Origin of the sequence: Corynebacterium yonathiae (assembly GCF_027570195.1) — a bacterium.
Classification (GTDB): Bacteria; Actinomycetota; Actinomycetes; order Mycobacteriales; family Mycobacteriaceae; genus Corynebacterium; species Corynebacterium yonathiae.
Window position 1 is genome coordinate 1 of sequence record NZ_JAKMUZ010000012.1, and the last position, 57,468, is coordinate 57,468.

Consider the following 57,468-nt stretch of genomic DNA (forward strand, 5'->3'; position numbering starts at 1 on the left):
GGCGCGTGGGGCGGTTATCCACAGCGATCCATACCCAGCGGCGGAAAATAGGTCCTCTCCCCTGAATTATCCACAGGCTGCACCGGGGTGCGTAGCCACCACGCACTACAGCTGTTTACGTTTAATCCCATGGGGGAATGGACAACCGCGGAACTGCGCGAGCAAGGTTTGAACAAGGATGCAATTCGCCGCAAGGTACGCGAGGGGAGCCTGTATCGCGTACATCGGGGGATCTATACCGATACGGGGACGCCCCAGGCGGTGGCGCGTGCCTTGGCACATGGGCTCAGCCGCATCCATTTCACGGGAAAGACCGCGCAGGAGATTTATCTCGGCCGGCAGCTAACATTTCCATTGGAAGCGGAGGGACCCCGCACCTTGAAGGGAAAATGCTTCCGCGTTTCACACTCGCGTCTCCGGGCCACACACAAGGTCAATGGCCTACCGGTGGTGCAACCGCTATGGGCTGCGCGCAAAATTTCGCGTGCGTGCAGGCCGTTATTGGAAGAACACTACCAAGGAAAATACGGCCCCAACCGTCTAGAAGAGGACCGCCGACGAATGAGGCGCATCCCGAAGCCTCTAAAAGAGACGATACGACACGCTGCTATAGGCGCAGATAGCCCGCCGGAACGCACACTAAGCAGGCAGCTGCGCGCAGAAGGAATCTACCCCAAGCACAATGTTCTTATCGCCGGCTACCGCTTTGACCTGAAGATTGGCAAGCTACTGGTGGAAGTCGACGGCTGGGAATACCACAAGCACAGTGTGGCTTTTCAGGCTGATCGCTCCAAACAGAACGCGGCCGTGGCCCACGGTTATACCGTTTTGCGTTTTACTGCAGATGACATCATCCACCACCTCAGCCAAGCCGTCTTGCTCATCAAAGCCACACTTGAAGTACTAAAAGGCGGTACTCCGCAGCTCCCGACTTCAGCCACTGCGCCCTATTGGCAGTGGCACCTGTGCGTATAACTCTTGCCCTAGTGACAACAATTCTTTACACTCAGTCATGCAAGAACGACAGCCCGTAAAGGAGACCAGATGGCCGAGCACCCCAACATGGTCCGCAAATGGCGCCGCTGGCTCGAATTGTCACAAGCCGAACTCGCCAGAAGAGTTGGCGTCTCCCGCCAAACCATCGCCAATATCGAACGCGGCAACTACTCACCTTCCGTGCACCTCGCGCTAGATATTTGCCATGAACTAGGAAAAACCGTCGAAGAAATTTTTGGAGCTGAACAACATGATTAACGCCATCGCCAATTACTCCCTCAATGAAATCGAGCGCGCGACCCGCGATGAATTCGAACGCGACACGCTTTATAAGGCCTGCGTAATCGGAATGACCTCAATCCCGTTCCTCGAACTCGTTGTCGCCGCGATTCTGGCCTGGGCCCTTCCCGGCCAATTGTGCATGCTGAGCCTTCTTGCGATCGTGCCGTCCAACTTGGGCAACGCTATCGGTTCTGTTTGGATGCGCAAGCACGTGGCCGCCCCGCTAGTCGGCCGCAATTGGGCAGCTATCGCCGTCTACCTCATCCCGCTTATAGTAATGTTCACAGGCATTGCCTATAACGCCTACGCGCCTGCCGACGGCCACAACCCCGCCGCCTACCTCATCGGTACCGCAGTCGGCGCCATCGCCGCCCTCGCCCTCACCCCTTTCTACCGTCGCCGCCAGCACCGCCGCGACCAAGCCCGCCTCGATGCCGAGTTAGAAGATTAGTTTCACTCCGGCACCTCACCCCGCCCTTCGCGCTCGCCACGGACGGCGGGTTTTCTCTGATACCGTTCCCCGTGAGCGCGACGGAGGTACTGTCCCCTTCGCGCTCACGGGGAGAAAGAAAAATCTCCGCCAGCCTGCGCTGGTGAGCGCGGGGGCGGAGAGGAAGGAAATACGGGACCTAGCTAGGCCGGCTCGGTTTCCTCGACAAGTTGCGGCGTCTTCGGCTTCGAGCGGAAGGTCCACAGCTTGTTCAAGATAAAGTTAATCGGCATAGCGACAATGATAGAAATGGCTGATGCCCAGTACACCTTTGTACGCAGACCGGTCGAATTATCCAGAATGTCTGAGGGCAAGTGCAGCGGCGAAGTCGGATTCATTAACAGTGTCGCCACAACTTGGCTTACGATAAAAGCTCCAATTCCAGCGAGAAGGAATGGGAAGAAACCGCGCAGCCAAGACACCTTCGCCACCGATCGGAAAGTCCACATGCGATTCAGCTGGTAGTTCCAAGTGTTGGCGACCAAGAACGCAATGGTCAAAAACACATGGTACCAACGGATATGGAAAACAGAGCCGAAGAGATTGATGAAGGGATCATCCGCCTCGATGCCGCCAGACCACCAAGTAATCTTTCTACACAAATAGACCACAAAGAGATTAACCGCGGTACCGGAGCCGCCGACGATGCCGAATTTGAGAAACTGCCCAAAATTGGACACAAAGCGCGCGACGCTGAGGTCTGCCATGGGCCGCCTTTCTAGCCAGTGATTTAATAACTACTCGATTGTAGTTCTTAAGTCCTGCGAACTGAAAAATTGACGCTCGGATTGTGATAGAGGATCTATAAAAGAGATAGCCTCATGGAGTAGGGCGAGCGGGGTGCGAAAATCATACAGGTCGAGCTTGCGCGGGGCGGGATAGGTATCGTCGCCGAGCAGCGGGTGGCCGAGGTAATTGAGCAGCACTCGCAGCTGGTGGGTATGGCCGGTGCGCGGCCACATGGCCACCTCCCGGCCGGCCGCGCGCACATACGTAGAGGTGGGCGCGCCGTCAGGGACGACGCGCACCTGGCGCGAGCCACGGGGCTTGCGCATACGCAGGGCAATTTCCCGGTCCACGAAAAGCGCCTGCTTGACGACGCCCCGATACCTCTTCACCGCACTCCCCTCCAGGAAGATGCGCTGGTAGGCGGCGCGGGTTTCGGGATTGCGGGAGCAGATGACGAGGCCAGCCGTCAGGCGGTCTAGGCGGTGCAGGGGCACAATATCGTCTTCACCGAAATCCACGCGCAGCCGGGTTTGGAGAGTTTCGCGTTGTAATCGGCCATTGGTGGTCGTGGGCAGAAAGTGCGGCTTATCGGCCACGATGAGGTCGCGGTCGGCGTAGATGACTGAGTAGTCGAAAGGAATGGGGCGCTCGGCAGGCACAGTGGGGTGATACCAGGCGGGCACGGGACGCGGCAGCTCGGCCCCAGCCGGCAGCAGAGTCCCAGGTGGATAGGGGAATCGCCGGCACGGGCGGCGAAGTACTCCCCTTGCTCGGGCACGTGGTCGCGCAGGACCGTCTTGCGCGGGGATATGCCCCCGCGTGCGGGAGGCCTGCCAGAATTAGGCACCGGCGAGGCGGTCTACTGCAGCATCGATGCGCTCATCGGTGCCGTTGAGACCAATGCGCACGTGCTTCTCGCCTGCTGGGCCATAGAAGTCACCAGGGGCGGCGAGGATACCTCGCTCGGCAAGCCAGTCGATGGTCTCGCGGCAATTCTCGCCGCGGGTGGCCCAGAGGTACATGCCGGCATCGGAGTGGTCGATGGTAAATCCGGCGTCGACAAGCGCGTGCATGAGCACCGCGCGACGGGAGGCGTAGCGGTTGCGCTGAAGCGTCTCGGTGTCGTCGTCGTTAAGCGCGGCGACCATGGCGGCCTGAATGGGTCCCGGAACGATGAGGCCGGCGTGCTTGCGCAGCAGTAGCAGCTCGTCGATGAGGTCGTTATCGCCCGCGAAGAAGCCGGCGCGGTAGGAAGCCATATTCGCGGTCTTGGATAGCGAATGCATGGCAATGAGCCCGGTGTTATCACCGTCGGTCACGCGCGGATCGAGGATGGACACCGGCGGATTATCGTCATTCCACCCCAAACTCATATAGCACTCATCGGAGGCGATGATGGCGCCGGACTCGCGCGCCCACGCCACGATGCGACGCAGCTCCTCCACCCCGAGCACACGGCCCGTGGGATTGGACGGCGAGTTCAAAAAGACTAAAGAGGCGTCTTGGAAATCGGAATCCGCACGCAGCGGAGTGGCTCCGGCGAGTAGTGCGCCTACTTCGTAGGTGGGATAGGCCACCGAGGGGAAGGCGACGGTCTCGCCGCGCATGCCTAAGAGCGTAGGCAGCCAGGCGATGGCCTCTTTGGTGCCGACCACCGGCAGGACTCGACTTACTTGCATGTTGTAGCGTCGGGTCAGCGCTGCGGCGATGGCTTCGCGCAGCTCCGGGGTGCCGGCGGTCTGCGGGTAGCCGGGGGCCTGCGCGGCTGCGGTCAACGCAAGCTGCACGCCTGGAGCTACTGGGTCAACGGGGTTGCCCACCGAGAGGTCGACGATTCCACCCGGGTGGGCCTGGGCCTTCTTCTTGGCGCCGGCCAGCGAATCCCAGGGGAAGTCTGGAAGCGTCTTTCCTAGCGGTGTGCGTGCCATGTCTTACTCCTGATTCTGCGGCGGAAGCGCGGCGATCATCGGGACGTCAAAGTCCTGCGGCCCGAGGGCCGCAGCGCCGCCCGGGGAGCCCAGGTCATCGAAGAAGGCCGCGTTGGCGTCGTTATAGTCCAGCCACTCATCGGGAACGTCGTCCTCGTAGAAGATGGCCTCGACCGGGCAAGCCGGCTCGCAGGCACCGCAGTCCACGCACTCATCCGGGTGGATGTAGAGCATGCGCTTGCCCTCGTAGATGCAGTCAACAGGGCATTCCTCAACGCAGCCGCGGTCCATTACGTCAACGCAAGGCTGTGCGATCGTATAAGTCATGGGGATTCCTTGAAACTTCCTGATGTCTCGGATTTGGGGTGTTTAATAGTATGTCACTTCTGCTTGAAAAATGGCCAAACGCCGCCGCCTATCCCCGCCAAAAGCAGGAGCAGGCTGAGAATATTATTGGCCAAGAGCATGTCTCCTGTCATTGGCACCAGCAGCATGAAGGCAAAAAAGCCCAAGCCCCATACGATGAGCGGGATGGCGCCCACCATCGGCGCAGGGCTCCATAGCCGGGCAGTGCGAGTGAGCACGGAGTTAAACCACCACGCGATCACAATGGTGATGGGAAAGGCCACGCTCGCCCCATCAGACAATGGGATGCGCGCGGTGAGGTAAATGACCTCAAGAAAAACCGACAACAGCGCGCCAAAGCCCAACCAAACCAGACCCGTTACCTGCTCGCCGCGGCTAAAATCCGTGCGCATCAGAGGCCACCGAGCAAATCATCGGCTGGCTCGCCTTGGCCCAGCTGGAAGTATTCGGCCGGCAGCAGTGGCATTACTAGCAGGTTGGACAGGCCAAAGGCGCCGGGTACACGCTCAGGTTCATGCAGCGCGGCCACGGCGGCCGTGGGATTGGTGCGGGTAGTAGAGCCATCGGCCAACCAGATTTGGGAGGCGTGAGCGCGCATGGCGCGGCGCTTGGCGTCCAGTGCGGCGCTGGAGAGGGCAACGGTGACATCGGCGCCCTCGTTGGTGAAATTGTCCAAGTACTCCTGGCTGGGCTTGGTCCATCCAGCTGGGGCATCGAGGGTTTCCAGGCCGGCATAGTTAGCGGAGCGTTCAAAAATGCCGTACCAAATACGCACGCTTGGCGACGCCGCCTTCATCACCGCCTTATGCACCGCAATGTGGTCCGGGTGGCCGTACCCGCCATCGGGCCCGTAGGTCAAAATGGCGTGCGGTTCAATCACCTCGAACTCATCGCTAAGGAAATCGGCTGCCTCATCGATGCGGTTGACCAGCACGCGCGGGTTTTCGTGCGAGGGTGAGCCCGCCATGCCGGAGTCACGGAAGTGGCCGAAACCGCCCAACTGGATTCCCTTTACTCCTAGAGCCTCCAGCGCGTTGGCTAATTCGCGGGCGCGAAAGCCGCCGAGCTGATCATGGTCGGCCAGGCCTTGGTAGGGCTCACCGATAACCTCGCCGTCCTCGCCCAGGGTGAGCGTAATAACGGTAACTTCGGCACCGCGTGCGGCTAAGGTCGCCAGGGTACCGCCCATAAAAAGGGTTTCATCATCCGGGTGAGCGTGGACTGCCACCACGCGATAGCCGGTTAAGTCCTTAGTCTTCATCTATCCTCCAGCGGGGCGCGGTGATAAGCCCCTCGTCCCAATCATCAATGCTTTGACCGGGGCCTACAATACCCTTCCCGAGCGCGTGGATACGCGTCTCATCCATTAGTGGCACGTAGAGCGCTTCCTTAGAGTTCACTTCTCGAATGTGGCGAAGCGCTTCCTTCGGGCTCTTGGCCCCAGACAAAATTTCCTTGCGAATCTCATTCGCATTCTCCGGGCAGATTCCGGATAAATCGCCTGCCAGTGGTTGCTCATCATCGCAGCTAAAGATGTTTGCCGCGGCCAGCGAGTTCAGGGAGATATCTTCCCAGGTCACCACCGCATCAACCTCGCCTGTTGGCAAAAGCTTGGAAGTTATTGTGGTCAGGCGCTCAGAGACCACCTCGGCGTCGATCCCGTGGGCTTCTAGGACATCGTAGAGGGTATTTGCCGCGGCCAAGGCAGTGGGGCTAGTAGGGTCCACCGCAAAGCGAATCGGTTTCTTACTAGCGCGCGTGCGCAACGCGGTAACATCCGTGTTTTTGCTTATAGGGTTATATCCGGGCTCCAGATTAGAGGCGCGGCCGGTGGCCAAGCGAGCTACCTGATCCGTGTCAATCAGCGAGGCCAAGCCACGGCGCGCTGCCCTTTCTTCCAGCGCTCCTTGCGCGGTGGACATGTGCAGACGCAGTTGGCGTGGACGGGTAAGTGCTTTTTCCGAAACATGCCCTAAAAGGCCTAACGCCTCCTCTGAGGTTTGGTCCGGGCTAAAGTCCGCAAATCCGATCTGTCCCGAGCGCAGCATATTCAGCGCCTGGGTACTATCACGTACCTCACGCAGCTGGATGACGTCCACTTGGGCTGGATTAGCACCCCAGAAGCGGTCGTTTCGGTTCAAGGTAATGACTCCGCGGCCGCGGTCCACGCTATCGACAAGGAAACGTCCGGCCGATGCCGGGATCTTATCGGCCAAGGCAGAGCCGAAATTATCATCTTGCAGCAGGTGCGAGGGCAGTAGGTTATGGAAAAGCAGGTGCCAGTCCTTCACCTTCTGGGAAAAATCCACCGTGACTACACGGCCGCCGTCGGAGGTGTTGACGGCCGAAATGGCATGGTAGCCGGCAGGATCTCGCACACCGGCGGTGGTGGTCATTTGCTTCCACAGGTAGCTAAAATCCGCGCCGGAAATGGGCGTCCCATCTGACCACTGCGCAGGCGATGCAATCACGTAGCGCACCCGCTGCGCCACACCCTTGGGGGCGTTTACCTCAGAGGCAGATTCAAGGATATCGGCGTCCCTCCGCCCGCCATGAAAGGTTGAGGGCAGCACCAGTTCTGCGATCTGATCCACCAGCTCAGAATTATTGGCCACAAGGTGCGGGTTCAAACCCGCACGCAGCGGGTCCACGCCCACTGAGATGGTAGGGCGCTGGGCGGAATCGGCGTCTTGGGGTGCCTCTTCTTCCGGGGTCGCTGTGGTGGTGGTCTGTTCTTCTTGCAGCGCGGAGGAATTATCCTCCACCACCGGTGGTGGGCCGGGATTAGCTGCGCAGGCGCTTAAGAAAGCGAGGCTAGCAGTGCTCAGCATCGCCGCCATTGCCGACGCCGCGCGCCTTGTTGAAGCCGGGTTCTTTTTCATCGCGGACTACTTTAGTCCCTCTGCCCCGCCGAAACGAAGATTGTTGGCGCTAGACTCGGGCTCACACCGCAACTATTAGGGAGGCCCCAATGCTCATCTGCCAAGAAATGTTTCTGCTATTGACCAAAGACAATGGCAAGAAAGAAGATTGGGTATCCAATAATGAAGCCGCCCTGCGCGCTACCGTGCTCGCGGACTTACTGCTGGGAGGGCATGTCGAACTTGCTGAAAAGAAAAAGGTAGTAACCACCACCCGGCGCCCAGAGCACCCAGTTTTGGCTTGGGCGTGGGAGGAGCTGCAGCAACACAAGACCGCTAGTATGAAGGACCTCCTGGAAGCTTCTTGGTTTACCCCGCGGGAAATCATCGCCTTGGATTTCCACGCGAATGGAAAGCTCGATGTAGAAAAAGCCAAGTGGTGGCAATGGGGCGGCGACCGCTACATCATGACGGACTTGGAATTAGAGGAAGAACTGCGCGAGCGGTTAGTTTCGGTGCTGCAGGCACAGCGTCCGGCCGAGGTCAATGACGTCATCATCCTCGATATCCTCCGCGAAGTCTCCGGTGCCTATACTCTGCTCAAAAACGATGCAGAGGGCATGAAACGGCGGGAAATGCGGGCACGCATTCAGGAGATCAAAAAGGAGGTGGAATACGACAAAACCGCCTCCTCAGCGGTCAAGGCCGTAGTAGAGGAGGCGGCAGCAGTTGCAGCGGTGGTTGCCACTTCAGCGGCAATCACCACCACCTAGAGTGATGCTGACTACTTATTCATCTGCTTCGCGCGAGCAGCGGCACGCTTGCGGTCGGTAGCGGAAAGCTCCACCTTGCGCACACGTAGGACGTCTGGGGCTACCTCGACACACTCGTCGTTACCACAGAACTCCAGTGCCTCTTCCAGGGAGAGGGTGTGCGCCTTAGCAAGGGTGACCGTGGCATCCGCCGTGGCGGAGCGCATATTGGTCAACTTCTTTTCCTTGGTGATGTTGATGTCAATATCCTCATCACGGTTATTGGCACCAACGACCATGCCTTCGTAGGCTTCGGCGCCCGGCTCGACAAAGAAATTGCCGCGGTCAGCCAACTGCATCAGCGCATACTGGGTGATTTGGCCGGTACGGTCAGCAACCAGGGAGCCGGTCGGGCGGGACTTGATCTCGCCGGCCCATACGTCCAAGCCGTCAGAAATCGAGTTAGCGATGCCGGCACCGCGGGTCTCGGTCATGAACTGGGTGCGGAAGCCAATGAGGCCACGGGCAGGAACACGGAAGATCATGCGTACCCAGTCGCCCTCGCGCACATCCATGGCCTGCATCTGACCCTTGCGGGCTGCCAGCAGCTGGGTGATAGCACCCTGGTGCTCGGACGGGGAGTCAATGGTGAGGATCTCGTAAGGCTCGTAGGTCTTGCCGTCGATCTCCTTGGTAACAACCTGTGGCTTGCCGATGGTCAACTCGAAGCCCTCGCGGCGCATGGACTCAATAAGCACGGACAATGCCATCTCGCCACGTCCCTGAACCTCCCAGGCGTCAGGGCGCTCGGTAGGCAGCACGCGCAGGGAGACGTTACCGATGAGCTCCTGCTCCAAGCGAGCCTTGACCATACGCGCGGTGAGCTTATCGCCGCCGCCCTGACCTGCCATCGGGGAGGTATTGACACCAATGGTCATGGAGATGGCCGGCTCGTCCACAGTGATGCGCGGCAGAGCCTCTGGGTGCTCCGGATCGGCGATGGTGTCACCAATCATGACGTCAGAAATGCCGGAGATCGCCACGATGTCTCCGGCGATGGCTTCCTCGGCCGGCTGACGCTCGAAGCCGACGGTGCGCAGCAGCTCGGCGACCTTCACGGTCTTGGTGTGCTGGTTGCCATCCTCGTCGTAATGGATCCAGGCCACCTGCTGACCCTTCTTGATGCGGCCGGCGTAGATGCGCAGCAGCGCGATTCGGCCCAGGAAGTCGGAGGCGTCCAGGTTGGTCACGTGCGCCTGCAGCGGGGCGTCGACGGTAGCGGAAGGCTCAGGCAGGACGTTATAGATGACGTCGAAAAGCGGCTGCAGGTCCTCACCCTCTGGGACGTTGCCATCGCCTGGGTTTTCGGTGGAGGCAACGCCAGCACGGCCGGAAGCGTAGAGAACCGGCAGGTCCAGCAGCTCCTCGGCGGCAGCCGCAGCTTCCTCGTCCTCTAGACCGGCGGCGATTTCCAGCAGCAGATCCTGGGACTCGGAGACAACCTCGTCGATGCGGGCATCCGGTCGGTCAGTCTTGTTCACGCAGATGATAACCGGCAGCTTGGCTTCCAGTGCCTTGGTGAGCACGAAGCGGGTCTGCGGCAGCGGGCCCTCGGAGGCATCGACAAGCAAGACAACGCCATCCACCATGGAAATACCGCGCTCAACCTCGCCACCGAAGTCGGCGTGGCCCGGGGTGTCGATGACGTTAATGATCAGGTCCTGGCCGTCCTTGCCCAGGCCCTTGCGGTGAATGGCCGTGTTCTTGGCCAGAATGGTAATGCCGCGCTCGCGCTCCTGATCATTGGAGTCCATGACGCGGTCCGTGTGTTCACCGTGGTCACCAAAGGCGCCGGACTGCTCCAGCATGCCGTTGACCAGGGTGGTCTTGCCATGGTCAACGTGCGCGACGATGGCAACATTACGGAACTCGGTATTACTCACTAGTGGGGTTCTCCTTCGGAGGATCTACGGCGCTTGCGCGCGCGAAATTGATCTTGAACGAGCTCCCACGATACCCCCTTAAAGGGCCAAGTGCAGCATTGGGGATGGCTTTACCCCGTAACGCACCGTATAGAACGGGCGAAAAATCTTATAGATTGCGAATGCACTTGACACTCCCATAAGCATCACTATCGTTACTGTAGGTAATATTGTTACAAATGTGACTAATGGGGCTTGAACGCCCATCCCGAGACCGCACCCAAGGAATTGATAACGTGAGCCACGCCCGCACCACCTGGCGCCTGTCCAGCCGCACCGGTTATATCGCCGCTGCCACGGCCGCGCTCATTGGCCTCGCCTCTCCCCTCGTCGCCCCAGCGCAGGCTTCCGCACCGGATCTTTCTTCCTTGGTGCAGCAGGCATCCTCCCATAGCCCGCTGGACGAGCTCGGCCGCCCCAATCAGGAAACCCAGGACCGCATCCGCGCTTTTGCGGCACAACCTTGGATTCCCGAGGATGTTCGCAACGCCATCTTGTCGGGCCTCGCATTCTTCGCCGGCGGCGGCAATGGCAATGGCGGCGTAGCCATGCCAGAGGGCAATAACCCGAACTTCCGCCAGTTCTACTGGCCCACAGTTTCCGCACACTGCATTGGCGGCACCAGCGATGCCATGGGCTCGGCCATCGCTGTTCCTGGCCCCACCGAAATGCCAGCACCGGGAGCAAAGCCTGGCGAAACCGTCTTCCTCTTCACCGCCCTCGGCACCCCACCGGCCGCACGCGAACAAGGCGGGATGAACGTGCAGTGGTTCAACCTTGACACCCTGCGCAGCGGTGTCACCCCACTGAATAACAATGGCATCAATCAAGACGGCCCTACCACCTTGTCCGGCACCGCCCAGACCGGCAAGGGCACCGTCATCGCGCTGCTTTCTGGCGGCGTGAACACCCAGGAATCCCGCTGCAATTTTGCCCCCACCGCCGCCTTCCTTGAGGTGAAGTAGATGCCGGTGGATCTCCATCCGGTCAAGCGCGAGACCTTTAATACCGCCGAGTACACCAATACCGACCCCAAGGGGTTCCTGCGCGAGGTCGACACGTATACCGAGACGGATTTCGGCCTCTACATGGCGCGCGGGGCCGATCATCCGCGCTTCGGGTACTTGGAATCGTGGCTGCTGCCCGATCTCAACCTGCGTGCGAATATCTTCCATTTCCGCCCCGGGGTGGACGTCCACCAGGACTTTTATATTGATGTGGCCGAAATCCAGCGCGATGGCGCGGTGTGGACCACCCGCGATCTTTATGTGGATCTTGTTGCCACCCGCAGCGAGCCCATTTCCGTGCTCGATATTGATGAGCTCTCTGCCGCGGCCTCCGCCGGCTTGATTTCTGCCGAGGACACAGAGAAAGCGATCGACACTACACTTGCCGCAGTCGAGGGCATTACTCGCAGCGGTGACGATGCGATGGCTTGGTTGGCGCATCAGGGAATACACTTAACGTGGTCCGATAACATCACCCTAACCCCAGAAGGATAATTTATGGCCGGTGGCCTTTTTGCCCTGCTTGACGACGTCGCCCTGATCGCCCGCTCCGCTGCCTCTAGCGTTGACGATGTGGCCGCCCTTGCGGGCAAGACCTCCGTGAAGGCCGCAGGTGTGGTAGTCGATGATGCTGCCGTAACCCCACAATACGTGGAGGGAATTAAGCCCCAGCGCGAGTTGCCGATGATCTGGCGCATTACCAAGGGCTCGCTCATCAATAAGCTCGTAATCATCTTGCCCATCGCCATGATCCTCTCTTGGATCGCGCCGTGGGCGCTCACGCCCATCTTGATGTGCGGCGGTACCTATCTATGCTTTGAAGGCGCGGAAAAAATCCTGCATCACCTTCTTCCCCACCGAGAGAAGGAAACTGAATCAGTCCAGGAAAAGGGCGCAGACGCCGAAGATAGCTTGGTCAAGTCCGCGATTACCACTGACCTCATCTTGTCATCTGAGATCATGGTTATCTCCTTAAACGAGGTCATCGACCAGCCATTCTGGATGCGCCTGGGTGCCCTCATCTTCGTCGGCATCTTGCTGACCCTGGGTGTCTACGGCGCCGTTGGCCTCTTGGTCAAGATGGATGATATTGGCATGGCCCTTAATAAGCGCCACAATGGCAAGTCCACGGTGGGCAACGCCTTGGTCAAGGGCATGCCGATCGTTCTCGATATCATCGGCGTCATCGGTACCGCCGCCATGCTGTGGGTAGGCGGCCATATCGTGGTCAAGGGCCTGCACGAATTCGGTATGGATCAGCCCCACGAATTCATCGCATCCGTGACTGAGAAGATCTCCAATGGCGCCCTGGCATGGCTGGCAGATACCGGCATCTCCATGGTCTGCGGCCTGGTGCTTGGCACAGTGGTTGCCACCATCGTAATGGCGGTCAAGGCCTCCTTTGGCAAGACCTCGGCCACCTCCGCCCAGCCGGCGGAGGCTTAAAACGCCGTAGCCCGGCTGCATAGCCGGCTACATAAATAGCATCAGCGAAACCGCCATCACGGCCATGCCGGCAATCAAGCCGTAGATAGCGTGATGGTGCTCGCCGGTTTCCTCAGCAGTGGGCAATAGCTCATCCAGCGAGATGAAGACCATAATGCCGGCGATGGCGGCGAAGCTAATGCCCATCGTCGCCGGCCCAATAACCGGCAAGAGAAGGCCGAAGCCGATGAGCGCGCCGAGCGGCTCGGCCAGGCCAGACAAGGTGGCCCACCAAAAGGCCTTCTTGCGGGAGCCAGTGGCCTCGCGCAGCGGAACAGCCACCGCAATGCCTTCCGGGATATTGTGAATGGCGATGGCCACCGCCACCGGCACCGCAACTTCCTTAGAATCCAGGCCAGATAGGAAGGTGGCAAACCCCTCGGGGAAATTGTGCAGGCCCAGCGCGCAGGCGGTAAATACGCCGGTTTTCATTAGCTTTTTGCGGCGGGCTTCTTCGGCCGTGGTGGCCGGCTCATGGGGGTTAATCTCCTCCGGCACGAGCCGGTCAATGATGGCGATGACGGCGATGCCAGCAAAGAACGCCCCGACGGCGGCCCAGGTGCCGGTGGTTTCCTCACCGAGCGCGTCGGAAAGCTGCGCAATGCCTTCCGGCAGGATCTCCATAAAGGAGACATACAGCATCACGCCGGCCGAAAGCCCCAGTGCAGCGGCCATAAAAGCCGGCCCCGGCTGGCGCCTTCCCACCGCCAAAGCGCCGCCAATCGAGGTCGATAGACCCGACAGCAGCACCAAGGCGAAGGCAAAGGCAAAGGTACTAAAAGTCATAGCTGGCACCCTACCTGCCAATGATTGTCAAGTATTAATTTTCTTCCTTATCTTCCGGTACCGGAGAGATGAACTCGCCATTCTTGATAGATGGATCGTTGTCCACATACTCGCCTGCCTCATAGTCATAGCCCACGGCGCGGCCCTCTTCGTCCGTGCGCGCGTACCAATCGGTCACCTCTGCTGCAGTGGAGTTAAAGTGCGCGCCCGTTGCGTAGTCGCCGTCCGTCGGCTCGATAGACAGGGCAAAGTTATCGCCATAATCGCGCACGCCCCGCACGATCGCATTAGAGACCGCTTCGTCCTCGTAGAAATGACGGATGGAGGCAGGATCATGGCGCAGCTCGCGCACCAACGCGATGCACATGAGCACGATGATGACCGCGAAAGGCAGGGCCGTCACCGTAATAAGGTTCTGCAGGCCCTGCAGCGCATTACGGCCACCGGCAAGCAAAATGACCACGGCAATGCCAGCCATACATACCACCCAAAAGACCGTTACTGCCGGGTTGGGCTTGGGGTTGCCGCGCTGGGTGAGCTGCGAGTTCACAATGGATGCGGAGTCAGCCGTGGTAATGAAGAAGACCACCAGCATGATGATGACGATGGGCGCCATCCACTCCGCTCCCGGGAAGTGGTCCAAGACCTTGAAAAAGATGTCTTCTGCCGCCGGCATGGAATCAATAGTGCCGTCTGGGGCGATATCGCCATCGCGGCGCTGCAGCCAAATGGTGGTACCGCCCAGGATGGTAAAAGCGGCAACAATGATGGCGGAGGGAATAAGCAGCACGCCAAGCACGAACTGGCGGATGGTACGCCCGCGGGAAATCTTGGCTACGAAAACACCCACAAACGGCGACCAGGATACCCACCACGCCCAGTAGAAGGTGGTCCAAGAGGACAGGAAGGCCACCATGTCTTCGCCCTCGCCCATGTTGGCAGAGAGCATCTGCGGCATTTCATCGAGATATTCAATCACCACGGCCGGCAGCATATTGGCCAAGAAGGCGGTCGGCCCCACGACGAAGAAGAACAGGGCCAACGCCATAGCCAGCACCAGGTTGATATTGGAGAGCCAACGAATGCCTTTAGCCACGCCAGAAACGGCGGAAAAGATCGTTCCGATGGACAGCACCACGATAATTAGCAGCGCCGCGGCGTTGCCTGTGGTGGACCAGCCGCTGACCAGCTCCACACCACGGCCGATCTGCAATGCACCAATACCCAGGGTCGCGGCGGTGCCAAAGAGCGTGGCGATAATGGCCAGACCATCGATGATGCGAGCCGGCAGGGAATCCGTAGAACGATTGCCAAAAAGCGGCATCAAAATAGAACTCATCAGCGGCACGCGGCCGCGCCGGAAGGACACATAGGCCACACACAATCCGACGATGGCGTAAATAGCCCAGGCATTAATACCCCAGTGCATGGCGGCCTGCGCCATGGCGCCCAGCACCGCTTCATCGCTCGCAGCCTCATAGGCACCAGGGCGCGGCGAAAGGTAGTAGCTCAGCGGCTCGAAGGGGCCGAAGAAGATAATGCCGATGCCAATGCCGGCGCCAAAGAGCATCGCAGCCCAGCTCACCGTGGAAAATTCCGGCTTCTCCCCATCTAGTCCGAGAGGGATTTTGCCGTACTTTGAAAAGGCCAAAATGATGAGCAAAAACATCAGGAACGTCGCCAGGGCGGTAAAGATCCAGCCCAAGTTACGCATCACCCAATCGAGCGCTGTCGAAGAAGCATCGAAGACCTGCTCGGGCGCAATCACACCCCAGATTACGAAGGCGACGACCAGTCCGCCGACCACAAAGAGGATCGGCTTGTCTACTCCATACTTGACCTTCTGGTCCTCAATGGCAACGCCCGGTACCAACGCGGGGTGGATATTATGCGGGTACATAATGTCCTTTAAGATGCGCTTGGCGTTGCGGGTGCGCTTTTTGCTTTCCTCCGAATTATTCACCCCACACACAGGACGGGATGAGGAAGACGGTGAAGAAGAGATCTTTCTACTCCTATTCTGTTTTCCGGGTTTCACTTTTAAGAGAGCTGTCTACACATTAATAGAAACTCGCAGGATATAAAGCTGGCGCCAGCCCTATCCCCCATATGCGTAAAATGAGCTACGCATTGTTTACCGGCCTTTAACCTTGGGAGTGACTTTCTATGGCGCTATACCCGCTCGCGACTAGTTACTTCGGCGTGGAGCATGTTGCGGTCCTCGATCACCCAGTGCTGGGCACCGCATTGAGTATCCCCGGCGTGGCGAAGCACGCTGCGCTTGTCGACGTCTCCCTAGAACCCGATACCTACACCAACGGCTGGCGCGTTCGCTCGGACTTCGGCTTCTTAGGGTTTCTGGACGAGGTCGAGGCGGCGGAGTATCCCGCCTTGGAGCGATTGAAGGCCTCCTCTGCACAGCCGCAGACGATCGCCACCGTGGAGGTAGTTGACGGCCAAGTCGAGGTTGCCGTGTCACTGGGCCTGTGGCCGTGGATGGTGCCGGTCAATGACCAACCGCAAGGAACCGCGCTGCTCTCCGGCGGACGAGGCGTGCTGATCGATGCCGCCGCCGGCGACCTATCGCCCGCTCAGCTTGAGCAGATGGGCACGCAGCAATTTTTCGTCACACTGGACGACCTTGCCGGCACTGCGGTGGCGACCTGCGACGATACGGTTCTCGGTCCCCTCAGCGACAGTGCCGCGCTCCCTGGACTGCGCGCTGCATTCGCTGCGGCAAACGGTTCTGGGGCGGGGCTTTCTGCCCGCGCCTACGCGAGCCACGGCATGCTTGCCGTCGATATCCCCGCCGATGAGGCCACCACCGCGGAGCTCTTCTCCCCCGCTGTTCCACCGCTGCGCGTGCCCTCGCCACAACCTGCGATTCCCGCCGCCGCGCGCGCAGCCACACCGGCTCAGCCCGAGGTCTGGGAGCACACGCTCTCCGGCGAGGCCGTCGTGACGGCCCGGCCCACCGGCTCGCGCCGCCCGAAAGGGCCACAGGCCCAGCCGGCTGCACCCGCTAGGCCAGATGCGCCAGCTCAGCAGCACAATGAGCAAGCACAACAACCGCAGGCCAGCGTCAAGCTGGCGGAGTTGGTCTCCTCCATCCCAGGAGAGCAGAATTTCAGCTGGCGTGCGCTCCCGGTAGCCGAAGAACCCGGCCGCTTTTCCTCCGAATCCGCGCGCGTGCGGGCCCGGCGCGTGGCGCGCGACACGTCCCACCACCGCGGGGGCAATCACCGCAAATAGGTGCGATGCTCAGCCACAGAGGCCCTCGTTAGCGCAATGTGCGTTGGCCGCCGTCGCCGCGGCGAGTAATCCGCTGGGCGTCGAGGTATTCCAGCAGCGGGATGGCCACCCGCCGCGTGGTGCCCAGCGCTTTACGGGCTGCCGAAAGCGTAAAGGGCTGCTCTAGTTCGGCCAGCCGCCGGCGTGCTTCCTCCGGTGCCGAGGGCAAGAGCACGATTCCCTGCTTGAGGCGCAGGAGGCGCCCGGCGCGCTCGGCGGCGGCAAGTTCCTTTGGGCCGATGCCCAGCTCCGTTAGGTCATCTGCTTCGGGGGCTGCAAAGGGTTCTACCTTAAGCCTTTCCTCGATGGCAGCAATCCCGCGCTCCGCCGCACCGAGGTCCGCCCGCTGCCCGGGAAGGCGTAACACTCCTTCACTGCTTTCCGCCTTCGCAGCGGCGATGGCTAGGCCCAGCAAGCCTTCTTCTTGCAGGCCGAGGGCGTCCATGGCTGCTTTGCGCGGCATTCCCGGCGCTAGGGGATGTGCGGCGGTGTGGGCTTGCAGGGCGTCGGTAAGCGCGTGCTTCCACCGAGTTACCTGGGAGGCCGTAATCCACCAGTCGCGGAAGGCGATAATACCTTGCGACGGCGCTGTAGTTGCAAAACCATCGCGATCAAGGTCCTCCACACGGGCAAAACCGACGCGACGCAGGTAGGAGGCAGGATCGCGGAAAGAGTCCTGGGCGCTGAGCTCTTCTGCGCGGCGGCGGGCGGCACCGCGCCGGTTAAGCTCCGGCGGCCGCAGATCTACTGCCTCTACCCCAGCGACGACGTGCCGGCCGCCAGGACTGCGCACTACGAAACGATCAAGGAGCCGCAGCGGCAGCGGGTGTGCCAGGCTGATGCGCGCGAAATCGGCAGACAAGGGACGCAGGTGAGCCTCCACCCCGGCGGTACCGGTGTGCACGACGAGGTTATCGGGCAGCCCGTCGAGCTCCGCGCCAAAGGTGCGGCGGACATCGAGGTGGTCCACTAGGCGCCACGCACCCGGGGTAAGCAGCACGTCGCCGCGGTGGATATCGGCGGCATCCACCCCGCGCAGGTTGACGGCCGCACGAGTGACGGGGCCGAGTGCATCCTGCGCGCGATTTTCGCTGTGCAGGCCACGGATCTCCACGGCCCTTTCCCCACCAGCCGTGGCCACCTTAAGGCTATCGCCCACGCGCAGGGTGCCCGCGGCAAGCGTTCCGGTAACCACGGTGCCCGCGCCCTTCACGCTAAAGGCGCGGTCCACCCACAGGCACACGGGTGCCTGCGCATCGCGAGCGGGCACAGCGGCTAGGACCTCATCGAGCGCCTGCCGCAGCGCCGCAATGCCGTCGCCGGTAGGGGCGGATACGGGGATAATGGGGGCGTCGGCAAGCGGGGTGCCGGCCAGCTGCGTTCGGATTTCTGCGGTGCGGTCCACGGTGGCGCGGTCGCTGCGAGTTAGCGCAATAATGCCGTGCTCTACGCCCAGCGCGCGCAAGGCATCGCGGTGGTCGGTGGACTGGGCCTGCCATCCCTCATCGGCCGCCACAACAAAGAGGACGACCGGGGCCGGGCCCACGCCAGCGAGCATATTGCCTAGGAATTTTTCATGCCCGGGCACATCTACGAAAGCCACATCCGCGCCAGAAGGCAGCGTGGTCCAGGCAAACCCCAGATCAATGGTAAGGCCGCGGCGCTTTTCTTCCTCCCACCGGTCCGGGTCCATCTCCGTAAGAGCCCGCACCAGGGTGGACTTGCCGTGGTCCACATGACCGGCAGTAGCGACGACGTACACCTAGCCCACCGCCTTAATAGCGGAAATAACCGCGGCGTCGTGGTCGGCAGGAACGCAGCGAATATCCACCAAGCAGCGGCCCTGATGCACGCGACCTACTACGGGCGGGTCCTGGCGGCGCAGCGCGTCCGCATAGGGCTCGGGCAGGCTCACCGCGAAGCCGGGCAGCGGGTACTCCGGCGCCCCGCCACCGCCCACGCGGCCATCGTGAGGTACCACTTCTGCCCCGACTGCCTGCGCGATGGCTTCCGTGCGCTCGCGGTGGGTCTGGGGATCAAGGTGGAGGGCATCCTGCACCGCATTCGAGGGCGTCGAAATGGCCGCCTCCAGCGCGTTGAGGCGCAGCTTATCTATGCGCACCGCACGCGCCAGCGGGTGCTTCTTCACCGCGGCAATCGCGTCCTTGGTGCCGAGCAAGATTCCTGCCTGCGGACCGCCAAGCAGCTTATCGCCGGAGGCTATGACGATATCGGCGCCGGCGCGCAGCTGGGCCTGGATATCTGGTTCTTCTGGCAGCGCTGGGTCATGGGTGAGCAGGCCGGAGCCCAAGTCCACGATGAGTCGCGTATCGTGCTCCACCGCTAGGCGGTGCAGTTCCTCTACACCGACTGCGGAGGTAAACCCCTCGATGCGGAAATTGGAAGGATGCACCTTCAAGATAGCGCCGGTGTTATCTCCCAGAGCGCGTTCATAATCGGCCAGGTGCGTGCGGTTAGTCGCCCCTATTTCTTTGAGGCGCGTGGCCGTGGACTCGATGAGCTCGGGCAGGCGAAAGCCAGCTCCGATCTCGATGAGCTCGCCGCGCGAGATGATGACCTCTTTGCCGGGGGCGAGTGCAGCGGTGGCCAGGAGCAAGGCGCTGGCGCCGTTATTGACCACGAGGGCATCTTCTGCACCGGGGCAGGCTGCGAGCAGCGCGGCCGTGGCTCCGGCGCCGCGATTTCTGGATCGCTTGCCCGAGCCCAAGTCCATTTCTACATCTGTATAGGAGGCAGCGGCGTGCAGGGCCTCTACCGCGGCGCTGGGAAGCGGGGCACGCCCTAAGTTCGTATGAATGATGACGCCGGTGGCGTTAATGACTGGGTGCAGGGAATGCGTATTCTTTTGTTCCAGGCGCTGCGCAATTTCTGCGGGTATATCGCTAACTGGCAACTGACCGCGGCGCGCTTGGGTGACTGCGCCCTGGATTATCGCGCGGATGATGTGCTCGGCTAGGCGCTGACGCGCGGATTCTACTTCCGGCAGCTGGAGCAGCTCGTCCATGCGGGGAATATTCCTGCGGGGGTCCGGGCTGGCAGCAGGCGTGGGCGTGGGCACTGTGGCATTCCTCCTTGCGCGCGGGTGGCGGAGACGGACAGGAATCGAACCTGCCAGACCGAGATACTCGGCCTCACCGGTTTTGAAGACCGGGGCGCCCACCAGGACACGTACGCCTCCGTGTGCTCACCTTACACGGGCATTCCCCGGTGCCGGCACACCTGTCACGCAATACATCCACCATGCCGCTCCGAGGTGGAAACCTCGGCGCCCTATGTCCTATCGCCACACACAGGTTCCCTACGTTGCTGTGCAGCCAAATAGTTCCTCGGGATGAGTAAAATGGCGATATGACCGAAGATATTAAACTCACCTCTTTCGCCGCAGGCGGCGGTTGCGCCTGCAAGATTCCCGCTGGCCAACTTGAGTCTGCCGTCGAGGGCCTGATAGGCAAGGCCGCCCCTAACGTGCTGGTCGGCTTGGACGATGGCGACGACGCCGCGGCCGTCAAAATTCAGGACGGTCTAGCGGTAATTTCCACCGCGGATTTTTTCACCCCCATGCTCAATGACCCCTACGATTGGGGGCGAGTGGCTGCCGCCAATGCGCTGTCTGATGTCTATGCCATGGGTGGCACCCCGGTTACCGCCATTAACCTGGTGGGCTGGCCCAATGAAAAGCTGGGCCTGGATGTGCTGCGTGAGGTTCTGCGCGGCGGCATGGATATAGCCACCGAGGCCGGCATCTCCGTTACCGGCGGCCATTCAATTACCGCCCCCGAACCGCTCTATGGCATGGCCGCCACCGGTATCGTCGCCCCCGACAAGCTCATGCGCAATGACGCCGCCGAACCTGGCCTGCCCATCACCCTAACCAAGCCCATTGGCGTAGGCATCCTCAACAACAAGCACAAGGCCACCGGCGAGGTCTCCCAGGCCGCGGTCGATTCCATGACCACCTTGAACCGTGAGGCCGCCCGCACCGCGGTGGAGGCGGGCGTGCGTGCTGCCACGGACGTCACCGGCTTCGGGTTGCTCGGCCACCTATACAAGATGTGCCGGGCCTCCGGCATCGCCGCGGAGCTCGACTTTTCCGCCGTGCCCACCGTCGAAGGCGCAAAGGAGGCGCTGGCGGAGGGCTTCATCCCCGGCGGCTCCCGCCGCAATCTCGACTGGGTGCGCCCACACCTCGATACCTCCTTGAACGAGGAAGAGCTGGTGCTGCTTGCCGACGCCCAAACTTCCGGCGGTCTCCTCCTCATCGGCGAGGTCCCCGGCTACCCCGTCATCGGCCATACCACCGAGCGCACCGGCGATGCCTATATCAAGGTCTAAGATGCAGCGACAGGTCCCTCTTCTCCTCGCCCTTTCCTCCACCACCCTTGCCGCGGCGGGGCTGGTGGGGTGCTCGTCCGAGCAGGCATCGACAAGCGAGTGCTCCCCAGTCGATCCCGCCGCGGTGCGCGAGGCCCTGCCGGATTCGCTCGGTGAAGCTAAGCTCGACCCCCAGTCAGCTGAAAACGATGATCATTCCTTTTCCGCGCTCTACCGCGCAGAGGATAAAGAGCAGGTCAGCCTGCTGGGGACGAAGTATGAGGCCGAGGGCGCACCTGTTTGCCCCGATGACCCCAATGAGGCAGCGCAGCGCTACCTAGAGCTACTGCACGACGATCTCGATGCCAAAAACGCCGCCCAGCAGCGCCCCGCCAATGACTACTCCCCCTTCGAATTCACCTCCGCTGACCGGCACTTTTATTGCAGCGCTTGGCCGGTGAAGGATTCGGTATCTACCACCTGCGTGACCACCGTGGGCGATGTGGCGCTGAACTACTACCTCCACCGTGATGGCCGCGACTCCGCAGCCGAGCAACAACGCATGGAAGACATCGGCGCGGAGCTCGCCCCCGCCCTGCAGGACCTGGACTAGTCCGGGCTCACCACATCGTGGTCGAGGCCCTGCCCGCGCCGGCGCCTTTCCGCCCGGCGCTTTTGCGGCCCGATGGTAGTCTCCGGATTCTTCACTGCTTGTAGACCCGCGTTGAGCACGCCAAAACGCGTGCACGCCGAGCCTGCCAGGAGCGATATCCCCGCAGCCACAGAGACTGCCCGCGACTTCGTCACCGCAGCCACTGCACTACCGACACCACCGGCCGCGATGAAGTATTCCGAGGCCTTCATCAGCGTGCCTGGCTTTCCCTCGTGCAGAGCCTCGCGCGGTTCTGGCTCCATGCCTTCCTCAAGCACCTTGGTCGCTGCCAGATCGCTGGCCGCCGCGGCCATACCCAACACACGGGCCGGTCCCGCGTGCTCGACCGGAGTGGTCACCATAGCCAGGCCTGACGACGCCGCACCCGCCGAGGAAACGAAAACATACGGCAGGTGCTTTTTCATGTCATTCCACACCGGGTTCGAGGTATTGGACAGCAATACCGCGGTATAGCCCGCTAGCGGGCCGCCAAGCACGCCCGTGACCGCGCCCGCCGGCCCGGCCGACTTCTTAAGCACCGTACGCACAAACTTCGGCAGCGGCAGCTTGTGGCCAGTCGCCGCATCTACTTCCGCGGCGGCAGGCAGCGCAGCCGCGCTGGCAAAGCCCGACAAAATCCACGAGCCCATGGACATTGGCGAGGTCACCTTGAAGACGCGGAACATGTTCAATGCGCGTTCCGGGCGGCCCAAATCCAGAATCAAAAAGACCGATCCCACGGCCGCCGCGCCAAAGGCAGAAAGGCGCGTGGTACGACGCAGCGGCGCATTGCCCACGGCCTGTGCGCCAGCGGCCAAGAGCCCCGAGCCACCGCTCACGCCGCCCAAGAAGAGGTAGGCGCCGATAGGCCATTCCCACGGCGGGGCCTTGACCACTGGTCGGCCATAGTAAGACGAGAACTCGAAGTCCTGCGCCATGCGCTCCTCTTTGGAGCCGTCCTGCGCACCCGCGCCTGGACGCTTCCGCTTCTTCTTCGGCTTCGTACCGTCGAACTTCCGGTAGCGATTGTGGCGCTCCGGCTGTGGCGGGCGGTACTCATCAAAATTGCTCATTTGCGTCCCCCAATCAGGAAGGAACCAGCCACGGCAAGCGCCATGCCACCGATAGCCTTGGCTGCGGTCTTATACATCTGCGGCAAATCGGCCGTCGGCACGCGCGGGTCCGGCGGCAAACCGTAGACCTCAGGTGAATCCAAAAGCAGGAAGATGGAGCCGGTTCCGCCCACACCATCGTCCTGGTTGGCACCGTAAAGGCGGGCCTCAGTAAGGCCTTGCTCGTGCAATACGCGCACGCGTGCCTTGGCTGCGGCCACCATCTCCTCGTACGGGCCGAACTGGATGGAATCGGTCGGGCAGGTCTTAGAACATGCTGGCTGTTCGCCCTGCTTCAGGCGGTCGTAGCACATAGTGCACTTCTGGGCCACGCCCAAGTTCTTGATCGGCATCGCCTCGCCCGGCGTATGGTCCGGGCCCTGCGGGGCAAGTTGCTTGAGTTTTTTCAACACGTTGACACCGGCATGGGAATTATCCACGTAATCCACCGTGGCCGTCTTGTCATACTTCAGCGCCACACCGCCGTCATCGCGGCGCTCGATGACGCCAAACGGGCAGCCGGCCACGCAGGTGCCGCAGCCATTGCACACATCATCCTGGACCACAACGGTGCCAAACTCGGTGCGGAACAGCGCGCCGGTAGGACACACGTCCAAGCAGCCTGCATGCGTGCAGTGCTTACACACGTCCGAGGACATGAGCCACCGGAACGTATCCGTATCCGGCGGGGTGGTATCAACCTCTGGGGCCTGCGCCCCTACCGAAGGCATACCCAGGGAAATGAGATTCTTTCCCTCCTCGCGGGCCTGCTCGATGCGGTCATTGTTTTGCTCCACAAAGGCCACGTGGCGCCAGGTATTTGCGCCCAGTGCGCCGGTGTTGTCATAGGAATCACCCGTGACGTCATAGCCTTCTACCGGGTTGCGGTTCCACTCCTTACACGCCACCTCGCAGGCCTTACACCCGATACACACGGAAGTGTCGGTGAAAAAGGCCATGCGGCGGTACTTGTCATAGCCGTGCCGGCTCGCGTTTTCGGTCAGAAGATTTGTCATTTACTTACCTTCTTCGCTTTCCTCGCCCTTCTCGCCGTGCTCATCCGCGTCCGCGGGCTGCTGCGGCTCTGGGTTATAGGTAAAGGAATCATCCACGGTGAGCAGATCATTACCGGAATCCAGGTTCAGGTGCGCGCGCTTCTGATACTCCTTGAGCATCTCTACACGGGCTTCACCGCGCGGGCGACGCCCCGGCTGGATATCGCAAGCGCCGATCTTGGAATTCTGGATGAATACGTTCGGCTCCAATGTAAGGCCCAGCAGATCATTGGCGCCATCGCCTGCAACGGCCGTGGAATCGGACTCGCCATAGTGATACGGCAAGCCGATCTGGTGGAACTCCTCACCATTGATCTTCATCATTTGCATACGGTCAGTGACCAAGACCTGCGCCTCAATGACGCCACGGGGCGAGATGATCGTGGCCCACTTGCCGTTTTCCAAGCCACGCTTTTCTGCCAAGGCCTTATCGACCTCGCAGAATAGGCCCGGCTGCAACTCCGCCAGGTACGGCAGGCGGCGCGACATCGCACCCGAGGTATACATCTCGGTGAGACGATAGGTGGAAAAGACAAACGGGAACACCTCTGAACCCGGCTCACCAGGTTCTGGGCGCGACAGGTTGTCTGGGCGCTTAATGGTCAGGCGCGTCGGCGATTGCTGTTGCTTGTACAGCACGTTGTGCACCGGGGACTCGTGCGGCTCATAGTGGGTGGGCAATGGGCCGTCGGAAAGCCCGGTCGGCGCAAAGAGCCAACCGCGGCCATCCGCCTGCATGATGAAGGCATCCGTGCCGTCGAGGGCATCCGGGCCCACGGCGTCGATCGGAGCCTTGTAGTCCGGGGACTTGGTAGCCGGGAAGTCCGGCACGTCATCGCCAACCCATTTACCCTGGTCGGCGTCCCACCACACATACTTCTTGCGCTCCGACCACGGAGTGCCGTCCGGCTTCGCCGAAGCACGGTTGTAGAGCAAGCGGCGGTTGGCCGGCCATACCCAACCCCACTCGGGAGCTACCTCGTTTTGTTCCGAACCCGGAACCTTGCGCGCGGAATGATTAATGCCGTCCTTAAACACGCCGGTGTAGATCCAGCAACCACCGGAGGTACTGCCATCGTTCTTCATCTCCACGAAGGCAGGCAAAAGCTCGCCCTTCTTCGGGCCCTCTAGGTAGTAGCCGTTGATCTCCTTGAGGACGTCCTCAGAATTCGGCTCACCTTCCTCGGTTTCCACATAGTCCCACGTGACCTTTTGCAAAGGCAGATCTCGTGGATCGGTGGAATCGCGCAGGCGCTCCTTGATCTTTTTGCCCAGTTGGTAGAAGAACCACAGGTCACTTTTCGCATCGCCTGGCGGCGGTGCTGCCTGGAAACGCCATTGCAGCATGCGCTGCGTCTGGGTAAAGGTTCCCGCCTTTTCCACGTGGGTGGCCGCCGGCATCAAGAAGACCTCAGTGCCGATGTCTTCGGTCTTAAGCTCGCCGTTTTTAATCTCCGGCGAATCCTTCCAGAAGGAGGCGGTCTCAATCTCCTGGAAATCGCGTACGACCAGCCACTTCAGCGCCGCCAAGCCGCGGCGCTGCATACCGCCGTTGGACTGCGCCACGGCCGGGTTCTGGCCAAAGACAAAGTAGCCTTCCACCTGCTCATCCAGCATGGCCATGAGCGTTTCATAGGTCGAATGCGCACCAGAAATGCGCGGCATGAGGTCATAGCCCCATCCGTTGTCCTTGGTGGCTGCATCGCCCCAGTAGGACTTCATCAGCGAGACCGCATAGTTCTCACCGATCTGCCAAAAGCCCTTCTGCGACTCATTACGGATTCCATCAACGAACTCTGGCCAGCTTTGCTTGTCGACGCTCGGCATCGGCAAATATCCCGGCAAGGAGTGGAACAGAGTCGGGATATCGGTAGAACCCTGAATTGAGGCGTGGCCGCGCAGCGCCATAATGCCCGAACCTGGGCGACCCACATTGCCGGTGAGCAGCTGCAAGATGGCCGCGGTACGAATAAACTGCGCACCCAGAGTGTGCTGGGTAAAGCCCAACGCATAAGCAAAGCAGGTGGTGCGATCCGGCGTGGAATTCCGCGCGATCGACTCCGCTAGGTAATAGAAGTCCTCCTGCGCAATACCGCAGGTCTCCTCCACTACCTCAGGCGTATAGCGCGCGTAGTGCCGCTTGAGAATCTGGAAGACCGAATTCGGATGCTCTAGCGTCTCATCGCGTTCCACATTCCACGACGCACCCTCCGGCTTCTGCACGTATTGCCACGAATCCGTGACGTACTTACCGGTCTCTGGATCATAACCAGAGAACAGACCGTCCAGATCTTCGGTGTCCTGGTAGTCCTCCGAAATGATCATCGGCGCATTGGTATACGCCACCACGTAGTCATGGAAATACAGGTCATTGTCCAGCAGGTAGTTAATGACTGCGCCCAAAAGCACCACATCCGTACCGCCGCGAATGCCAATGTGGCGATTCGCAAAGGCAGACGTGCGCGTATAACGCGGATCCACGTGAATGATGCGGGCACCACGCTTCTTGGCTTCCACCACCCACTGGAACCCCACGGGATGGCACTCGGCCATATTAGAACCCTCAATGACGATGCAGTCCGCATTCGCCATATCCTGCAGCGGTTGGGTTGCGCCGCCGCGGCCAAACGAAGTTCCTAGACTAGGAACAGTGGCGGAGTGTCATATACGCGCCTGGTTCTCGAGCTGAATCGCACCAGCGGCGGTAAAAAGCTTCTTGATGAGGTAATTTTCCTCATTATCTAAGGTCGCACCGCCCAAACCGGCAATGCCCATCGTGCGGTTGAGCGTGCGACCTTCATCGTCCACATCCTGCCAACCGTTCCGGCGGGCTTCCAAGAAACGATCCGCAATCATCTCCATCGCGGTATCTTCATCAAGATCCTGCCACTCCGTCGAGTACGGCGCACGATACTTAATCTTGGTAAGGCGCGTAGCGGAGTTAATCAACTGCTCCGACGCAGATCCCTTCGGGCACAGGCGTCCACGAGAAATGGGCGAATCCGGATCGCCCTCCACCTGAATGACGCGGTCATCTTTGACATATACGCGCTGCGAGCAACCAACCGCGCAGTACGGGCACACCGACTGCACTACGCGGTCCGCTTCCACGGTGCGCCCATGCTTATCTTTACTCTTTTGAGACTGCGTATTGACGTCCCTTCCGAAGGGATCGCCACTGCGCAGCTGGCGCACAACCGGCCAGTTGAGAGGGCTAAAGCGAGACATGTCCTTTAATCTATATTTCACCGATTAAAAAAGCCACAAAGGCTACCCTAACTAGCTTGCACCGCCCAGAGTGCCCGCTTAATCCCCCCAACGATGTCCGCCAGCTCCATCATGGGCTTATCCGTTTTCTCCTGCTCTGTAATGAACGGGACGTGGACAAATCCTGCGCGCACCTTCGCCCCTGCGAAGTGATGCAAGAGACCATAGAGCAGCTGGTTACACACGAAAGTCCCAGCCGTATTCGACAACCGCGCCGGAATATCCTCCATTGCCGCAACCATTTCCTTTACCGGCAGCGTAGAGAAATATGCCGCCGGGCCGCCTTCCACAACCGGTACATTCACCGGCTGATAACCCGCATTATCAGGAATATCGGCATCCATAACGTTAATCGCGACCCGCTCTGGGGTGATATGCGCCCGCCCACCGGCCTGGCCCAAACATACAATTGCATCGACCGCCGAACCCTCCGCGGCCTCAATCGCCCGACGCAGCGATTCCCCGAACTTCGTCGGGATCACCAGCTTGATGAGCTCCGCGTCTCCAATGCGATCCGGTAGTTGCTGAAGAGTTCGTTCCGTGGGGTTTATGCTCTCTCCGCCGAAGGCGTCGAATGCGGTTACGAGGATTTTCATGCTGCCAGTATTCCAGATCCCCGGGCCCTCCCACCCTTCGCGCTCACCAGCAACACCTGAATGGCGCTTCCCCCTAGTCTTGGTGAGCGGCAAGGGTGTAGGCCAGATTCTCCCCGTTACCTTGTGAGTGTCCCCGATAATGGGGATAGTCGCTGGTCCCGGTATGGCTTACCTGCCCTGTAGTTTCCATAATCCGGGGGTGTTGCCGCCGGGTGCCAGGACTTTCGATGACAGCTGATAGGGACACGGCCAGTTTTAAACTAGGTCTCTTTGTAACGTGGGTGCTTGCAACGAAGGTCATGACACCAGCGACTGGAACAACGCCATACCCATCTCGTTTTCTAGGAGCTCATCATGTCTCCGGAGCATTCCATCGACATATTCCTTGGGTTAGACGTCGGCAAATCTGAACACCACGCCTGCGCCTTAGACCGTGATGGCAACAAGGTCTTCGACAAACCGTTGCCTCAACTCGAATCCGAACTAGCAGGCGTTTTTCACCAGCTTCAGAAGCTTGGCACCGTGCTCGTGATCGTCGACCAACCCAACACCATCGGCGCACTACCGATTGCTGTAGCCCGGGACTGCGGTTGCGAAGTCGGATACCTGCCAGGTCTTGCGATGCGCAAAGCTGCAGATCTCTATCCGGGACGTGCAAAAACAGACAAACGCGACGCATTCATCATCGCCGACACCGCCCGCACAATGCCCCACACGCTACGTGCCGTCGACCGCAATGATGAGGTACTCTCCGCCCTAAAGATGCTGTCCGGCTTCGATGATGACATCGCCCGCGATTGCACTCGCACTGTCAATCGGCTTCGCAGTGTCCTCACCCAGATCTACCCCAGCCTGGAACGAGTTTTTGCTGGTAGCACCCTGACTCGCACGCCGATCCTGGAATTATTGATCCATTACAAGGGACCGCAGGGGCTAAAAAGAGCCGGATACCAACGAGTGTTGAACTGGATGATCAAGCGCACACGTAAAGACCCCACCCCGCTGGTAGACGACATTTTTACAGCGCTGAAAGCTCAAACAGTCACCGTGCCTGGAAGCGATGCCGCCGAGTTAGTAATTCCTCAACTGGCTGCAAACATCCAGGCCCTCAAAGAGCAACGAAACACCATTGCTGAGCAGGTTGAAGAGATGCTCGCTGATTTCCCTCTTTGTGAGGTCTTGATGAGTATGCCCGGAGTCGGCATCAAGACCGCAGCGCAGATCCTTCTTGCGATCGGTGATGGCTCCGACTTCGCTAGTGCTGGCCACTTAGCTGCTTATGCTGGAATAGCACCCGTGACTAGACGATCCGGTTCGTCGATCAGAGGTGAATTCCCGGCACGGTCAGGCAATAAACGACTGAAAAACGCCTTGTTCTACTCCGCATTCGCAGTTATCCGCAGCCACGAACCGTCACGGCGGTATTACGAACGCAAACGCGCTGAAGGAAAACGCCACAACGCAGCAGTCATCTGCCTGGCACGACGCCGATGCAATGTCATCTACGCGATGCTGAAAAACAAGGAGTTCTTCCGCGAAATCCCGCCACGCCCCGTCGCCGCATAAAGCCCCAAAGACGAAGCCGACCAGCACACGCTGGCCGGCTCCTAGGCACGCCTAAGAAACTACTCCCAAGACTGTGCTCGTCAACATCGGTCTGGCACTTGACAAAAACATAGGGACACCCCCAACACCACCCCACCCCAAAGTTCAATACATTGAATTTGGTGATTCATTGAACTGCACACTATTCTTGGCTGCCATGAGTATTAGCGTCCAGAACTTGAGCGTGAGCTACGGCGCGAACACCGCGATTCGGAACATCAGCTTCACCCTCGACTCCCCCGGCATGCACGGCATCATCGGCCCCAACGGCTCAGGCAAATCCACCCTCATGAAGGCGATGCTCCAGATCCTGGACAAACACAACGTCCACGGCACAGGCCCCACCGGCGCCCCTGCCGGCTACCCCGTCACCCTCGACGGCAAGGCCCCCGCCGAGCAGCGCCGCGCAATCGCTTATATCGAGCAGCGCTCTGACCTCGACCGCAACTTCCCCACCAGCGTCTTCGACACCGTCCTGATGGGCACTTACCCGCGCCTGGGTCTTTTCCACCGCCCCGGCAAGGCCGAACGCGAAGCAGCCACCCAGGCTCTCAAGGACGTCGACATGTGGGACTTTCGCCACCGCCACATCAGCGAACTCTCGGGCGGACAGTTCCAGCGCGTCCTCTTTGCCCGCGCCATCGTCCAGGACGCGGAGTACATCTTCCTGGACGAGCCCTTCGTCGGCATCGACGTCCCCAGCGAGAAGACGATCGTGACCCTGCTGCGGCAGATGGCGGACGCGGGCAAGCACGTCGTCGTCGTGCACCACGACATGAACACGGTGCGCGGCTACTACAACGACCTCATCGTCCTCAACGGCGAGCTCGTCGCGGCGGGTCCCACCGAGGAGGTCTTCGTCCCCGACGTGCTGCAGAAGGCCTTCGGCGCGCTCGTCATCCGCGAGCCGTCAGCACCAGCCCACCCCACGCCACGGCAGGCAGCCCTCCAGGAGGAGACAGCATGATCGCGGAGTTCCTCGACTCACTACTCAGCCACGGCTACCTGCAAAACGCGCTGATCACCTCGGTGATCGTGGGCGTGGCCTGCGGCATCGTCGGCAGCTTCATCGTGCTGCGCGGCATGGCCCTGATCGGCGACGCCATCTCGCACGCCGTACTACCGGGGGTCGCGGCCTCCTACCTGCTCGGCACGAACCTCTTCCTCGGGGCGGTGGTCGCGGGTCTACTCGCCACACTGGCGATCGGGCTGATCGGCGAACGCTCCACTGTGAAGAACGATTCGGCGATCGGCATCGTCTTTTCCACCTTCTTCGCGATCGGCGTGCTGCTCATGGCGAAAGCGCAGACGGCGACGGATCTGACGGAGATCCTCTTCGGCAACGTCCTGACCGTTCAGGACGCCGACCGCAACCTCTCGATCGGTATTGCCGCTGCCGTGCTGATTCTCACGCTGGTCTTTTACAAGGAGCTCAAGCTCAGCACCTTCGACCCCGTCATGGCGCAGTCGGCTGGCGTGCCCGTGCGGGCAATCCACTACGGGCTGATGGTGGTGCTCACGCTGGTGACGGTCATTTCCCTGCAGACGGTGGGCGTGATCCTGGTGGTCTCCCTGCTGATTACTCCGGCGTCGGCGGCGTACCTGCTGACGAACCGGCTGGGAGTGATGATCGGGCTTTCAGTGGCGATCTCGGCGCTCAGCTCCGTAGTGGGGCTGTTCCTGAGCTATAGCTACAACGTGTCCTCCGGCGTGACGATCGTGCTGACCGCCAGCGCGCTGTTCCTGCTGGCTTTCCTCTTCGCGCCAGGCAAGGGACTGATTGCTCGCTCGCTGGGCAATAAGCCACTGGCCGCGCTGTTGGCCCTCCTGGTGGGCGGTGCCCTCGTGTTCGGGGCCGTGACCTTCTCGACGGAGGAGAAGGCAGACGGTGAGCAGCTGAACGTCGTCACCACCTTCACGCTGCTGGCGGACCTGGTGGAGGAGATCGGCGGCGAGGCGGTGGACGTCCATAACCTCGTGCCGACCGGCACGGACCCGCACGACTACGACCCCCTGCCCGCGGACCTGGATGCGACGAGCGACGCCGACCTGCTGTTCTACAACGGGCTGAACCTCGAGGGCGGTGAGCACGGCTGGCTCGCGAAACTGAAAAACACCGCGGGCCTGGACGATTCCCAGATGGTCGAGGCCACCAAGGGCGTGGAACCGAAGTACCTCAAGGACGAAAAGGGCAATCAGGAGATCAACCCGCACGCCTTCCTGGACCCGACCGTCGGCATCGCGATGGCCGAGAACGTGACCGCGGCGCTGGCCGAGGCCCTGCCCGAGCGTGCCGAGCACATCGAGGAGAAGGGGGCGGAGTACAAGGCCATGCTGGAGAGCATCGACGCCGACTACCGCGAGCAGATCGGTGCGCTGCCGAAGGAGGATCGTGTGCTCGTGGCCAGTGAACATGCCTTCCAATACATGGTCGACACCTACGGCATGGAGCAGCTGTATATCTGGCAGATCGACACGGATGAAAACGGCTCCCCCGCGCAGATCGGACACCTCGTGCGCCAGCTGAAGGACAAGCGCCCGAAGCACCTGTTCGTGGAGTCGAACGTGGATACGCGCCCCATGAAGACCGTCTCGAAGGAGGCCGGGATTCCGATCTTCGACGAGCCACTGCACTCCGATGAGCTCGGCAAGCCGGGCACGGTCGCGGGAACCTACGAGGATTTCCTGCGCAGCAACTTGAAGACCATGATCGCGGGGCTGAAGCGCTAAAACGCGAATGCTCGAGGCCCACATGCGTTGGGCTTCCCCGGTCGCATTCCCGTTACCTTGTGAGTGTCCCCGATAATGGGGATAGTCGCTGGTCCCGGTATGGCTTACCTGCCCTGTAGTTTCCATAATCCGGGGGTGTTGCCGCCGGGTGCCAGGACTTTCGATGACAGCTGATAGGGACACGGCCAGTTTTAAACTAGGTCTCTTTGTAACGTGGGTGCTTGCAACGAAGGTCATGACACCAGCGACTGGAACAACGCCATACCCATCTCGTTTTCTAGGAGCTCATCATGTCTCCGGAGCATTCCATCGACATATTCCTTGGGTTAGACGTCGGCAAATCTGAACACCACGCCTGCGCCTTAGACCGTGATGGCAACAAGGTCTTCGACAAACCGTTGCCTCAACTCGAATCCGAACTAGCAGGCGTTTTTCACCAGCTTCAGAAGCTTGGCACCGTGCTCGTGATCGTCGACCAACCCAACACCATCGGCGCACTACCGATTGCTGTAGCCCGGGACTGCGGTTGCGAAGTCGGATACCTGCCAGGTCTTGCGATGCGCAAAGCTGCAGATCTCTATCCGGGACGTGCAAAAACAGACAAACGCGACGCATTCATCATCGCCGACACCGCCCGCACAATGCCCCACACGCTACGTGCCGTCGACCGCAATGATGAGGTACTCTCCGCCCTAAAGATGCTGTCCGGCTTCGATGATGACATCGCCCGCGATTGCACTCGCACTGTCAATCGGCTTCGCAGTGTCCTCACCCAGATCTACCCCAGCCTGGAACGAGTTTTTGCTGGTAGCACCCTGACTCGCACGCCGATCCTGGAATTATTGATCCATTACAAGGGACCGCAGGGGCTAAAAAGAGCCGGATACCAACGAGTGTTGAACTGGATGATCAAGCGCACACGTAAAGACCCCACCCCGCTGGTAGACGACATTTTTACAGCGCTGAAAGCTCAAACAGTCACCGTGCCTGGAAGCGATGCCGCCGAGTTAGTAATTCCTCAACTGGCTGCAAACATCCAGGCCCTCAAAGAGCAACGAAACACCATTGCTGAGCAGGTTGAAGAGATGCTCGCTGATTTCCCTCTTTGTGAGGTCTTGATGAGTATGCCCGGAGTCGGCATCAAGACCGCAGCGCAGATCCTTCTTGCGATCGGTGATGGCTCCGACTTCGCTAGTGCTGGCCACTTAGCTGCTTATGCTGGAATAGCACCCGTGACTAGACGATCCGGTTCGTCGATCAGAGGTGAATTCCCGGCACGGTCAGGCAATAAACGACTGAAAAACGCCTTGTTCTACTCCGCATTCGCAGTTATCCGCAGCCACGAACCGTCACGGCGGTATTACGAACGCAAACGCGCTGAAGGAAAACGCCACAACGCAGCAGTCATCTGCCTGGCACGACGCCGATGCAATGTCATCTACGCGATGCTGAAAAACAAGGAGTTCTTCCGCGAAATCCCGCCACGCCCCGTCGCCGCATAAAGCCCCAAAGACGAAGCCGACCAGCACACGCTGGCCGGCTCCTAGGCACGCCTAAGAAACTACTCCCAAGACTGTGCTCGTCAACATCGGTCTGGCACTTGACAAAAACATAGGGACACCCCCCTTCCCTCACGCTCACCGGGAATGGTGGTCCAAGTACTCGGGAGCCTGCCCGTGAGCGCGAAGGACGAGGGTACCTAACCGATCTGTTGCTTGGTAGTGCAGTCGATCTTCGCGTATGAACGTCCATTCTTATCTACTGACGTCATGGCATAGTTTCCACCATAAGCGCGGCACCCAGTGTAGTTATCGACCACCGACGCCGGCTGAGGTGCGGGCTGCTGCTCAGGGGCTTTATAGTCAGCCACCTTGTCATGCGTTGGCTGCTCCGCTACCTCTACTTCCGGCGCGTCGCGTTCCTGCTGGCGAATCTCTTCTTGCCGCTGCTCTACACGGCGGCGTTCTTCTTCCTGGCGCTCCTTTTCACGCCTCTCTTCCTCTCGCTCTTTCTCCTCCAATTTCTCGAGCTCTTCGCGGGTTTGTTTCTCCTTCCCCTCAAGCTCGCGTTCCTTCTTCGCGGCAATCTCCTTGGGAGCATCCGGATACGCTGCTTTCTGGAAGGTGCTTCGATCATCTTTGTGGCGAGTCAGAACCGCTAATCCGGCCTTCGCAGCTGCTGACTTGTCCAATACATCCTCGTACCCTGCAATATCAGCTTCCCCGAAAGCTGCAAATGCTGCCGCCGCAGCTTCAGCGCCGCTAAGCGCCTCGGCCATGTCCTCATCGCTGGAAACCTTGCACTCGTCCGAGACCCCAAAGATCCCTTCGCCGGCCTCTTTAGGGCCGCGTTCGGCATTGTGCACTTCGTCGTAAAACTTGTCGTTTCCGCCAAATACAACCGCCGTGGCCAGCCCTTCGGCCGCGACATCCGCGTTAATGAAGTCATCGTCAATAAAGACACCGGCAAGAGTGCGGCCATACTTGTCAGTCCGCTCGGAGTCATATTCCAACCGAACCTCCTTCCCCTTTGGCAGCCGTCCTTCCAAGTACTGCTTCGCTTCCTCCGCGAGGCACTCACTCGGTTCGCCGTTATGGCCGATTTCCGGCGTATCAATATTAAGTAGCCGAACGCGGGTATTTTCGCCGTCTATGTCGACGTCAATGGTGTCGCCATCGATCACTCGATTGACCACCACAGTATCTTCGTCACCGCCGCCTAAAGCAACGGAAGCCACTGCGCCAACTGCGAAAATGCCAAGGAGAGGTTTAACCCAGCCCATGAATGTTCCTCCTGAGAAAGATAAAGAGAGTAGCTACTTAAAGTTAGCAATGGGACACACGTGGCAGCTCGGGCTCCCTCCCTTCGCGCTCACCAGCACCATAAAACCAGCGCAAATCCACCTTTCCGTGAGCACGAAAGGCGAGGTTGCGCCTACGGCAAAGCACTCGCACTTTGTACCTACAGACGTAGAAGGAATAAGCTGAGCGATGTTGAAGTTGAACAGGACAGTATCTGGAAAATAGTCCACTCTGTCCATTTTTATTTTCAAAGGAATCTTTATGTCTCAACAAGAATCTTCGCGCTCCAAGCTTCCCGGCTGGGCCACGGGATTCGGTGCTCAGGTCATCGCGGGCCTCATCATCGGCCTTATCCTGGGCTTCATTGCCTCCGGCATGGATACCGACCCAGATAACCCGGGCTGGTTGACCACCCTGCTCACGGGCGTCGGCAGCGCCTACGTCCAGCTGCTTAAGGTGATGATCCCGCCACTGATCTTCGCCGCTGTTGTTACCTCCGTCGCTAATCTGCGCAAGGTCGCCAACGCCGCGTCCCTGGCAATTTCCACGCTTGTATGGTTCGCCATCACCGCATTCTTCTCCGTCCTGACGGGCATCATCGTCGCCGTCGTGATGAAGCCGGGCATCGGCACGAGCATCGATGCTGCCACCGCGCAGGATCCTTCCCACGTCGGCTCGTGGACCGCGTTCTTTGAGCAGCTTCTGCCCCAGAACTTCATGGGCCTTACCGCCTCGCTTTCCGACGGCGAAGTATCCCTCAGCTTTGGCGCCCTCCAGCTCCTCGTCATCTCGCTGGCCATTGGTATCGCCGCCGTCAAGACCGGCAAGTCTGCTGAGCCTTTCCTGCGCTTTACCGAGTCCTTTCTGAAGGTCATTCAGGTCATCCTTTGGTGGATTATCCGCCTTGCCCCGATTGGCACCGCGGCCCTCATCGGTAAGGCCGTAGCTACCTACGGCTGGGATGCACTGGGCTCGCTGGGCAAGTTCGTCTTGGCCATGTACGTCGGCATGGGCCTGGTATTTGCCGTGGTCTACCCGGCAGTACTGAAATTCAACAAGATCCCGGTCATCGGCTTCTTCAAGCGCGTGTGGCCCGTGACCTCCCTGGGCTTTGTCACCCGTTCTTCGATGGGCGTCATGCCAGCTACCGAGCGATTCAGTGAAAAGGCTATGGGCGTTCCATCCGAGTACGCTTCCTTTGCTATTCCGCTGGGCGCGACTACCAAGATGGATGGCTGCGCTTCCGTATACCCAGCCATCGCTGCCATCTTCGTCTCCCAGTTCTATGGCATCGACCTTGACTTCACCCAGTACCTGCTCATCATCTTCGTGTCCGTTATCGGTTCCGCCGCTACCGCAGGCACCACCGGCGCAACGGTGATGCTCACCCTGACGCTTTCTACGCTCGGCCTGCCACTGGCCGGTGTTGGTCTCCTGCTTGCCATCGAGCCAATCATTGACATGGGCCGTACCGCACTCAACGTCACCGGACAGGTGCTGTGCGCCACCATCGTGGCTAAGCGCGCCGGCATCCAGGACAAAGCAACCTGGGATGCTGCCGAGAACGGCGTCAAGCACATTATGGATTCTGACTCGGCCGAGACCATCGGAGTCAAGGCTTAAACCAGTCTCCTAAAAGGCAAAAAGAAACGCCCGCAAGGTAATCCTTGCGGGCGTTTAGCTATGCGCTTTTACTTCTTGAGGCCGTCAACACCATCGGTGTCGATCTGCTCCTTGCGCAGCTCCTCAGTGTGAGTCTCGGTGTCGCGAACGGTGTCCTTCTTCAGGTTGATCTTCTCAACCGGAACGGTTTCCTTGTTCACGTTTACGCGCTCCTCGTGCAGGGTGACGGAAGCTTCCTCGGAGTCACCGGAGATAGCGCCGTTGTAGTTCTTGGCATCCTCAGCGTTGATCGGAGTGCGCTCGACGCGAACCTCTTCGCGCTCGACCGGAACCTCGACGCTCTCGGTGTCAGTCACAACGTACTTGCGCAGGCGAGCCTCACCGGTAGCCACGCGCTCCTTGTTGACGTTGAGCTGCTCCTCGGAACGGATGAGCTCGCCATCGTTGTTGGTGCGTGCAGCTGCAGCGTCATCAGCTACGCCAGCCTTGCGCTCGGTAGCAGCGGCATCGGTGGTGTGGGTGTCTGCCTTCTTCTCGTCAGCATGTGCACCAGCAACGCCTGCACCAGCAGCGCCAGCACCTGCGGTCAGGTTGTGATCCTTGTCAGCGCCAGCCTGAACGTCGCGCTTGGAGTCAAGGTTGGAATCCTTGTAGTCGGTAACGTCGCGTGCGTTATCCAGACCGTAGTGCTTGAAGATATCGGACTGTGCTTCAGGGGTCAGCGGCTTATCGGAGTCGAAGTCCGGAGCATCCTTGATACGGTCCTTGGAGAAGCCCAGCTTCAGGTCATCGCCGGAGAAGTCGTGTCCACGCAGCGGAACCAGGCTGGAGCTCATGCCGAACAGGCCGTGGTTAACTTCAACGAAGGTAGGCTGGCCGGACTGGTCATCAACGAATACCTCGTTAACGTCGCCCAGCTTCTCGCCGTTCTTGTCGTATGCGGTTGCGTTAAAGAGGTCCTTAATGTTCTTACCCATTGTCAGTAAATCCTTTCTGCTATTGGTATAGCTATCTTCAACCAAACAAAAGGACATTTTCTAACCCCGCCACGTGGAGTGTGGGGGTGAAAATCTCCAATTGATTGCTGTGACAACCACCATACGGAGAAATCAAAATTTTTCGACCGCTAGCGGAGATTTTTCTCGATTTTGTTCACCATATCCAAGCTTCATGCAGCTCAGAACGGTTAGTAACAGTTCTGTAACATTGGAAAATCTGCACCATAAGCACCCGAACTGCGGAAAGCGGATGTCGATTCTCTCGCCTGCAGTGCCCTAGACGCACCCCCTCACGATCTCCAAATCGTCCACTGTTCACCACACCCCCAAAATGCGGTGACAGCTACCCCCACAGAGTTCTTTAACGAGGGTGTACTTTTTCTCCCAATATCCACAGGCGGTATACAGGACCGTACACCCGAACAGGCCTACACACATATTGGTCTAGTGCGCATTCACCTCAGCTGTCGGCAGAAAGCTGAGAAGATTAAGTCTTAGCGGAATAGGTACGGACGCCGATTTTCCAGGCCGGCTGGTTCCACATGGATGAACGCACTGCAGCCTGGGTAAAGCTCGTCGAGGGCAATTTCCACTGCGTCTGCAACCTCGTGGGAGTGCATGACGCTCCACTCCCCTGGCACCTCCATGGTCAGGTACACCAACCGCTGGCGGCCAGAGGCCACGGTGCGACGATCCGTGAAGTTTACCGAGTGTTCCTGCTCCAACCGAGCTAGGAGCTGCCTAATGTTCTGACGCTCGTCGTCGGGAAGCGCCTCAGAAAGCAGGCTACTCACCGAATCGCGCAGGAGGCTATAGCCCGTCCATAAGATATTGATGCCCACTGCGAGCGCCACTACAGGATCCAGCCACCACCAGCCAGTAAGGAATACGGCGGCGATGCCGACAAGGACGCCGACGGAAGTCCAGACGTCGGTAAGCAAATGGTGCCCATCCGCCTCCAAGGTGGCGGAACGGTAGCGCTTACCTGCATGTATGAGCGCGATGCCCACCGCGCCGTTGAGCACGGACGAAAGGGTTGACAACGCCAAGCCCCAGCCCGGCTCTTCAATCGGCTGCGGAACAAAGAAGCGTTGGATCGCCGTGTACACGATCATGCCGGCCGCAATAAAAATCATTGCGCCCTCTACCAAGGCGGAGACATACTCGGCTTTGCCGTGGCCAAACTGGTGGTTATCGTCGGCCGGCTTAGAGGCAATCCGGAGGGCATAAAAGCCGGCGACGGCCGCGACGAGATTCACGAGGGATTCGAAGGCATCAGAGAGGAAGCCCACCGAGCCGGTAAACCAAGCGGCCAAGGCCTTGAGGATGATGGTAGCCACAGCGGCGGCGATGGATAGCTGCATGAAGCGCTCAAGAATGCGCTGCTCTGAGCCTATGGAGGACATAGTCACTTCTCCCTTCGGTTCGGTTGCGGACCGAAGGTCTCGTTCACGGCCGCGGGCACTGCGGGCGCTGGCTGGCCGGGCTAAACGCCAGTATGTCGACCAGTCATCTCGGAATTAACCGAGGGAACTACTCCCCTTCTGGAAATCCTAACTTTATAGGGCATGTGACACCGGCGCAAGATCGAAAAAAGCCACGGGAAACTCCCGTGGCTTAAATTCGTGAAGCTTTAGTGCTGGCCCTCTGCAAACTCTTCTACCAGCTTGGCGTTAAAGGCTGGCAGGTCATCTGGAGTGCGGGACGAGACCAAGCCCTGGTCGCAGTGGACTTCCTCATCTACCCAGGTGGCACCTGCATTGCGCAGGTCGGTCTGCAGGGACGGGAAGGACGTCAGGGTGCGGCCCTTGAGGGCTTCAGCATCAGCCAGGATCCATGCGCCGTGGCAGATGGCGCCGAGCGGCAGATCCTTGCTCATGTGGTTGCGCACGATTTCCACCGCAGCCTTATCCAAGCGGATGAGGTCGGCGTTATCGGTGCCGCCAGGCAGAATAATGCCGTCGAAAGACTCGCCAGTGGAGTCAGCGGTAGCGGCGTCAACGGAAATCTCCGTACCCTTCTTGCCGGTAATGGTGCCGGCCTCTGGGGCGAGGACACGCACGGTAGCGCCGGCGTTCTTCACGGCCTCCAACGGGGAGGTCAGCTCAGAGTCTTCGAAGCCATCGGTAGCGATGATGGCAATGGTCTTGTTATCTAGTTCAGCCATGTTGCAACCTCCTTTGTTCGGGTGCGCCGCCCACAGTAACGCGGAAGTTTCGTCTTCGCTACCTTCTTTTCGCTTCTGCGGACAAGCCCCTCGCCCACCGCCAAAACCAAGCTCAGACCGGCTGGAATTAGCCGCCGATCTTAAAGTCGCATACATCGCCGTCCTGCATGATGTAGTCCTTACCCTCTTGGCGGACCTTGCCATGCGCACGAGCCTCAGCCATGGAGCCAGCGGCTACAAGGTCATCGAAGGAAACGATCTCGGCCTTAATGAACTTCTTTTCAAAATCGGTGTGGATGACTCCAGCTGCCTGTGGTGCGGCAGAGCCCTGCTTAATGGTCCACGCACGGGCCTCCTTCTCCCCGGCGGTGAGGTAGGTCTGCAGCCCCAAGGTGGCAAATCCTGCCTTAGCCAGGGTGGCTAGGCCCGGCTCATCTTGGCCTACGGCCTCGAGCAACTCACGGGCTTCGTCTTCTTCTAGCTCGAGCAGCTCGGTTTCGGTCTGCGCATCGAGGAATACGGCCTCAGCCGGGGCGACGAGCTGGCGGAGTTCTTCCTTCTTAGCGTCGTCGGTAAGCACTGCTTCATCCGAATTGAAGACATAGAGGAAGGGCTTAGCCGTCATCAGGTGCAGATCGCGCACGAGTGCGAGGTCAATCTCGCCTTCCTTCGCCGCGGCGAAGAGGGTGCGATCATCTTCCAGAATCTCCTGGGCCTTCTTGGTTGCTTCCACCTCGGCGGCCAAATCCTTATTCTTGCGCGCATCCTTTTCCAGGCGCGGCAGGGCCTTTTCGATGGTCTGGAGATCCGCAAGAATGAGCTCGGTATTAATAACGGAGATATCGTTGCGCGGGTCCACCTTGCCATCGACGTGAATGACATTGTCATCAGAGAAGGCGCGCACTACCTGACAAATGGCGTCTGCCTCACGGATATTGGCTAGGAACGCGTTGCCCATACCTTCACCCTGCGAAGCGCCGGAGACGATGCCGGCGATGTCCACGAAGGACACGGTGGCAGGAAGGATGCGCTCAGAGTTAAACATCTCCGCCAGTTGGGTCAAGCGGGAATCCGGCAGCTCCACCAGGCCCACGTTGGGCTCGATGGTGGCAAACGGGTAGTTCGCCGCCAGGATCTCGGAACGGGTCAGGGCATTAAACAAAGTGGACTTGCCCACATTGGGCAGGCCGACGATTCCTAGTGTAAGACTCACGGGGCCAATCCTAACGCACCCGCCTTCTTTTAAGGCAAGATGGTGGGGTGAATTCTGATAACCAACCGCTGCCCGATGACCCTCAAGCGGGCTTGGGCGATAAGTTTGATGAAAGCTTCGACACCAGCAAGCTGGAAGATGTATCCCCACATCCACCGGGTGATCAGGTAGACCGCTCCGTCATCGCCGGCGAGGTGGTTAAGTCCGCCTCCCTATGGGCCGTTCGGCTGCTCATCATCTGCGTTTTCCTCTACGCCCTCTACCATTTGCTAGGTAACTTCTGGCAGGGCCTTTTGCCGGTGCTTTTGGCCCTTATTATTTGCACCGTTCTGGCGCCGGTGGCGAAGAAGCTGCGCAATATTGGCCTTCCCGCCGCGTTGGCGGCCGCCGTAACCATTTTGGTTTCTTTCACGGCTGTTGGCGGCCTCATTGCGTTTGTTGCCCCAGATTTCATGCGGCAATCCCGGTCACTGTATTTGCAGACGGTCTCCGGCATCCAAAGCCTGCAGCTCTGGGCCCAGGGCCCACCGCTTAACCTCGATAGCGATGACATGAGTAGCTACATCGACGAGGCGGCGTCCTGGCTGCAGCAACGTGCCGGCGCCATCGCAGGCTCGGTCTTTACCGGCATCGGCACCGCCACGTCCATCTTGGTCACGCTCTTCATCGTGCTGGTGCTGACCTTCTTCTTCTTGAAGGACGGCGCCAAGTTCCTTCCTTGGCTGCGCGATGCCACGGGCAAGCGCGCCGGCTGGCACCTTACTGAGCTGCTTACTCGCGCCTGGAATACGCTGGGCGGCTTCATTCGCGCGCAAGCAGTTGTCTCGCTTGTCGACGCCGTCTTTATCGGCGTCGGCCTCGCCCTTATCGGCGTTCCGCTGGCCATGGCTTTGGCGATCATCACCTTTATCGCGGGCTTCATTCCTTTCGTCGGCGCGATCGTGGCCGGCGCCCTCTCCGTCACCATCGCATTGGTCTCCCTTGGCGTCACCAAGGCTCTGCTCGTCCTCGGCCTAGTGTTGCTGGTCCAGCAGTTGGAAGGCAATGTCCTCTCGCCCTGGCTGCAGTCCAAGGCCATGGACCTGCACCCAGTCATCGTCCTGGTTTCCGTAACGGTAGGCTCAGCTCTCTTTGGACTGATAGGTGGCTTCCTCGCGGTTCCGGCGGCCGCGATGTTTGCGGTGGCCTACCGCTACGGCCAAGACATGATGAAGCTGCAGTCGGGCGAAAAGACCGCCGCGGATCTGGACTTTTCTACCGTGGCTGGTTATCTCATCGGCCGCTACACCGAAGACCAAGGGCGTTATAAGCGCGAGGCATGGCTCAAGATGCCGGACTATGCAGCCCCAGAAGGCGCGTTTGCCGACGTCTCCGCGGACGGCGATTCCACTTCCCTCGACGCCGCCCTCAATGTTGAATCCACCCCCAAGGAGCATGAAAAGCCCGGCATGCGCGCAAACCTGCGCCGCGCCCGCGATGCCTTCGAAGGCCTGTTGAACGGAGATTCGAAAAAATAGTGAGTCGTGTCGGCGGCGCGTGCCATGCTGGAAGCCATGACTTCCACTTTGCCCGTGCTGCTACTTTTTATCGGCCTCATCCTCGGTGCGGTAATGGGCTGGTTAGCCCATTCTTACTCCGCTACGCGCTCCGCGCCGAGCGCCGAGCACCGCGCGCTGCAAGACTCGCAGCGCCGCCAAGCCGAACTCCAACCGCTAGAAAAGGCCATGGACCGCTTGGGATTTCAGCTCCAAGAAATTGAGGAAGACCGCACCGCGCTGCTCGCCTCCCTCTCCAGCCAGGTGCAGGCGGTGACCCGCACCTCCTCCCGCCTGACCGAACGCACCGACAAACTAGTGACCGCTTTGCGCTCACCCAATGTGCGTGGCCGTTGGGGCGAGGTGCAATTGGAGCGCGTGGTTGAGCTCGGCGGTATGACCAAACACGTGGACTTTGATTGCCAGGTCTCCGCCCCATTGGGCGGGCGCGTCGTCCGCCCTGACATGCTCATCAATTTGGCCGGTGGCCGCCACATCATCGTCGATGCCAAGGTTCCTTTTACCTCTTACCTTGACGCCCTAGAAACCGATGACCCAGAAGAGCACGCCGGCTTCCTCCGCCGCCACGCGCATTTAATGCGCGGCCACGTCCAGGCACTATCGCAGAAGGATTATATTGAGGCATTTCAACCAACGCCCGAGTTTGTCATCCTCTTCGTTCCCGCAGACCCCTTCCTTGATGCCGCATTATCGGTGGACCCAGAACTTATCGAGTACGCCTTTGAACGCAATGTAGTGATCGCCACCCCCAGCTCGCTTTTTGCGCTCTTGCGCACGGTGGCCATGGGGTGGCACCAGGAAGATATTTCCGCCAAGGCAAAGGAGGTCCAGCGCTTGGGGCGCGAACTGTATACGCGTCTGAATACGCTTTCTGATCACTACGGAAAGGTGGGCCATAACCTGGAAAAGGCAGTCGAAGCTTATAACGCCACGCTTTCCTCGCTCGATTCCCGAGTGGGCGTCACCGCCCGCAAATTGCATGAGATGGATATCCCGGGCCGCACGGATCGCACCCCGCGGGAGCCCTTGCCTATTGATACGTGGCCTCGCGGAAATTCGGCACTATAAATCCGCCGCTTTCGTGCGTGGAAATAGCCATAGGCCGGCGGCAACCGGTAGGATCTTCCGACGTGTCACAAGCCAAGCAAAGAAAGTCCTCCGCCGCCCAAAGCTCCGGTCTCCCCAGCATCGCGCTGGGCAAGGGCCTTGGGCTGCTCGCGGCGCTCTTGCTCACCGGCGCGTTTATTTCCATTCTGATGGGTTCCATCGGGTGGGCTTACCTCGCGTTTCTTGTCATCGGCTCACTGCTGGTGGCGCTCATCGTAGAAGAGCGGGGTCTTTTCCTCACCGTGGCTTCTATCCCCATTGTGTATTCCATAACGGTGGTCGTGGCCGGTTTCTTTATCACCAAGGCCAATTTGCCAGAGGGTGCATCGGCGTTTTCCAAGACGGCGATCGTCACCGCCGCTTTCCCCCTTGTCCAGAGGTTCCTGTGGCTCCTTATTGCCCTGGTGGGCGCGGCACTCATCGCCTGGCTGCGCTGGGCGCGCTTCCGCAAGACGGCCAAGCGCACCGCCGAAATGGAAACTGCTTCCCGCCGTGCCGACGCTGAACAAGACCGACGCAACCGCGAGGAACGCCTATCGGTTGCAGATTTGATGGCTCGCGATAAACCGGCAAAGAACTCCAAGCAGTCTCAAGCCGCTCCGCAGCGCGGCCGCGCCTCGCACACGCTGAAGAAGTCACGCCCCGCGCCCAAGGATCGCCTACGTGGTCGCGACCGTGAAGAGCGTCGCCGAATACAACAAGAGGAACGCGACAATCCACTGCGCCCGGATCCAGCCCGGCGCGCTGGCGATTCCGTTCCGGTGTCTCAGCAGGAGAAGGAACAGCCCAAGCAAGGTTGGGACGATAACCTCTACGACGAGGATTAAAGCAAAAGAAAGGCCCGTTTCCGGGCCTTTCTTCCGTTTTAACTGCCGTATAGGCAAACGCTACTTAGGTGCGTGCTGGGCGCAGGTCGCGCGGTAGGGCGAAGGTAATCGTCTCGGTAGAGGTCGTTACCTGTTCTACGTCGCTATAACCGCGCTCGTCCAGGAACTCCAGTACTTCGCGTACCAGCAACTCAGGCACCGAAGCACCGCAGGTTACGCCGACCGTCTGGACGCCTTCCAACCAAGATTCGTCGATTTCCTTGGCAAAATCCACGAGGTGGGAAGTCTTGGCGCCTGCCTCAAGCGCCACCTCAACCAAGCGCACCGAGTTAGAGGAGTTCTTAGAGCCCACCACAATCATCAGGTCGCACTGTGGGGCGATGGCCTTGACGGATTCTTGGCGGTTTTGGGTGGCGTAGCAAATATCGTCTGAAGGCGGGTTCTCCAAGTGCGGGAAGCGCTCGCGCAGCTTATTGACGATGGTGATGGTCTCATCCACCGATAGCGTGGTCTGGGACAGCCAGATAAGCTTCTCATCCTGCAGGAACTCTGGCAGCTTGGCGACGCCCCCGATGCCATCCACGAGGTGGGTGACCTCAGGTGCCTCGCCGGCAGTGCCTTCTACTTCTTCGTGGCCTTCGTGGCCAACCAGAAGGATGTGGTAGCCATCGCGCTGGAAGCGCTGGGCTTCCTTGTGCACCTTGGTAACCAATGGGCAGGTGGCGTCCAAAGTAAGCTGCTTGCGCTGCGTTGCTTCTGCGCGCACGGCAGGGGAAATACCGTGGGCGGAGAAGACTAGGTGGGCGCCTTCTGGTGCCTCAGAGGCCTCGTCGACGAAGATGACGCCGCGGTCTGCCAGAGATTCTACGACGTAACGGTTGTGCACGATTTGTTTGCGTACATAAATGGGCGCGCCGTACTTTTCCAGCGCCTTTTCTACGGTCTCGACCGCGCGGTCCACGCCTGCGCAGTATCCGCGCGGGGCCGCAAGGAGAACATTTTTACCATCAGTCATGGCTCCCAGAGTATCGAAACACTACGCAAAACAATAGTGGGGCCTAACGTCACCTTTCTGGCTACCCCGAGCGGGGCAATAGACCGCGCTGGCCCCTAAACTAGACGGAAGAACACGGCAGACTGAAGAAAGGGAGGCTGTGTGAATCAACCGGCAAATACTCCGGATACTCCCTGGCCCGTTGGCAAGGTCAATGACCAAGTCAAGGGCTGGATCGAGCGCCTGGGTTACCTGTGGGTAGAGGGTCAGTTGACCCAAATTAACTTCAAGCCCACCTGGAAGCTGTCCTACCTCACTCTGCGTGACGTACAGCAGGAAAAGTCCGTGCAATTGACTTGCCCATCATCGATGTTGCAGTCATTGTCAGCACCGCTGAAAGACGGCGACCGCGTCATTGTTCACGGTAAGCCCGCCTTTTACGCCGGACGCGGATCCTTTTCACTGTGGACCACCGAAATTCGTCATGTGGGCATTGGCGATCTACTTGCTCGCATTGAAAAGCTGCGCCAACAGCTAGCTGCTGAAGGCCTTTTCGATCCCGCACGCAAGCGACCTCTCCCCTACCTACCGCACAAAATTGGGCTGATTACCGGCCGTGGTTCTGCTGCAGAGCGGGATGTGATGGCGGTAGCCCATGACCGCTGGCCGGCGGTGCAATTCCGCGTCCTCAATACCGCGGTTCAGGGTGCGAATACCGTACCTGAGGTTATTGATGCGCTCCAGCAGCTTGATGCGGATCCTGAGGTGGACGTCATCATCATCGCCCGTGGCGGCGGCTCCGTGGAAGATCTGCTGCCCTTCTCGGAAGAAGCACTGCAGCGCGCAGTGGCAGCGGCCGGCACCCCGGTAGTCTCTGCCATTGGCCACGAGCCGGATAGCCCAGTGCTCGATAACGTCGCCGACCTGCGCGCCGCCACGCCTACCGACGCCGCAAAACGCGTCGTGCCCTCTGTGGCCGAGGAACGCGCCATCGTCGCAGAGGCTCGCTCTCGCATGGCGGCCGCGCTGCGCGGCTGGGTGGAAAGGGAACGTCGCGGCCTCGACAATATTCGTTCCCGGCCTGTCATGGCAGACCCGATGACCCCTATCCGTGCGCGCCGCGAGGAGGTGGAGCGAACCCGCGCTACCATGCGGCGAGAAATTGAAGTCATGGTGGAGCGGGAAACCCGCCACGTGGAATCGCTGCGCGCCCGCGTATCGGCGTTGGGACCGTCGGCGACTCTCGCCCGCGGATACTCCATTGTCCAGGTAGTACCCAAGGACGGTTCCGGGCCCGAGGTTGTCACCTCTTATAAGCAATCCCCGCCTGGCGCTCAACTGCGCATTCGAGTGGGCGATGGCTCTATTACCGCAGTTTCTATGGCCTCCCAGGCCGCCGATTAATCACCAACCGAGGAGAAAATCATGTCCGATGACACCATTGGTACCGGCCAGCCAGGCCAGGATGCTTTTACCCCAGTAGAAGAATTGAGCTATGAGCAAGCCCGCGATGAGCTTATTGAGACCGTGAAGATTCTCGAGCTTGGGCAGATGGGCTTGGATGAGTCGCTAAAGTATTGGGAGCGCGGCGAGGCCCTTGCCCGTGCGTGCGAGGCGCACCTCGACGGCGCGGCGAAGCGTGTGGAAGACGCGCTCGATAAGGCCGAGGACGCAGACGCTGAAGGAGACGAGTAGTGCAGATCTATGGTTATCCAGGCGAGCGCGTGGATTTTGTGTCGAAATCCGCGGCCGCCGGTTCCATCATGGCGGGCGATTCCCGAGATTTCGTAGAAGAATTCTTCGGTCCTGCACACACCCGCGACGATAATGAGGTGAGCTACTTCTCCCGCTCCGTGGTGCTGCGCTTTACGGACGACAAAGTACGCGAGATTGCTATTTATCCGCAGCGCTCGCAGCGTGAGCGCATCGATGTCTTTGCCGGAAAGACACGCCTCAGTGGCCTGGATGCGGAGGCTTTGGCGGAGGTTATTGCCCAGGCCGGCGACGGTCTTAGCGCTACCGCCGCGGAAGAAGGCTTGGGCGAGGTTATTTTTCGGCTATAGGTGCGGCGTCGATAAACGCAGCGGTAGCAGCCTCAAAATCGCTATCGCCCGCGGCGCCGGAGATGATAAGGCGCGCATCGCCCAAATCCGTCACCCACAGGCGGCGCACGGAATCATCATCGCTTTCTAGCACCCGCACCTGGTGCCCTTTGATCTCGCGGTCGGATTCGATTCCGCGGTAGTTGGCGTCGTAGGCCTCCCCTGCTCTATCGGCCGCAACTTGCGTCTGTGTGGACTCCACAAACCCTTGGTCAGCGGTTACCCAGCTGACCACGGTGGCGTTTTCTCCGCCCATATCAACGCGACGGGCAGCATTGGCCTCCCAGCCCTCTGGCATTTCAGGATTGCGAATAGCACCAACCCCCGCACGGGCTTGGGTGTCAAGGAAGGTTTGCTCATCTACTTCCTGCACCGCCCCTTGCTGAGTTTCGGAGTTAATCGAGCAGAGGCCGGTCGCTCCCACGGCCAGCAGCATCATGATCACCACGACGGCGAGGGACAAGGAGATGTCCTTCGCACCTTCAAAAATCTTTGGTCTTTCTTCTGCAGCCACGCGCCTAAGTATCGCACGGCGTGCTTTCAAAAAGCCACACGGCCCCTTCTGCCCCGAAAGTTTTGTCAATCCCCCACAAATGGGGCGCAAAATCGAACCCATTAGAGCAAAAAAGTGCGAGAATGGAAAGGTAGAGCATCAAGGGGAACACCCCTCGATGAGAAAACTATGGAAGGCAACCACTACACATGTCCGAAAATACGTCTTATCTTCCTGACCGCAACCTGGCGATGGAACTGGTTCGTGTCACCGAGGCAGCAGCACTCGCTTCCGGCCGCTGGGTAGGCCGCGGCCAGAAGAATGAGGGCGATGGCGCGGCGGTCGACGCAATGCGCAAGCTCATCAATTCCGTAGCCATGAACGGCGTCGTTGTCATTGGTGAGGGCGAAAAGGATGAGGCCCCCATGCTATTTAACGGCGAAGAGGTAGGCACCGGCGAGGGTGCAGCCATGGATATCGCCGTGGACCCGGTTGACGGTACTCGTTTGATGGCAGAGGGACGCCCCAATGCGATCTCCGTCATCGCGGCCGCCGAGCGTGGAACCATGTATGACCCTTCTGCAGTCTTCTACATGGAAAAGATAGCCGTCGGCCCCGAGGCCGTGGGCGCTATCGACATCAACGAATCCGTGGAGTGGAATATCAAGTCCGTCGCGGAAGCTAAGAAGATTCGCCCAGAAGATCTGACTGTGGTGGTCCTTGACCGTCCGCGCCACGAGCAGCTCATCTCTGAAATTCGCGCCGCAGGCGCCAAGGTACGCCTCATTATGGATGGCGATGTTGCAGGCGCCATCGCCACCTGCCAGGATTCCAACTCCATCGACATGATGATGGGCATCGGCGGCACCCCAGAGGGCATCATCACTGCCTGCGCTATGCGCTGTATGGGCGGCGAAATCCAGGGCAAGCTGTGGCCGAAGGATGAAGAGGAAGCAGAAAAGGCCCGCGCTGCTGGCCACGATTTGGACCGCGTTCTCAAGACCACTGACTTGGTCTCCTCTGAAAACTGCTACTTCGCTGCCACCGGCGTGACCAATGGTGACATGTTGCGCGGTGTTTCCTACCGCAATTCCGGCGCTACTACCCGCTCACTGGTTATGCGTTCCAAGTCCGGCACCATTCGCTACATCGACTCCATCCATAAGCTGTCGAAGCTGCAGGAGTATTCCGTAGTGGATTACACCACCCCAACCAAAAAGTAGGGTTCACCCCCGAAGGCGGCCCTCCTCATAGATCTCCGCCATACTGGAAAGCACACACTCCCCAATTAACTGAGGTGATCTTCACATGACTGAATACCGCATTGAACATGACACTATGGGCGAAGTTAAGGTTCCCGCAGAGGCCCTGTGGCGCGCACAGACCCAGCGTGCAGTGGATAACTTCCCTATTTCCGGCCGCGGCCTGGAAAATGCGCAGATTCGTGCACTTGGCCTCCTTAAGGCAGCCTGCGCCCAGGTAAATAAGGACTCCGGCAAGTTGGATGCGGACAAGGCCGATGCCATCATTGCCGCCGCTACCGAAATCGCTGAGGGCAAGCACAATGATGCTTTCCCTATCGACGTTTTCCAGACTGGTTCCGGCACCTCGTCCAATATGAATACCAATGAGGTTATCGCCTCCTTGGCACACCAGAATGGCGTGGAGATTCACCCTAATGACCACGTGAATATGGGCCAGTCCTCCAATGACACCTTCCCTACCGCCACCCACGTGGCCGCTACGGAAGCAGCCGTCAATGACCTCATTCCAGGTCTGAAGGTTCTGCACGAGTCCCTGAGCAAGAAGGCCAAGGAATTCGCCGACGTGGTCAAGGCGGGGCGTACCCACTTGATGGACGCCACCCCGGTTACCCTCGGTCAAGAATTCGGCGGCTACGCCCGTCAGATTGAGCTGGGCATCGAGCGTATCGAGGCCACCCTGCCGCGCTTGGGTGAGCTGGCTATCGGCGGCACTGCCACCGGCACCGGCCTAAACACCTCCGCGGACTTCGGAGCCAAGGTCACCGAAGAGCTCAAGAAGCTCACTGGCGTTAAGGAACTAAAGGAGGCTGAGAACCACTTCGAGGCACAGGCCGCTCGCGACGGCCTCGTCGAGTTCTCCGGCGCTATGCGCTCGGTCGCTGTATCTCTTAATAAGATTGCCAATGACCTGCGCATGATGGGCTCCGGCCCGCTGACCGGCCTGGCAGAAATCCACTTGAAGGACCTGCAGCCGGGTTCCTCCATCATGCCGGGTAAGGTCAACCCGGTCATTCCGGAGGCCGTCACCATGGTGGCCGGCCAAGTAGTGGGCAACGACGCCGCTGTAGCTTTCGGTGGCGCCCAGGGCCACTTCGAGCTCAATGTTTTCATCCCGATGATGGCGCGCAACGTGCTCGAGTCCGCTCGCCTGCTGGCCAATTCCTCTCGCGTCTTCGCCGATAAGTGCATCGATCATATCGAGGCTAATGAGGAGCGTATGAAGCACTTTGCGGAGTCTTCCACTTCGATCGTGACTCCGCTTAACTCTGCTATCGGCTACGAGAACGCGGCAAAGGCAGCAAAGCACGCTCTACATGAGAAGATTACCGTCCGCCAGGCCGTTATTGACTTGGGCTTTGTCGACGGCGAGAACCTCACCGAAGAAGAGTTGGATAAGCGCCTCAACGTGCTAAGCATGACCAACCGCGACCGCGATAGCTTCTAAGCATTCACCGCACCGCTACCCCGCCCGGGCAGGACTTGGGCGGGTTTTAGCATGTCTGGGATGAGGGGCGTCGGTAAGCGCCATGGCACATCTCACATAAAGGAGATTACAGCTTCAAAATCACCAACATTGCACTTGGTGCAAGTTTGCACCGAGTGTAAAGTTGCATGGCGTGCAAGAAGAACTATCACTACGCGAGCAGAAACGTCTCGAGACGCGCCTGCGCATAGAGGATGCCGCCACGAAACTGGTGGATGAACAGTCCTTTAGCGCGGTCACGATTGAGAGGATTTGCGAGGTAGCCGGTATTTCTCGGCGCACCTTCTTCAATTATTTCGACTCCAAAGAATCCGCCGTACTAGGCGCTCCGAGCACCGAGTTTACGGAGGAGATGCGGGAGTTCTTCCTCACTGAACCAACGCACAGCATGGTAGGCCTCGTCCTTCAGCTCGTCAGGCAACATATGGAAGGACACCACATCAACCCGACCATCCGGGATCGCCGCAAGCGCATCTCCAATGATCCAGATGCCGCCGCTGCGGCAATAAGCCGGAAGCGGGCAAAATCCATTGAGCTCATCGATCTCATTGAAGAGCGCCTCACCAAGGAACCGAAGCTTCGCGTCCTCGATAGCTGCTCTTCGAGCACCGAGGCGATGCTCATCGCCGGCCTCGTCCGCGAGGCACTCTGGTTGGCGTTGGCATCTCCCGATGCGGATTGCAGCAAAGACCTTCACGCACGTCTCGATACTTCCCTCACACTAATAACAGACTTTATGAAAGGAATGCGATGGTAGATACGGCCACTAAGGCCCCCTCGCAGGGCCAGTCCCGGGCCGATAACCTCGGGCTGATTTTCTCGGCTTTGATGCTCACCATGCTGATGAGCTCCTTGGGCCAAATGATCTTCTCTTCTGCTCTTCCAACCATCGTTGGTGAGCTCGGCGGCGTCGACCACATGAGCTGGGTCATCTCCGCCTTCCTGGTCACCATGACCATCGCCATGCCCATCTCCGGCAAATTGGGTGACATGCTGGGCCGCAAGTGGCTCTACATCGGCGGTATCGCCACCTTCGTCGTAGGTTCTACGCTGGGTGGCTTTGCCAACTCCATGTCGCTGCTGATTATCGCCCGCGCAGTCCAGGGCTTTGGTGCTGGTTTTATGATGATTTCCTCCCAGTCCATCATCGCCGAGGTCACCTCCTCCCGTGAGCGCGGTAAGTTCATGGGCATCATGGGCGGCGTGTTTGGCCTTTCCTCCGTCCTCGGCCCCGTCCTCGGTGGTTGGTTCACCGACGGCCCGGGGTGGCGCTGGGGCATGTGGATGAACATTCCGCTGGGTATCCTCGCCATCATCGTGTGCACCTTGGTGCTACACCTGCGCGTCGGTGAGGCCGACATGAAGCGCTTTGACTGGCTCGGCGCAACCTTCATCGCCATCACCACCGCTTCCCTTATTCTCATGACCACCTGGGGCGGCACCGAGTACGAGTGGGGCTCGTCCATGATCCTCACCTTGGGTGCCATCACCATCGTCGGCGCCATCATCACCATCCTGGTGGAGCTGCGGGCCAAGGAACCGCTCATTCCAGTTCGCCTGTTCAAGAACCGCAATATGGCCCTTACCACCTTGTCCGGCGTGGTGCTTGGCTTGGCAATGTTCGGCGTTCTAGGCTATATGCCTACCTATCTGCAGATGGTTCATACCCTAACCCCGACGAAGGCCGGTCTCATGATGATCCCCATGATGGTGGGCCTTATCGGCACCTCCACGGGTGTGGGCTTTATCATCGCCCGCACCGGCCATTACAAGGTCTACCCCATCATCGGCCTAGCAATTACCGCCGGTGCACTATTCTGGATGTCTCACCTGACCGTAGAGACTTCTCTGACGCAGCTGGGCTGCGAGTTCTTGGTCTTCGGCATCGGCCTAGGCATGGTTATTCAGGTCCTCGTGCTCATCGTCCAGAACTCCTTCCCACTATCCCAGGTGGGCACGGCAACCGCAGCGAATAACTTCTTCCGCCAGATCGGTTCCGCGCTGGGTGCTTCCCTGGTCGGCTCCATGTTCATCCACAATATGAAGGATGAGATGGCTACCCGCATGCCAGAAGCTTTCCAAAAGATGGGCCCGGAGGGCGCCGCCTATGCAGAAAAGTTTGGCAATGCCGACGGGGGCGCTAATAGCCTCACCCCGGATTTGGTCGCGTCCTTCCCCAAGCCAATCGAGGAAGCAATCCTCAATTCCTATAATGACGGTCTGACCCCGGTCATCGCCCTGATGGTTCCGTTGGTCATCGTCGCCCTCGTTCTTCTGCTGCCTCTTCGCGAGGAGCGTCTGAAGGAGACGATTGACTAACGGTGCCTCACCGGCACGGGCACAGTCCACAGACGAGAAGCTGCATGCCTAGCCCCGCTTGCCGACGCCCCCATTGAATCCGCCCTCGGCTATGCTCCTGGCGGACTGAGCGATAACATGCACTTATCGGCGCAGCGCTGGTTCGGTTCCTGGGACGTTCCTACGATGTAGCTCCCCCACACCCCGCTCACGGCGGGGTATTTTTTATTGCCAGAAACCCATCTGCCGCAGAACTTGGGATCCAATTCCCAAAATGGCAACGATGGCGGCAATGATGCCGATAGCCGCGCCGGCGCTCGATCCTCCACCAATGCCGCTTATCGCTGGCTTTTTGGTGACCGCTACCGTCTGGTTCAGTGCTTTTCCGGCCGGGCGAGTTTCCCCGTTGCGCAGCAGGTATGGAGTAATACGCACCTCAGCCGTGCCTTCCTGCAAGGCCTCATAAGTCCCGTCAGAATGCACCGAAAGAACCTCCGGATCGGACGAGGTTACCGATGACCCCGCCCCCTAACCGGGCACCGTCCCACCCTGCAATGCTTACGCCAATGCTGCTGGAATCGCCCACATGGGTACCGCCGCTAAAACGTATAGCCGCGCTTGCCAGAGCGGTTTCCGGCACCGCAATGGGAAATGCATGCCGTCCTTCGAGGCGCTCTGGGGCGCCCGACACCGCGTGCTCGGAATAATGGCCGGCCGTCGTGTTTCCAACCTAGGCTTGCGCAAAATAGTGGTTGGCTGGGTCAAGCAAGCTGTAGATATGCCCCGCACCGCCAGAATAGGAACCGTTGGAGTGGTTGAGCTGATTCCACTCGCTCCCAGAACCGCCATCAGTAGACCAGCTGGCAATGGCGCGCTCCATGGGTAACGAAGTGAGGTTTTCTGCGAAGAAGGCGCCGGACTTTGCCGTCCACGGATCCTCCCCGTCTCCACGGCGATGCTCAAAGTCAAAGTTTTCCTCCGCAGCGCGCTGCATTGCGGTGTACTCCAATCCCTTGCTCCAGGATATGCCGTTGATATAAGCGGTGCGGTCCGGTGCGACGTCGCGAAGCCTGGCACCGCCAAACGGAAGATTGGCATCCCAGGCCTTGCCACGCAGCTCATGCATTTGGCGGGTCACCGTCTCGATATGGGACTGCAGCTCAGGAGTGGCAAAACCTAAGCCACACCACCGTCAACCTGGGTGATATCCAACTGGGCAACGGGCACCGAGCCTGCGGAGGGATAGGACGCAGCTCCCGCTGCAGGAACAGAAAGCGCCCTGCCGTCATAGCCGCAACGATGGACAAGGCAAGGGCACGAATACGCACAGACATTTAAAAGCCTTAGAGAGATATGGTACGGATACTCTCTTAACTTTATTCCTGTGCGCTGGGAAAGCTAACGCTTCTTTTCCTCCGGCTTGGGCAAAAGCAGCTCATACACATCGGTATCTCGCCACTGGCCCGCAAGCTCGCCGTAGGTCATCTTCGCCATGTGTGAGTAGGTACCAACCTTTACAAAGCCGCGGGACTTATGCAGTCCCGCAGAACCCGAGTTTTCTGGGAAGATCCACGAGTGGATAGCCCACTTGTGTAGGTCCTTACATACCTCAATCAAGCGGTCCAAAAGTGCTCCGCCGATGCCGCGGCCCTGTGCATCGGCGCCTAGATAAATGGAGTCCTCCACTACTCCGTGGAAGACGGTACGGGTGGATACCGGGGCCGCGGAAACCCACCCCAGGACCTTCGAATCATCATCTGCTTCAACTGCTACGTGGACCGAAGGCATAATCTTGCCCGATTTGAATTCTTCAAAGGTCAAAGAGCGGGTCTCATAGGTGGCGTGCCCGGTATTGAGGCCCTGTTCATAGATCTCGCGCATCTGCGGATAATCCGCCGCAATGAAGGGACGGATACGGAAGTCTTTCTTCTTTTCGTCCGAAGACGTCTGCTTGGCGTTCTCACTCATGTACAACATTATTACTGGGCTATGCCCATCTTCGCCACGCTGTACACATAAAGATCGCCAAACGCGAACGAGCCCGGCCTAGTCGCCGCCTTCCAGCAAGTCAGTGACGAGCTCCGCAATGGCAGAGCGCTCAGAGCGCTGCAGCGTAATATGTGCAAAAAGCTCGTGCCCCTTGAGTTTTTCAATCACGGCCTGGACACCATCATGACGGCCCACGCGCAGGTTATCGCGCTGCGCTACGTCATGGGTAAGCACTACTCGCGATCCCTTGCCCAGACGAGAAAGCACGGTGAGCAAAACATTTCGCTCCAAGGACTGCGCCTCGTCGACAATGACGAAGGCATCATGCAAAGAGCGACCACGAATATGCGTCAACGGCAAAACCTCGATCAGCCCGCGCTCGTGGACTTCTTCCATGACGTTTTCAGTCACCAGGCCCTCCAAGGTGTCATAGACTGCCTGCGCCCACGGGTTCATCTTGTCCGATTCGGTACCCGGCAGGTATCCCAGAGACTGCCCACCTACCGCATACATCGGGCGAAAGACCACGATGCGGCGGTGCTCACCACGCTCAAGCACGGCCTCCAAGCCGGCGCACAATGCAAGTGCCGACTTACCGGTGCCCGCGCGGCCGCCAATGGAAACAATGCCCACGTTTGGATCCATCAGTAGGTCCAAGGCGATGCGCTGCTCCGCCGAGCGCCCCTGGAGTCCAAAGGCATTGATATCACCGCGAACGAGCTCGACGACGCCATCCGCAGTTATACGACCCAGCGCGGATTGCGCGCCGGCCGTCAAAGTGAGGCCGCAGTGGACAGGTAGTTCGTCCACAGCAGTACCCTTTTCAGTTTCGACACCATCTAGAATGACTTCCCCATCACGGTAGAGGGCATCGATGACAGCAGGGCTAGCCTGCACCGTTGCCATTCCGGTATAGCCAGTTAGAACTACATCCTGAGCGTGGTACTCATCCGCCTGCACGCCTACTGCACCGGCCTTCACACGCAGTGGCACGTCCTTGGTGACTAGTACGGTGTCCTTACCCTCGTGTGCGAGGTTAAGGGCACAGGCCAGGATGCGGTGGTCACCCTCTGGACCGCGGAATGCGGTGGGCAGCAAGGACTGGTCTTGATGATTCAACTCCACGCGCAGGGTGCCGCCATCTACGTTGACGGGCACCGGCTGGTCTAGCGCTTCATAGGTAGCTCGCAGTTCCTCCAAAAAGCGAAGAGCTTGGCGGGCGAACCAGCCAAGCTCCGGGTGATGACGTTTTCCTTCCAATTCAGAAATAACTACGACTGGAAGGACCACATCGTGCTCTGCAAATTTACGCAGAGCCCAAGGATCAGAAAGCAGGACCGAGGTATCCACTACATAGGTCTTAGTAGCGACAGTGTTATCAGCAGTGGCAAGCGGAGTAGAAAGTACAGAGGGACGAGACATGGTGGCAGGGTTCTCCCTTAGTGTGCGGTAGATCAGACTTCTTCCGAATGACCCCGACTCCCCGGGGTTGCCACCCAAAGTAGGCACCGAAGGTTGAAATTACATGGGTGCAAGATGAACATTAAGAAAACGAAAAATCCCTCCGCAGCGGATGCTGCGAAGGGAAGAACTCAAAAAAGCGATCTACTTCTCTACGGAAGAGGTGAACTTGCCACTCTCGTCCTGGATCCAGGAGATGACGCCATCATCGAACTGCTGGGTCCAACCATTGCCTTCAGAAACTGCCTCCTCAGCAGCCTTAGGCAGGCCTACCTCTGCGTCCAAACCGCCCTGTTCCTTCCAGGTCTCAGCAATCTTGCCGACGATTGGCTGAGCGCCCTCATCGTCATCGAAGGTCAGCAGGTTGCCGTTATCAAAGCTAGCGAGGAACTCGTCATCGTCGCCCTGCTCGATGCTCTTTACGTCACCCCACTCAGCCTTCTTCTCTTCAATAGCGGAAGCGAAATCAGCAGGAACGTCTACGTCACCGTTAGCGGTAGCGATGGACTTGGTATCGCCACCCTTGTCGTCCGCATCATCGGAGTCAGAAGCTTCTGCGCCTTCGGAATCGTCTGCGTCGTCAGCGTCATCCTTAGAGGTGGCGTCAGCGGCGGCGGAACCAGCAGCGTCGGTAGCGTCGGCTGCTACGGAACCGGCACTGTCCTTAGCGTCGTTAGCTGCATCCTCAGCATCGGAGCAAGCTACGAGCGCAACGGATAGGGTTGCGGCTGCAAAGCCACCTGCAATACGACGGGTCATCTTCTGCATTACTGCATCATCCTTTCAA

General features: G+C 59.5%; 52 protein-coding genes, 1 tRNA gene and 1 pseudogene. 25 read left to right on the plus strand and 29 right to left on the minus strand.

The features are described from left to right. Positions 1–129 precede the first annotated feature (129 nt). The 3 genes from L8V22_RS07130 (at position 130) to L8V22_RS07140 (ending at position 1,729) form a co-directional block, all read left to right on the plus strand. The gene (locus L8V22_RS07130; RefSeq protein WP_238801648.1) at positions 130–975 is read left to right on the plus strand and encodes a type IV toxin-antitoxin system AbiEi family antitoxin domain-containing protein; all 846 of its coding nucleotides are present in this window, start codon (positions 130–132) and stop codon (positions 973–975) included. A gap of 69 nt (positions 976–1,044) precedes the next feature. Beyond that, complete coding sequence (locus L8V22_RS07135) at positions 1,045–1,254, plus strand: helix-turn-helix transcriptional regulator (protein WP_023021845.1); 210 nt, start codon at positions 1,045–1,047, stop codon at positions 1,252–1,254. Then, on the plus strand, positions 1,247–1,729 hold the full coding sequence (locus L8V22_RS07140; protein ID WP_238801647.1) for a transcriptional regulator: 483 nt from the start codon (positions 1,247–1,249) through the stop codon (positions 1,727–1,729). The genes L8V22_RS07135 and L8V22_RS07140 overlap by 8 nt, the downstream gene beginning before the upstream one ends. Positions 1,730–1,911: 182 nt before the next feature. Here the strand turns inward: L8V22_RS07140 and L8V22_RS07145 are convergent, their stop codons facing one another. From L8V22_RS07145 to L8V22_RS07175, 7 genes and pseudogenes are all read right to left on the minus strand, one after another. After that, complete coding sequence (locus tag L8V22_RS07145; RefSeq protein ID WP_238801646.1) at positions 1,912–2,475, minus strand: GtrA family protein; 564 nt, start codon at positions 2,473–2,475, stop codon at positions 1,912–1,914. A 30-nt stretch (positions 2,476–2,505) separates the two neighbouring features. After that, positions 2,506–3,344, minus strand: a pseudogene (locus L8V22_RS07150) (pseudouridine synthase). Then, a complete protein-coding gene (gene dapC, locus L8V22_RS07155) occupies positions 3,337–4,425 on the minus strand; it encodes a succinyldiaminopimelate transaminase (RefSeq protein ID WP_238801644.1) in 1,089 nt (362 codons plus the stop codon). The pseudogene L8V22_RS07150 and the gene dapC overlap by 8 nt, the downstream one beginning before the upstream one ends. Positions 4,426–4,428: 3 nt before the next feature. After that, positions 4,429–4,752: a ferredoxin gene (fdxA, locus tag L8V22_RS07160; RefSeq protein WP_005327491.1), complete on the minus strand. Its 324-nt coding sequence runs from the start codon at positions 4,750–4,752 to the stop codon at positions 4,429–4,431. Between the two features lie 53 nt (positions 4,753–4,805). After that, the gene (locus L8V22_RS07165; protein WP_238801643.1) at positions 4,806–5,183 is read right to left on the minus strand and encodes a hypothetical protein; all 378 of its coding nucleotides are present in this window, start codon (positions 5,181–5,183) and stop codon (positions 4,806–4,808) included. Next, positions 5,183–6,052: a PIG-L family deacetylase gene (locus L8V22_RS07170; protein ID WP_238801642.1), complete on the minus strand. Its 870-nt coding sequence runs from the start codon at positions 6,050–6,052 to the stop codon at positions 5,183–5,185. Before L8V22_RS07170 ends, L8V22_RS07165 begins: the two co-directional genes overlap by 1 nt. Then, a complete protein-coding gene (locus L8V22_RS07175; protein WP_238801641.1) occupies positions 6,042–7,673 on the minus strand; it encodes an ABC transporter family substrate-binding protein in 1,632 nt (543 codons plus the stop codon). The genes L8V22_RS07170 and L8V22_RS07175 overlap by 11 nt, the downstream gene beginning before the upstream one ends. 89 nt (positions 7,674–7,762) lie before the next feature. On the opposite strand from L8V22_RS07175, the gene L8V22_RS07180 reads away from it, so the two are divergent. Then, positions 7,763–8,425, plus strand: a complete 663-nt coding sequence (locus L8V22_RS07180; protein WP_238801640.1) for a GPP34 family phosphoprotein — start codon at positions 7,763–7,765, stop codon at positions 8,423–8,425. 11 nt (positions 8,426–8,436) lie between these two features. Here L8V22_RS07180 and typA read toward each other — a convergent pair whose 3' ends face one another. Then, a complete protein-coding gene (gene typA / locus L8V22_RS07185) occupies positions 8,437–10,347 on the minus strand; it encodes a translational GTPase TypA (RefSeq protein WP_049361466.1) in 1,911 nt (636 codons plus the stop codon). A 227-nt stretch (positions 10,348–10,574) separates the two neighbouring features. Between typA and L8V22_RS07190 the strand changes: the two genes are divergently transcribed. Genes L8V22_RS07190 through L8V22_RS07200 form a run of 3 tightly spaced genes read left to right on the plus strand, consistent with a single transcriptional unit; the run spans position 10,575 to position 12,839 of the window. After that, a complete protein-coding gene (locus L8V22_RS07190; protein WP_238801639.1) occupies positions 10,575–11,351 on the plus strand; it encodes an Rv1157c family protein in 777 nt (258 codons plus the stop codon). Next, positions 11,352–11,888, plus strand: coding sequence for a ribonuclease FAU-1 family protein (locus L8V22_RS07195; RefSeq protein WP_238801638.1), 537 nt, complete (start codon positions 11,352–11,354; stop codon positions 11,886–11,888). It abuts the gene before it with no gap. Between the two features lie 3 nt (positions 11,889–11,891). Continuing rightward, positions 11,892–12,839, plus strand: coding sequence for a DUF808 domain-containing protein (locus L8V22_RS07200; protein ID WP_238801637.1), 948 nt, complete (start codon positions 11,892–11,894; stop codon positions 12,837–12,839). 27 nt (positions 12,840–12,866) lie between these two features. Here the strand turns inward: L8V22_RS07200 and zupT are convergent, their stop codons facing one another. Then, positions 12,867–13,664, minus strand: a complete 798-nt coding sequence (zupT, locus tag L8V22_RS07205; RefSeq protein ID WP_049377962.1) for a zinc transporter ZupT — start codon at positions 13,662–13,664, stop codon at positions 12,867–12,869. A gap of 34 nt (positions 13,665–13,698) precedes the next feature. Further along, positions 13,699–15,636, minus strand: a complete 1,938-nt coding sequence (locus L8V22_RS07210) for a BCCT family transporter (RefSeq protein ID WP_238801636.1) — start codon at positions 15,634–15,636, stop codon at positions 13,699–13,701. 194 nt (positions 15,637–15,830) lie between these two features. Here L8V22_RS07210 and L8V22_RS07215 point away from each other — a divergent pair, with 194 nt between their 5' ends. After that, positions 15,831–16,916 carry a hypothetical protein gene (locus L8V22_RS07215; RefSeq protein WP_238801635.1) on the plus strand — a complete coding sequence of 362 codons (1,086 nt, stop codon included), beginning with the start codon at positions 15,831–15,833 and terminating at the stop codon, positions 16,914–16,916. 28 nt (positions 16,917–16,944) lie between these two features. On the opposite strand, the gene selB is transcribed toward L8V22_RS07215, so the two are convergent. The 3 genes from selB to L8V22_RS07230 form a co-directional block, all read right to left on the minus strand. After that, positions 16,945–18,717, minus strand: coding sequence for a selenocysteine-specific translation elongation factor (gene selB / locus L8V22_RS07220; RefSeq protein ID WP_238801634.1), 1,773 nt, complete (start codon positions 18,715–18,717; stop codon positions 16,945–16,947). Further along, entirely contained in the window at positions 18,718–20,034 is a 1,317-nt protein-coding gene (selA, locus tag L8V22_RS07225; protein ID WP_269966428.1) for an L-seryl-tRNA(Sec) selenium transferase, read from the minus strand. A gap of 25 nt (positions 20,035–20,059) precedes the next feature. Then, positions 20,060–20,154 (minus strand) — tRNA-Sec (locus tag L8V22_RS07230). A 170-nt stretch (positions 20,155–20,324) separates the two neighbouring features. Here L8V22_RS07230 and selD point away from each other — a divergent pair. Further along, a complete protein-coding gene (gene selD / locus L8V22_RS07235) occupies positions 20,325–21,308 on the plus strand; it encodes a selenide, water dikinase SelD (RefSeq protein ID WP_238801633.1) in 984 nt (327 codons plus the stop codon). Between the two features lies 1 nt (position 21,309). Next, complete coding sequence (locus L8V22_RS07240) at positions 21,310–21,900, plus strand: hypothetical protein (RefSeq protein ID WP_238801632.1); 591 nt, start codon at positions 21,310–21,312, stop codon at positions 21,898–21,900. Here the strand turns inward: L8V22_RS07240 and nrfD are convergent. Genes nrfD through pcp form a run of 4 tightly spaced genes read right to left on the minus strand, consistent with a single transcriptional unit; the run spans position 21,897 to position 27,969 of the window. Beyond that, on the minus strand, positions 21,897–23,012 hold the full coding sequence (nrfD, locus tag L8V22_RS07245) for an NrfD/PsrC family molybdoenzyme membrane anchor subunit (RefSeq protein WP_238801631.1): 1,116 nt from the start codon (positions 23,010–23,012) through the stop codon (positions 21,897–21,899). The genes L8V22_RS07240 and nrfD overlap by 4 nt on opposite strands. Next, on the minus strand, positions 23,009–24,067 hold the full coding sequence (locus tag L8V22_RS07250; RefSeq protein WP_238801630.1) for a 4Fe-4S dicluster domain-containing protein: 1,059 nt from the start codon (positions 24,065–24,067) through the stop codon (positions 23,009–23,011). Before L8V22_RS07250 ends, nrfD begins: the two co-directional genes overlap by 4 nt. Further along, entirely contained in the window at positions 24,068–27,334 is a 3,267-nt protein-coding gene (gene fdnG / locus L8V22_RS07255) for a formate dehydrogenase-N subunit alpha (RefSeq protein ID WP_238801629.1), read from the minus strand. It lies immediately after the preceding gene. Positions 27,335–27,381: 47 nt separating this feature from the next. After that, entirely contained in the window at positions 27,382–27,969 is a 588-nt protein-coding gene (gene pcp / locus L8V22_RS07260; protein ID WP_238801628.1) for a pyroglutamyl-peptidase I, read from the minus strand. A gap of 354 nt (positions 27,970–28,323) precedes the next feature. On the opposite strand from pcp, the gene L8V22_RS07265 reads away from it, so the two are divergent. The 4 genes from L8V22_RS07265 (at position 28,324) to L8V22_RS07280 (ending at position 33,806) form a co-directional block, all read left to right on the plus strand. Beyond that, positions 28,324–29,535, plus strand: a complete 1,212-nt coding sequence (locus L8V22_RS07265; RefSeq protein ID WP_011273191.1) for an IS110 family RNA-guided transposase — start codon at positions 28,324–28,326, stop codon at positions 29,533–29,535. A 196-nt stretch (positions 29,536–29,731) separates the two neighbouring features. Further along, complete coding sequence (locus L8V22_RS07270; protein WP_035006260.1) at positions 29,732–30,541, plus strand: metal ABC transporter ATP-binding protein; 810 nt, start codon at positions 29,732–29,734, stop codon at positions 30,539–30,541. After that, positions 30,538–32,304, plus strand: coding sequence for a metal ABC transporter solute-binding protein, Zn/Mn family (locus L8V22_RS07275; RefSeq protein WP_225746661.1), 1,767 nt, complete (start codon positions 30,538–30,540; stop codon positions 32,302–32,304). The genes L8V22_RS07270 and L8V22_RS07275 overlap by 4 nt, the downstream gene beginning before the upstream one ends. Positions 32,305–32,594: 290 nt before the next feature. Then, positions 32,595–33,806 carry an IS110 family RNA-guided transposase gene (locus L8V22_RS07280; RefSeq protein ID WP_011273191.1) on the plus strand — a complete coding sequence of 404 codons (1,212 nt, stop codon included), beginning with the start codon at positions 32,595–32,597 and terminating at the stop codon, positions 33,804–33,806. Between the two features lie 197 nt (positions 33,807–34,003). Here the strand turns inward: L8V22_RS07280 and L8V22_RS07285 are convergent, their stop codons facing one another. Then, positions 34,004–35,086: a thermonuclease family protein gene (locus tag L8V22_RS07285; protein ID WP_238801627.1), complete on the minus strand. Its 1,083-nt coding sequence runs from the start codon at positions 35,084–35,086 to the stop codon at positions 34,004–34,006. A gap of 280 nt (positions 35,087–35,366) precedes the next feature. On the opposite strand from L8V22_RS07285, the gene L8V22_RS07290 reads away from it, so the two are divergent. Next, positions 35,367–36,728 (plus strand): dicarboxylate/amino acid:cation symporter, encoded by a 1,362-nt coding sequence (locus tag L8V22_RS07290; protein ID WP_238801626.1) that lies wholly within the window; start codon positions 35,367–35,369, stop codon positions 36,726–36,728. A gap of 68 nt (positions 36,729–36,796) precedes the next feature. Here the strand turns inward: L8V22_RS07290 and L8V22_RS07295 are convergent, their stop codons facing one another. From L8V22_RS07295 to ychF, 4 genes are all read right to left on the minus strand, one after another. Further along, positions 36,797–37,705: a PRC and DUF2382 domain-containing protein gene (locus L8V22_RS07295; protein ID WP_238801625.1), complete on the minus strand. Its 909-nt coding sequence runs from the start codon at positions 37,703–37,705 to the stop codon at positions 36,797–36,799. 515 nt (positions 37,706–38,220) lie between these two features. Continuing rightward, complete coding sequence (locus L8V22_RS07300) at positions 38,221–39,132, minus strand: cation diffusion facilitator family transporter (protein WP_198492809.1); 912 nt, start codon at positions 39,130–39,132, stop codon at positions 38,221–38,223. Positions 39,133–39,359: 227 nt separating this feature from the next. After that, entirely contained in the window at positions 39,360–39,893 is a 534-nt protein-coding gene (locus L8V22_RS07305; RefSeq protein ID WP_238801624.1) for a type 1 glutamine amidotransferase domain-containing protein, read from the minus strand. Positions 39,894–40,020: 127 nt separating this feature from the next. Further along, positions 40,021–41,106 carry a redox-regulated ATPase YchF gene (ychF, locus tag L8V22_RS07310; protein ID WP_179386300.1) on the minus strand — a complete coding sequence of 362 codons (1,086 nt, stop codon included), beginning with the start codon at positions 41,104–41,106 and terminating at the stop codon, positions 40,021–40,023. Between the two features lie 47 nt (positions 41,107–41,153). Between ychF and L8V22_RS07315 the strand changes: the two genes are divergently transcribed. The 3 genes from L8V22_RS07315 to L8V22_RS07325 all read left to right on the plus strand — a co-directional run bounded on the left by L8V22_RS07315 (position 41,154) and on the right by L8V22_RS07325 (position 44,596). Next, positions 41,154–42,623, plus strand: a complete 1,470-nt coding sequence (locus L8V22_RS07315) for an AI-2E family transporter (protein ID WP_238801623.1) — start codon at positions 41,154–41,156, stop codon at positions 42,621–42,623. A 36-nt stretch (positions 42,624–42,659) separates the two neighbouring features. Beyond that, a complete protein-coding gene (locus L8V22_RS07320; RefSeq protein WP_238801622.1) occupies positions 42,660–43,730 on the plus strand; it encodes a DNA recombination protein RmuC in 1,071 nt (356 codons plus the stop codon). Between the two features lie 62 nt (positions 43,731–43,792). Beyond that, the gene (locus L8V22_RS07325; RefSeq protein WP_238801621.1) at positions 43,793–44,596 is read left to right on the plus strand and encodes a DUF6542 domain-containing protein; all 804 of its coding nucleotides are present in this window, start codon (positions 43,793–43,795) and stop codon (positions 44,594–44,596) included. A gap of 64 nt (positions 44,597–44,660) precedes the next feature. Here L8V22_RS07325 and L8V22_RS07330 read toward each other — a convergent pair whose 3' ends face one another. Continuing rightward, positions 44,661–45,611, minus strand: coding sequence for a 4-hydroxy-3-methylbut-2-enyl diphosphate reductase (locus L8V22_RS07330; RefSeq protein ID WP_049378468.1), 951 nt, complete (start codon positions 45,609–45,611; stop codon positions 44,661–44,663). Positions 45,612–45,752: 141 nt separating this feature from the next. Here L8V22_RS07330 and xseA point away from each other — a divergent pair, with 141 nt between their 5' ends. The 3 genes from xseA to L8V22_RS07345 are packed head-to-tail and all read left to right on the plus strand — an operon-like array spanning position 45,753 to position 47,653. Continuing rightward, positions 45,753–46,994, plus strand: a complete 1,242-nt coding sequence (xseA, locus tag L8V22_RS07335; RefSeq protein ID WP_238801620.1) for an exodeoxyribonuclease VII large subunit — start codon at positions 45,753–45,755, stop codon at positions 46,992–46,994. 21 nt (positions 46,995–47,015) lie between these two features. Beyond that, complete coding sequence (locus L8V22_RS07340) at positions 47,016–47,285, plus strand: exodeoxyribonuclease VII small subunit (RefSeq protein ID WP_005327444.1); 270 nt, start codon at positions 47,016–47,018, stop codon at positions 47,283–47,285. Then, a complete protein-coding gene (locus L8V22_RS07345) occupies positions 47,285–47,653 on the plus strand; it encodes a hypothetical protein (RefSeq protein WP_049378466.1) in 369 nt (122 codons plus the stop codon). Before L8V22_RS07340 ends, L8V22_RS07345 begins: the two co-directional genes overlap by 1 nt. On the opposite strand, the gene L8V22_RS07350 is transcribed toward L8V22_RS07345, so the two are convergent. Then, positions 47,637–48,206, minus strand: coding sequence for a DUF4245 domain-containing protein (locus L8V22_RS07350; RefSeq protein WP_238801619.1), 570 nt, complete (start codon positions 48,204–48,206; stop codon positions 47,637–47,639). The genes L8V22_RS07345 and L8V22_RS07350 overlap by 17 nt on opposite strands. Positions 48,207–48,394: 188 nt before the next feature. On the opposite strand from L8V22_RS07350, the gene glpX reads away from it, so the two are divergent. The 4 genes from glpX to L8V22_RS07370 all read left to right on the plus strand — a co-directional run bounded on the left by glpX (position 48,395) and on the right by L8V22_RS07370 (position 53,252). Next, positions 48,395–49,408: a class II fructose-bisphosphatase gene (gene glpX / locus L8V22_RS07355; RefSeq protein WP_238801618.1), complete on the plus strand. Its 1,014-nt coding sequence runs from the start codon at positions 48,395–48,397 to the stop codon at positions 49,406–49,408. 85 nt (positions 49,409–49,493) lie between these two features. Beyond that, positions 49,494–50,894, plus strand: coding sequence for a class II fumarate hydratase (locus L8V22_RS07360; protein WP_238801617.1), 1,401 nt, complete (start codon positions 49,494–49,496; stop codon positions 50,892–50,894). Positions 50,895–51,066: 172 nt separating this feature from the next. Beyond that, the gene (locus tag L8V22_RS07365; RefSeq protein WP_238801616.1) at positions 51,067–51,690 is read left to right on the plus strand and encodes a TetR/AcrR family transcriptional regulator; all 624 of its coding nucleotides are present in this window, start codon (positions 51,067–51,069) and stop codon (positions 51,688–51,690) included. Further along, positions 51,684–53,252 (plus strand): MDR family MFS transporter, encoded by a 1,569-nt coding sequence (locus L8V22_RS07370; protein ID WP_238801615.1) that lies wholly within the window; start codon positions 51,684–51,686, stop codon positions 53,250–53,252. The genes L8V22_RS07365 and L8V22_RS07370 overlap by 7 nt, the downstream gene beginning before the upstream one ends. A 204-nt stretch (positions 53,253–53,456) precedes the next feature. On the opposite strand, the gene L8V22_RS07375 is transcribed toward L8V22_RS07370, so the two are convergent. From L8V22_RS07375 to L8V22_RS07395, 5 genes are all read right to left on the minus strand, one after another. Next, positions 53,457–53,714 (minus strand): hypothetical protein, encoded by a 258-nt coding sequence (locus L8V22_RS07375; protein WP_238801614.1) that lies wholly within the window; start codon positions 53,712–53,714, stop codon positions 53,457–53,459. Between the two features lie 247 nt (positions 53,715–53,961). Further along, entirely contained in the window at positions 53,962–54,369 is a 408-nt protein-coding gene (locus tag L8V22_RS07380; protein WP_238801613.1) for an SAUR-like auxin-responsive family protein, read from the minus strand. A 260-nt stretch (positions 54,370–54,629) separates the two neighbouring features. Next, positions 54,630–55,208, minus strand: a complete 579-nt coding sequence (locus L8V22_RS07385) for a GNAT family N-acetyltransferase (RefSeq protein ID WP_238801612.1) — start codon at positions 55,206–55,208, stop codon at positions 54,630–54,632. Positions 55,209–55,277: 69 nt separating this feature from the next. Beyond that, complete coding sequence (locus L8V22_RS07390) at positions 55,278–56,642, minus strand: PhoH family protein (RefSeq protein WP_238801611.1); 1,365 nt, start codon at positions 56,640–56,642, stop codon at positions 55,278–55,280. Between the two features lie 183 nt (positions 56,643–56,825). Next, a complete protein-coding gene (locus L8V22_RS07395; RefSeq protein ID WP_238801610.1) occupies positions 56,826–57,449 on the minus strand; it encodes an LGFP repeat-containing protein in 624 nt (207 codons plus the stop codon). Positions 57,450–57,468 lie beyond the last annotated feature (19 nt).

Excerpts from the sequence above, each read along its gene's own strand:
- L8V22_RS07130 (WP_238801648.1), top strand. The coding sequence starts at position 130 with ATGGGGGAATGGACAACCGCGGAACTGCGCGAGCAAGGTTTGAACAAG.
- L8V22_RS07135 (WP_023021845.1), top strand. The coding sequence starts at position 1,045 with ATGGCCGAGCACCCCAACATGGTCCGCAAATGGCGCCGCTGGCTCGAA.
- L8V22_RS07140 (WP_238801647.1), top strand. The coding sequence starts at position 1,247 with ATGATTAACGCCATCGCCAATTACTCCCTCAATGAAATCGAGCGCGCG.
- L8V22_RS07145 (WP_238801646.1), bottom strand. The coding sequence starts at position 2,475 with ATGGCAGACCTCAGCGTCGCGCGCTTTGTGTCCAATTTTGGGCAGTTT.
- dapC (WP_238801644.1), bottom strand. The coding sequence starts at position 4,425 with ATGGCACGCACACCGCTAGGAAAGACGCTTCCAGACTTCCCCTGGGAT.
- fdxA (WP_005327491.1), bottom strand. The coding sequence starts at position 4,752 with ATGACTTATACGATCGCACAGCCTTGCGTTGACGTAATGGACCGCGGC.
- L8V22_RS07165 (WP_238801643.1), bottom strand. The coding sequence starts at position 5,183 with ATGCGCACGGATTTTAGCCGCGGCGAGCAGGTAACGGGTCTGGTTTGG.
- L8V22_RS07170 (WP_238801642.1), bottom strand. The coding sequence starts at position 6,052 with ATGAAGACTAAGGACTTAACCGGCTATCGCGTGGTGGCAGTCCACGCT.
- L8V22_RS07175 (WP_238801641.1), bottom strand. The coding sequence starts at position 7,673 with ATGAAAAAGAACCCGGCTTCAACAAGGCGCGCGGCGTCGGCAATGGCG.
- L8V22_RS07180 (WP_238801640.1), top strand. The coding sequence starts at position 7,763 with ATGCTCATCTGCCAAGAAATGTTTCTGCTATTGACCAAAGACAATGGC.
- L8V22_RS07190 (WP_238801639.1), top strand. The coding sequence starts at position 10,575 with ATGGGGCTTGAACGCCCATCCCGAGACCGCACCCAAGGAATTGATAAC.
- L8V22_RS07195 (WP_238801638.1), top strand. The coding sequence starts at position 11,352 with ATGCCGGTGGATCTCCATCCGGTCAAGCGCGAGACCTTTAATACCGCC.
- L8V22_RS07200 (WP_238801637.1), top strand. The coding sequence starts at position 11,892 with ATGGCCGGTGGCCTTTTTGCCCTGCTTGACGACGTCGCCCTGATCGCC.
- zupT (WP_049377962.1), bottom strand. The coding sequence starts at position 13,664 with ATGACTTTTAGTACCTTTGCCTTTGCCTTCGCCTTGGTGCTGCTGTCG.
- L8V22_RS07215 (WP_238801635.1), top strand. The coding sequence starts at position 15,831 with ATGGCGCTATACCCGCTCGCGACTAGTTACTTCGGCGTGGAGCATGTT.
- selD (WP_238801633.1), top strand. The coding sequence starts at position 20,325 with ATGACCGAAGATATTAAACTCACCTCTTTCGCCGCAGGCGGCGGTTGC.
- L8V22_RS07240 (WP_238801632.1), top strand. The coding sequence starts at position 21,310 with ATGCAGCGACAGGTCCCTCTTCTCCTCGCCCTTTCCTCCACCACCCTT.
- nrfD (WP_238801631.1), bottom strand. The coding sequence starts at position 23,012 with ATGAGCAATTTTGATGAGTACCGCCCGCCACAGCCGGAGCGCCACAAT.
- L8V22_RS07250 (WP_238801630.1), bottom strand. The coding sequence starts at position 24,067 with ATGACAAATCTTCTGACCGAAAACGCGAGCCGGCACGGCTATGACAAG.
- pcp (WP_238801628.1), bottom strand. The coding sequence starts at position 27,969 with ATGAAAATCCTCGTAACCGCATTCGACGCCTTCGGCGGAGAGAGCATA.
- L8V22_RS07265 (WP_011273191.1), top strand. The coding sequence starts at position 28,324 with ATGTCTCCGGAGCATTCCATCGACATATTCCTTGGGTTAGACGTCGGC.
- L8V22_RS07270 (WP_035006260.1), top strand. The coding sequence starts at position 29,732 with ATGAGTATTAGCGTCCAGAACTTGAGCGTGAGCTACGGCGCGAACACC.
- L8V22_RS07275 (WP_225746661.1), top strand. The coding sequence starts at position 30,538 with ATGATCGCGGAGTTCCTCGACTCACTACTCAGCCACGGCTACCTGCAA.
- L8V22_RS07280 (WP_011273191.1), top strand. The coding sequence starts at position 32,595 with ATGTCTCCGGAGCATTCCATCGACATATTCCTTGGGTTAGACGTCGGC.
- L8V22_RS07285 (WP_238801627.1), bottom strand. The coding sequence starts at position 35,086 with ATGGGCTGGGTTAAACCTCTCCTTGGCATTTTCGCAGTTGGCGCAGTG.
- L8V22_RS07290 (WP_238801626.1), top strand. The coding sequence starts at position 35,367 with ATGTCTCAACAAGAATCTTCGCGCTCCAAGCTTCCCGGCTGGGCCACG.
- L8V22_RS07295 (WP_238801625.1), bottom strand. The coding sequence starts at position 37,705 with ATGGGTAAGAACATTAAGGACCTCTTTAACGCAACCGCATACGACAAG.
- L8V22_RS07300 (WP_198492809.1), bottom strand. The coding sequence starts at position 39,132 with ATGTCCTCCATAGGCTCAGAGCAGCGCATTCTTGAGCGCTTCATGCAG.
- L8V22_RS07305 (WP_238801624.1), bottom strand. The coding sequence starts at position 39,893 with ATGGCTGAACTAGATAACAAGACCATTGCCATCATCGCTACCGATGGC.
- L8V22_RS07320 (WP_238801622.1), top strand. The coding sequence starts at position 42,660 with ATGACTTCCACTTTGCCCGTGCTGCTACTTTTTATCGGCCTCATCCTC.
- L8V22_RS07330 (WP_049378468.1), bottom strand. The coding sequence starts at position 45,611 with ATGACTGATGGTAAAAATGTTCTCCTTGCGGCCCCGCGCGGATACTGC.
- L8V22_RS07340 (WP_005327444.1), top strand. The coding sequence starts at position 47,016 with ATGTCCGATGACACCATTGGTACCGGCCAGCCAGGCCAGGATGCTTTT.
- glpX (WP_238801618.1), top strand. The coding sequence starts at position 48,395 with ATGTCCGAAAATACGTCTTATCTTCCTGACCGCAACCTGGCGATGGAA.
- L8V22_RS07360 (WP_238801617.1), top strand. The coding sequence starts at position 49,494 with ATGACTGAATACCGCATTGAACATGACACTATGGGCGAAGTTAAGGTT.
- L8V22_RS07370 (WP_238801615.1), top strand. The coding sequence starts at position 51,684 with ATGGTAGATACGGCCACTAAGGCCCCCTCGCAGGGCCAGTCCCGGGCC.
- L8V22_RS07385 (WP_238801612.1), bottom strand. The coding sequence starts at position 55,208 with ATGTTGTACATGAGTGAGAACGCCAAGCAGACGTCTTCGGACGAAAAG.
- L8V22_RS07390 (WP_238801611.1), bottom strand. The coding sequence starts at position 56,642 with ATGTCTCGTCCCTCTGTACTTTCTACTCCGCTTGCCACTGCTGATAAC.
- L8V22_RS07395 (WP_238801610.1), bottom strand. The coding sequence starts at position 57,449 with ATGCAGAAGATGACCCGTCGTATTGCAGGTGGCTTTGCAGCCGCAACC.